We start from the raw sequence: 57,671 nt of genomic DNA on the forward strand, positions 1-57,671 counted from the left end.
GAATTTCTTGACGACCATAGAGCGTTGGAACCACCTGATCCCATCCCGAACTCAGAAGTGAAACGATGCATCGCCGATGGTAGTGTGGGGTTTCCCCATGTGAGAGTAGGTCATCGTCAAGATTAAATTCCGAAACCCCAATTGCGAAAGCAGTTGGGGTTTTGTTTTAGTAGAAGTCACCGATTTTTGCCGGAACGTTACTGCGGTAACGGGCTGGTCACAGAATTTCTTGACGACCATAGAGCGTTGGAACCACCTGATCCCATCCCGAACTCAGAAGTGAAACGATGCATCGCCGATGGTAGTGTGGGGTTTCCCCATGTGAGAGTAGGTCATCGTCAAGATTGAATTCCGAAACCCCTGTCTGCGAATGCAGACAGGGGTTTTGTCGTTTCAGAGCCCATAAAAGTCTGATCTTCATACCGCTCTGCGTTCCTTGCTGCTCCGACGAGCCTGCCTTTTGCGCCACCAGATGTAGACGCCAGTCCCCGACAACCCCGCAATCAGAACACCCAATACCGCGATCATCACTTGTCCGGTGAAGCCTATGATCCGTCCCCCATGTATCGGCAACTGCAACCGATAAAACCGCTCTCCCAACGTCCCTTCTCCTGCGATCTCCTGCCCCAGTAATCGTCCGTCCGTACCGTGGAAGAACAACCAGGATTTGCCGTGGGCCTCGGTGTCATGCTGGCCGAACCCCGCACCGTAGAAGTTGTACTCAAAGCTGTAATACAACTCGCCAATCGCCGCTGTCAGCCCCAACCTTTTGCCTTCCTGTTGTGCCCTTTCGTATGCCTGTTGATAACTCAATCGAGTGATCCCCAGCTCTTCGGCAGGCATCCGCCCTCGCGCCTCATACACGCTCGGTTCAATCGGAGAAAACAACGACACCGCAGGTTTGAAGACCTGACTCGGCAGATTCATCGCCACGCTGCTGACGGCTATCGGCAGCAACAACAACCACAGCCACAACCCCCCCGCCCGGTGCAGATCAAAGTTGAGTCGATAGGCATGCCCGCCCTTGATCTTCCAGGCGTTCGACCACTTCTTCCAGAACGGTTTACCCCGCGGCAACGTCAGCCAGAGGGCAATCAAGCAATCGATTACCCAAGCGATGGCCACCAACCCCATCAACAGCAAACCCCAGTTACCGGGGAGTGTCAGGTTGTAGTGAAACTCGAGAATGAACGGAACGAAGTTCTCACGCTGGAAACAGCACTCGCCCCAGTAACGCTGACCTTTTTGCTCTCCGCTGACAGGGTCGAGGTAGAACACTTCATTGCGTTCTTTAAACGGTTCACCCGTCGCCGGATCATTTCGCGGAACCGCCGCCAGCAATGCCGTGTGGTCTGCCTCGTTCGGGTACTCCATGTACCAGACCTGCAACTTCGGATGGGCCGATTGCACCGCATCAACCAGCTCACCTGGCGGCAGACGCTTCCCCTCGGCCGAAGCCTCGTAAAACTGCGGATTCAACCACTCATCCAGCTCATGGTTGAACGCCAGAATGCTCCCGGTGATCCCGGCCAGCAGCAGAAAAACCGCTGTGGCCAACCCGATATACCGGTGCAATAAAACCAGAAATGAGCGCATGAAAATTCCCCCACAGATACGACAAAGCCAGCCCCTGAAATCAAGGGCTGGCTTTTTTATGCATAAGACAAAGGCTTAGAACTGGTAACTGACCGTGGCGACGACGTTGCGCTCTTCGCCCATGTAGCAGAAGTCCAGACTGGCGCAGGAGGCTACGTAGGATTCATTGGTCAGGTTGTTAGCATTCAGGCGTACGTCGACACCCTTCAGACCGACCTTGCCGAGGTCATAGCCAATCGATGCGTCGAACAATGTGTAGGACGGCACCTTCATGGTGTTCTCTGCATCCGCCCAGCTATAGCCGACATAACGTACACCACCGCCCAGTCGCAGCCCGTCGAGTGCCGCGCTGTCGAACTTGTAGTCGGCCCACAGCGATGCCATGTGCCGTGGCGCCTGGGTTGGCGAATTGCCTTTGTTCTCGATCACATTGGTCGGTGTGCTCAGGGTGCTGGTCATCGACTTCGAGTATTCAATGTCGGTGAAGGTGTAGCTGCCGAGCACTTTCAGGTTGTCGGTCAATTGCATGTGCGCTTCAAGTTCCAGCCCCTGAGAGCGGACAGCGCCTACAGCGCGATAGAAGTTTTCCTGCGGCAGTTTGGTCGCCAGGTTTTCCTGATCGATGCGGAACAACGAGGCGGTGAACAGATTGTCGGTACCCGGCGGCTGATACTTCAGGCCCATTTCCCACTGGGTTCCATCGGTCGGTGCGAGCGGATTGCCGGCGCTGTCAGCGTAGGAATTCGGGTTGAACGACTCGGAATAGCTGACGTACGGAGCGAGCCCGTTATCGAACAGATACAGCGCGCCTGCACGGCCAGTGAGCTTGGTGCGTCGATCGTTGATCTCGGTGCCGACCGGACGGCCCGCTTCGGCGATGCGGTTTTCATCGGAGGTTTCCACCCAGTCCTGACGCAGTCCCAGCGAGAAGCGCCACTTGTCCATTTCGATCAGGTCTTGCAGATAAACGCCGGTCTGCTCCAGGCGCCGCAGGTAGCTGGTATCGCCGTACGGCGTAATAGCGGAATTGCCATACACCGGGTTGAACGCGTTGATCGGCGCCAGGCCGCCACTGGTCCAGTCGACCACGGTTTTGCGTCGCTGGTAATCCGCCCCCATCAGCACCGTGTGCTTGATCGCGCCGGTGAAAAATTCGGCCTGGAGCATGTTGTCGACGATGAATGCGTGCAGGCGCTCGTTGCCGCCGGTGTAGTAGCGATTCAGTTCGTTGCTGGTCGGCGACGTCCAGCCATAGGCGTATACCTGATCCATGTTCACTTTGGAGTCGAGGTAGCGGAAATTCTGCCGCGCGGTGAAGACGTCGTTGAAGCGGTGTTCGAACTGGTAACCGAACGACTGCTGATCACGGGAGTAACCGTCGATGCCCGGCTCGCCTTCAAAGAAGTGCGGCGAGATACGATTACCGTTGCGTAGATGAATCGTGCCGTCGGCCGGCACGCCACCGTGATAGCCGCCGTCCGGGTCATGCTGCAGATACGCTTGCAGAGTCAGTGAGGTGTCTTCGCTGAAATCGATGCTGACGGTCGGTGCGAGGGCGAAGCGCTTTTCCTTGTTGTGGTCGAATTGCGTGTCGGACTGATCCGTCAATCCGGTCAGACGATAGGCGATACGCTTGTCGTCATCGACCGGTCCGCTGAAGTCAAAACCGACACCGCGCTGGCCCTGAGTACCGACGGTGGCCTGAATCTGATGATAGGCCTCGTACAGCGGTTTCTTGCTGGTCAGCGCCACCAGACCGCCCGGCGAGCTGCGGCCGTAGAGCACCGACGAAGGCCCTTTCAGAATATCGACGCGCTCAAGGAAATACGGATCAACCTGCATGGTGCTGTAGGTGCCGCTGTCGCCCATCGACTTGAGGCCGTCGAGGTAAATGTTATCCACCGAACCATCGTTGAAGCCGCGCATTGCCACGTAGTCGTAACGGTGCGTAGCGCCGTAAGGATTGGTCAGCACACCGGGGGTGTAACGCATGGCCTGGGACACGGTTTGCGAGCCCTGATCGTCCATTTGCTCACGAGTGACGACGGACACGCTTTGCGAAGTTTCCAGCAGCGCAGTACTGGTTTTGGTGGCGATCTGGCTGTGCGTCGCGTTGTAGCCGTCCATGCTGCCCAACGCGTTGCCGAGGGCGAAGCCTTTGATGTCGGTGGTCGGCAGGGCCAGCGCTTCGGTTTCTGCAACCGAGCGCAACACATAGCTGCTGCCGTCCTGGCTGATCGCTTCCAGACCCGAACCACCGAGCAGATGACTCAGCGCCTGATCGGTCGAATACTCGCCCTGCACGCCCGGTGACTGGCGGCCCTGGGTCTGCTGCGGCGTCATCGACAACGTGATGCCCGCCTGACGCGCGAACTGGTTCAGCGCCTCGCCTAATGGTCCGGCGGCGATGTTGTAGCGGTGGCTGCCGACCTCGCTGGCATTGGCCGCGATGCTCAGGCTCGGCAGCACGCCAATACCCAGTGCGGTAGAAAACAGCGCCGCCCGGACGGCATGACGTAACAGGCCGGATTCGGAAGAGAAATTCAGAGGGTTCTTACAGGTAACGCGCGCAGTCATTGTAGGTTTCCGTAGGCAGTCGCGAAGGCTGAGTTGAAGTGCTTACTGACTAAGCCGGACTTGCCACGAAAACCCGCCAAAATAATTTCAGGCCACAGACTCCAGTATCACCCACCAGCGGGTGCGGTAGCGCAACTGCACCGGCAGGGTCTGCGGCAGGATCGCCAGCAGCTTGTCGGTGTCCTCAAGACGGAACACGCCGGACAGGCGCAAATCCGCAATGTCCGACGCACAGCTCAGAAAACCCTGACGATACCGGCCGACTTCGCTGAGGAAGTCGCCCAGCCGCATGTTGCGAGTTACGATCAGCCCGTCGACCCAGGCACCGGCGTCCATGTCCAACGGCGGCGCGGGACGAATTTGATGGTGATCGATCAGGTAGCTCTGACCGGCGATGGCCTCTGTCGAGTTGCCTGCGGAGTGAATCGCGACCCGGCCACTGGTGACGCTCAGGCGCGTGCAACCCTCTTCCTGGCGCAGAATGAATCGCGCCTTGAACGGCTCGTAACTGCCATGACGACTTTGCACTCGCAGCGGTCGGTCAAACGGCGCACCTTCATCGGCACCGCCGCAGGTGACGACGATTTCGCCTCGGGCCAGTTTGATCAGCCTTTGTTGCGCGGTGTAGTCGAGATCCACGCTGCTGGCGGTGTTGAGTTCTATACGCGTGCCGTCCGGCAACTGGAAGCCACGGCGTTCGCCGGTGGTGGTGGCGTAGTCGGCACTCCACTGTTGCCAGACGGAAGTTTCCTTGGCCAGCCATCCCGCCGAGCCCACCAAGAGCGCGCCGGACAACAGCTTCAACGCCTGACGTCGACCCAACCCCTGCGCACTGTTTTCCAGCGTGTTGAACGCCACCTGCGCACCGGGCACGGCGCGCAGATTGTGGGTCAGTTCGGCTTGCAGAGACTGCACCCGCTGCCAGGCCAGTTCGTGATCATGGTGTTCGGCGCGCCATTGTTCGCACTGGCGATTCAGGCGCGGATTGCCATGGTTGTTGCGCAGGCGCAGGAGCCAGTGAATGGCCTGTCGGACCACCTGCTGCGGTGGCTCGGCACGACGGCCAAGCGAGGGGTTATCCACCGGCATCAGCTTTCATACCGCAGCACATAGCAGTGAAACAGGGCATCGGCGACGTAGCGTTCTACCGAGCGCAGGGACAGGCCCATCCGCTCGGCAATCTGCCTGTGGGTCAAACCTTCGCACTGCGCCAGCAGAAATGCCTGACGCACTTTCGGCTTCAAGCCTTCAAGCATGCGTGCGATGCCTTCGAGCAATTCGATCACCAAGGCGCGGGCTTCGGCACTTGGTGTTTCGGCTTCAGGCAAGTGGGCGATGGTTTCCAGATAGGCGCGTTCAATTTCTTCACGGCGCCAATGATCAATCACCAAACCCCGAGCAACAGTGCGCAAGAATGCGCGAGGTGCCTTGAGTTCCAGACGCTCGGTACGCTGCAGCAAACGCACGAAGGTGTCCTGAGCCAGATCCGCCGCATCTGCGGCATTGCCCAGCCGCGCGCGCAACCAGCCGTTGAGCCAGCCGTGATGACTACTGTAAAGCGCCTGTACTGCAAACTCAGGTGAGGACATGAACGCGACAGCCCGAACGTCACAAATGATAATTAGTCGCATTGTCATCAAGGGTTACAGAATTTGCAACCGGCGCTGCAAAACCGTCATCAAAAAATGACAGGCGAACGCTCTGGCACGCCGTTCGGCGGGAACTGGCAGAAATGCCGTCCATTTCCTACAAAACGCTAAGTTTTCTCCGAATCGTGCCGACAGACTGGTGAGACATGCGTGCACCAAAGTAGAGCAGCCATCAGAACGCTGCCTGCGCTGTACATGGAATGTTGCATACGGAACGCATCCCCACTTTTGGCATAAGAAGTCCCATGAAATGAATCTCAAGTTCAGCCATAAAATCCTGCTGGCCGCCTCGGGCGTCGTGGTCCTGGCGTTCGCGCTGTTTACTTTGTACAACGACTATCTGCAGCGAAATACCATTCGCCAAAACCTCCAGTCCTCGGTCCAGCAGGCCGGTGACCTGACCGCCAGCAGTGTGCAGAACTGGATGAGCGGGCGGATTCTGGTACTGGAAAACCTCGCACAGAACGTCGCTCATCAAGGCAAGAATGCCGACTTCCCGGGGCTGGTCGATCAACCGGCCTTCACCTCGAACTTCCAGTTCACCTACGTCGGCCAGGCCAACGGCGTGTTCACCCAGCGCCCTGACGCGAAGATGCCAGACGGCTACGATCCGCGTCAGCGCCCTTGGTACAAGCAGGCCGTGGCCGCTGACCAGACCATGTTGACCCCGCCATACATGGCTGCCGTTGGCGGTCTGGTGGTGACCATCGCCATGCCGGTGAAAAAGAACGGCGAGCTGCTCGGCGTCGTGGGCGGTGACCTGAGCCTGGAAACCCTGGTGAAGATCATCAACTCGGTGGACTTCGGTGGCCTGGGCCACGCGTTTCTGGTCAGCGGTGACGGTCAGGTGATCGTCAGCCCGGACAAAGATCAGGTGATGAAGAACCTCAAGGACATCTACCCGAACGCCGGTGTGCGTATCGAGAAGGGCAACCAGAACGTGGTGCTCAACGGCCAGGAACGCATCCTGTCGTTCACCCCGGTCGCAGGTCTGCCGAATGCCGAGTGGTACATCGGCCTGTCGATCGACCGCGACAAGGCCTACGCCGCACTCAGCCAGTTCCGTACCTCGGCAGTGATTGCGATGTTCGTCGCCGTGGGCGCGATTGCGGTGTTCCTGAGCCTGCTGATCACCGTCCTGATGCGTCCGCTGATCACCATGGGCCGCGCGATGCAGGACATCGCCCAGGGTGAAGGTGACCTGACCCGTCGTCTGGTAGTGGAAAGCAAGGACGAGTTCGGCGAGCTGGGCAGTTCGTTCAACCAGTTCGTGGAGCGGATTCACGCCTCCATTTCCGAAGTGTCTTCCGCGACCCGTCACGTACACGACCTGTCGCAACGGGTGATGGCATCGTCCAACGCCTCGATCATCGGTTCCGACGAGCAAAGTGCACGCACCAACAGCGTGGCTGCCGCGATCAATCAGCTGGGTGCCGCCACCCAGGAAATCGCCCGCAACGCCGCCGATGCTTCGCAACACGCCAGCGGCGCGAGCGAACAGGCTGAGGATGGTCGTCAGGTGGTCGAGCAGACGATTCAGGCCATGACCGAGCTGTCGCAGAAGATCAGCCTGTCGTGCACCCAGATCGAAACCCTGAATGCGAGCACCGACAACATCGGCCACATTCTCGACGTGATCAAAGGCATCTCCCAGCAGACCAACCTGCTGGCGCTCAACGCGGCCATCGAAGCGGCCCGTGCCGGTGAGGCCGGACGCGGTTTTGCGGTGGTAGCGGACGAGGTGCGCAACCTCGCTCACCGCACCCAGGAGTCGGCGGAAGAGATCCACAAGATGATCACCTCGCTGCAGGTCGGTTCCCGCGAAGCGGTGAGCACCATGAACGCCAGTCAGGCGTCCAGCGAAGAGAGCGTTGAAGTGGCGAACCAGGCCGGTCTGCGTCTGGTCAGCGTGACCCAGCGCATCGGCGAAATCGACGGCATGAACCAGTCGGTGGCAGCGGCTACCGAAGAGCAGACCGCCGTGGTGGAAACCCTCAACGTCGACGTCAACCAGATCAACCTGCTGAATCAGCAGAGCGTGGCCAACCTCAATGAAACGTTGAAGGATTGCGATGCGTTGTCGCAGCAGGCCAATCGTTTGAAACAGCTGGTCGACAGCTTCAAGATCTGACATCAAGTCAGACCGCGTTATCGTTCATCGCGGGCAAGCCCGCTCCCACAGGATTTCTGGCGCACACAACATTTGTGACCAACCTGGAACCCGTGGGAGCTGGCTTGCCAGCGATAGCGGTGGCTCAATCACCGCAGAGCTGAAGCCTAAATAAACAGCTTCAGCACATTGCCCATCGCATCATCGGCGAACCCCTGCACGAAATCCTTGAACCCCGGCAGCGCTTCGGGCCCACCGCTGGCCGGCTCGGCAATGATCGTCCAGGTCGCCCGCGACTTGCCCGCGCCCAGCGACTCCACATTCATCGCCGCCCACAGATTGGCCACGCCCAGCGTGTTGTAGATCGTGGTCCAGGTCATGCTCAGCGCCTGGTCGTCCCGGGAGTTGAGTTGCTCGACCACGATGTTGCCATCCTTGAAGAACTTCTTGCGCAGCGACGACACGCCTTCGCCGGTCATTTCAATGTGCGACAGCGCCGGAATGAAACGGTCGAAGCCGTCGAATTTGCCGACCACTGCCCACACCTGTTTGGCGTCCACCGGCACTTCCACCGATGACACGACGTGGCAGCCGTGAGGGTTTTTGATCAGGGTGTCGGGTTGAAGATTGCTCATGGTGTTGCTCCTTGGTTGATGAGTCAGATGAAGTTGATTTCTTTCAGGTAGTCGCAGCCGCGACGCAGCAGCGCCGGGGATTTTTCCGGGTAGTGCGCGCCCATCTGCTGCACGCCGGCCTGGGCGTTGGCGTGGCCGATCAGGGAGATGTCGCCGATGTCCTCCTCGAAGCCGTTGAGGTAGAAACCGAGCACGCCGAACAGCGCGTTGTCGGCATCGACCCGGCCCAGTTGCTGTTGCCAGTCGGCGACGCTGACCAGCGAAAACTCGCTGCCGGTTTCGCGAAACGACGCGACATAGGCATCCCAGCTCAGGGGCTCCGGGTTATGCAGGTTGAACACCGCCCGTTCGGCCGAGTAACGGCTGGCGTGGAAGGCGATGAAGCGGGCGAGAAAGTCCACCGGCATCAGGTCGAAATTCAGCGCGAAGGCCGGCACCTGGCCGAGCTGGATCGAGCCCTTGAGCATCAGCATCAAACGGTTCTTGTGCGGCTGGCAGACACCGCTGAGGCTGTTGAAACTGATGTTGCCGGGCCGATACAGATTGACCCGCACCCCACGCTCCCGCGCCCGTTCGAGGATGCGTTCGCCGACCCATTTCGACAGGTTGTAGCCGTTGCGGATGTAGATCGGCGGCGTCGGTGCGGCGGGCAATTCCAGCACCCGGCCTGCGTCGTCGACAGTGCTGGAGGCCGACAGCGTCGAGACGAAATTGAACACCTTCTTGCTGCGCCCTTCGCACAGCCGTAGCAGTTCGAAAATCGGCTCGACGTTGTCCGCCGCCAACGACTCGTAATCAAGCACGTGATTGACGTTGGCGGCGTTGTGCACCAGCGCACCGAACTCGCGATCCAGTCGCACGAAGTCTTCATCGGACAGCCCCAGTTGCGGCCGGGTGATGTCTGCCGAATAGACCCGCACCCGACTGAGGTCCAGATGCTCCAGCCGGTTCTCTCGCAACGACTGGGCAAAGCGTTGCTCCGCCGTTTGCCCGCCGCCATCGCGCACCAGGCACGCCACTTCGCTGGCGCCCCATCCCAGCAACGCCTCGACGATGTGCACGCCGACAAAACTGTTGGCGCCGGTGACGATCACCTTGTGCACATCGCCCATGCGGCTGATCGGCAACGGCTTGATGTCCAGCGCTCGTTCGGCGTCGGCCATCGCCTGGGCGCTGAGTACCGCGCTATCGTCGGTGCCGCGCACCAACGTGGCGAGTTTGGTGATGGTCGGCAGTTCGATGAAGCGGTTGATCGAGATGCTGCGGCCGAACTCCTCCCGCAATCGCAGGAGCATGCGCGACAGCAGAATCGAGTGACCGCCGAGATTGAAGAAGCTTTCATCGGTGGAAATGTCGCTGGTCGGCAGTTCCAGCAACTCGCCCCAGATCTCCAGCAGCAGTGCTTCGTCGGCGTTGGCCGGCAGGCATTTCGGGCCGCTGTCCTGCACGCTCACCGGCAGCTCCAGCAGGGCCTTGCGATCGACTTTGCCATTGGCGGCGAACGGCATGTTCGGCAGTTCCGTCCATGCCACCGGTTGCATGTAGTCGGGTAAAAACTGCTGCGCATGCGCTTTCAACGAATCGCGCGCGGCATCCGATTGCGGTTGGGCAAGGAACGCCAGAATCCGTCGCTGACTGTCGATCACCACGGCGATTTGCCGATACAGCTGACTCTCGCGCAGGCACCGCTCGATCTCTTCCGGCTCGACCCGGAAGCCGCGGATCTTCACCTGATTGTCGCGGCGTCCGCACAGTTCGATGCCTTCTTCGCCCCACTTGGCCATGTCGCCGCTGCGGTAGGCGCGCAGACGCTGACCGTCCGGCAATTCCAGATCCAGATAGCGCTCCGATGTCTGCTGTGGATTGTTCAGGTAACCCAGGCATACGCCGGGGCCGACGATGAACAGCTCGCCCACGGTCTGCTCCGGCACCGGTTGCAGATCGTCATCGAGGATCAGCACCTGACTGTTGGCAATCGGCCCACCGAGGGTGCGATTGCTGTCGCCTGGTTGCAGTTGTCGCGCGGTGATCAGCACCGTGGCTTCGGTCGGGCCGTAGAGGTTGTGCAGCTTGCCCTGACGCGTCAGCTGCTCGATCACGAACGGCTCGCAGACATCGCCGCCGGTCATGATCTGCCCGACGCTTTGCAGTTGGTCCAGCGGCAGGATGCTCAACAGCGCCGGCGGCAGGAACGCGTGGGTCAGTTGCCGACGGCGGATCAGCGCCATCAGTTGCAGCGGATCACGGCGCTGGTTGTCGTCGGGCACCACCAGTTCCGCGCCTTCGAGCAAGGTCGGGAAAATGTCGATCAGCGACGAGTCAAAACTCAGCGACGAGAACTGCAACACCCGACTCTCGGCCCGCAACTGCACGTAATCGGCGTACCACGCCGTGAAATGCGCGAGGTTCGCCTGACTGAGCAGCACACCCTTCGGATGGCCGGTGGTGCCCGAGGTATAGAGCGCCATACACGGCGCATCGAGCTTGGGTCGACGACGCATAAGCGGCTGCGACAGATCGACGTCAGTGCGGTCGATGCGGCAGGCATCCAGCCCCGGCATCGAGTCACTCAGCGGATGTTCGCCGTCGTGCAGCAACAACACCGCGCCGGCGTTTTCCAGAATGTACTGCTGACGCTGAAGCGGATGGCTCGGTTCCAGCGGCAGATACACCGCGCCGCTGCCGAGAATCGCCAGAATCGAAGCAAACAGCGCATCGCATTTCGGCAGGCAAATCCCCACTACCCATGGTTGCGGTTGTGTCTTCAGCATTGCCAGCAAGCGTTGCTGGATTGCACGGCTGTGATCATGCAACTGGCGATAGCTGATCGACTGCTCGGCAAGGTGCAGCGCCGGACGTTCCGCATGCTCGATCAGGCTCCGTTGCAGCCGTTCGATCACCGGGATCTGCGCCTGTTGCAGCAACGCCGGATGGGCCGTGGTATTGAAGCGATGGACGTAAGCCAGGCTGTCGAGAAACAGCAGGTTTTCCACCTGCTCGAAGTCCGGTGCACGGGCCGTCGCCGCGTGCTGGAAATACTCGACATCGCGGGAAAAGCGGCTGACCAGCAGCGCCACTTCGTCCACCACCTGCGCCAGTGTTCGCTGGCGCAGGGCCTGACCGTTGCCGGACGGTTCGTCGGCGATGGGTACGCGGCTCAGCAGTGTCGTGTTGCAGAGGCACAGCAGATCGAGCACCGGCAGTCTGCCGACGCCCGTTGCACCGATACCCAGACGTAAAGTCAGGTGCGGTGTCACGCCGTGATCCTGCGGCGCAAGGCTGCCGTCATCGATCACCAGATCCACCGACGGAGCGACGTCCGTCAGCAATGAATGACCGTGTTGTTCGAGCTCCTGCGCCAGGTCGGTCAAGGCCTGGCTGCGGCCCCTCAGCAAAATGTCGAGACGTCTCATGTCAGCCTCCTTGTCAAACCAGGTAGTCGCGCAGGGCGTGCTGCACGCACGGTGTGTCGAGCAGCGAGCTGTTGTGGAAGAACCGCACGATGTTGCCCACCAGCGGGTGGTGACGATTGATCGGGAATGCCAGCCCGGCCATCTCGTCTTTCAGTGCGCGGCGGGTTGCCTCGTTGACTGGCAGGGCGTCGATCAGGCGCAGGTCGAAAGCCTTCTGGATGTCGTTGGTCAGGTAATGGCCGATGAACACCGGCAGGATCTGCGCGATGCATTCGCGATCCGCATCGCTCGCGGTGTGCCAGTAGATGCGCACCATCCGCGCCCAGAAACTCGAGTGCCGGCCCTCGTCGAGCAGGTGGTCGGCCATCAGGCCTTTGATCGACGGCTTGACCGTGTCGTCCCGTGCGAACGCCGCGACATCGCCGGTCACGGTGTTTTCGGCGATGGCGACGCAGATCAGCTCCACGGCGCTGCGCAAGTGTTGCGGCGCCAGTTCGACGGCAGCCGGAATCGCCCGGCTCAGTTCGATTTCATTCGGCAGCTCGATGGGCTCGATGCCGGTCAAGGCCACGGTCTGCTGCATGAAATCCATCGCCACCAGCGCGTGGTAGTCCTCGTCCACGACCACGGTCATCGCGTCGTAGCGACAGGCGAACGGGAACGCCACGGCGAAGCGGTTCTTGGCGATGCTGCGGGCGGTCTTGTCGACGATCTCGGTCTCGAAAATCACCACGTCGTTGATGAACTTGTACAGCGTCTGCACCAAGGCAAAATCACGCTGATGCGGGCATTCGCGCAGGAAGGTTTCGCTGAGCACCAACGGCTGGCGGCTGAGCGGATAGATCAGCCGCGCGTCGTCCTCCAGCACGCGGCGTGGCCGGGTGCGAATGGTCGCGCGGCTTTCCCAGGCGTCGGCGAAAGACTGGTAGTCGGCGGCGTTCATTGGGCCACCTCCGCCAGCGGCTCGCGCATGCTCAGGCGGAGGCCGTCCCAGAGGGCGATGCGGCTTTCCACGGCGGCGATGGCGCTGGCGTAGACCTCGGCTTCGCGCTGCGGATCGCCATCGACCAGTCGATCCAGCAGTTGCTCGGCGGCCGGGCCGTGGTCTTCGGAGTCGACCTCGATGTGCCGCTCCAGGTAGTAACGGAAGGTCGGCGCCTGTTCGACGCCAATGCCCCAGGCATCGAGCATGCGCTGGAACATCGTCGGGATCACGCTCTCGCGACCGTGCAGGAATGCGGCGGCCACGCTGTGCCCCGGCGCATGCAGCGCGGTGTGCAAGGTGTCACGGACGAATCGCGCCGCCGCCGGATCAACCTCGACGCTTTGCAGGGCGACGTCGTAACTCACGCCTTCCTGTTGCAGTGTCACGAAGCGCTCCACCGCTGTCGTGTCCGCACCGACTTCGCGCATCGCATCCAGATACAGTTCGAAGTGACTGTAATGCCCGTGTGACAGCCGGTCGTCAGATTCTTCCCCGAGCACGATTTCGTTGATCAGTCGTGCCGCGTGCGGATCCCGTGGCGGCAACCACGGCAGGCGAGTGCAAGTCAGTTCCTGCTGCAGGCGCTTGGTCAGTGACATGAAGTCCCAGACAGCAAATACATGGGACTCCATGAACCGGCGCAATGTCGCCAAAGAATCGATTTCGGAGAAGATCGGATGAACGCTGAGTTCGGCTTTCTTTAGTGTAAGTTGCTCTTTAGTTGGCATGGTTGCGAGACTCTGGATAAGAGGGAAGTAGGGATTGCTCAATCAATCGCTAATAACGTTGAACAAGTTTCTCCAGGCGAACGACAGCCTCATTCGGTTTCGATGAAAGCAGGCAATGTCTGAAGGGCCCAAAACTACAGCGGACGGTCAAGCCGTCGCAATCGAGGCCGTACTGCAAGGGTGTGCCGTGTTGATCATTACGGATCCAGACTCGGCGAAGAAAAACTAATACATCGCAAAACAACTTAACAAGTTTATTTTTAATTATTTTTAGTTGGCTGTTTTGGAAGTATGAGTGGGTCAGATAAAACTTATTGGTTAAGTTTTATTTGGGCGTAGTTACTCCTTTCGGCGTTTAATGGCCAAAATTGAACGACAAGAGTGAATGCCTCACTCGAAGCAACTTTCCAATTGAGTAATTGAATGAATATGAGGGGATGAAGTCGGGCTGTAACGGCGCCGTTTCTTCCTGTTCCCGTGACAAGGCTCCTTCCGTAGGTTCCTGGTGCGGGGACTGCTGCCGGGGCGGCGCGTCCCCGTTCTATATTGGGTTGGCGTTTCAAGGGTGCGCGTAAATCGGCGCCGCGGCTATCGTCGAAAATGACTTCCTTGCGGTGCAAATTCCGGGCTGTTCAAAGCAGTGGGGAGGTTAGAGCGCAGGCGCCGAAGTGCCACGGCAATTGAGCGTGACCGGCGTGAGGATTTGTAAGCGGGTTATACGCCGGGTGAGCGAGGGCTCACCCGGGGGATTTTCAGCGTGCCGCCTGGCGACCTTTGGAGGTGGTGCTTGCCAAGTATCGAGTGATCACCTCGACACCGCGATTGAGGTGCTGCTCCAGCAGTGTCACGGCGTGCGGGGTGTCACGCTCTTTCACGGCCTGCAACAGCGCACGGTGGTCGTCCTGGGAGAGTTTGCCCAGGCCCATGGCCTCGAGGTTGAAGCGCAGGAAGCGTTCTTCTTCATTCAAGCCGTCTTCCACCAGCCGCAACAGCCGGCCATTGGGCGCCTTGCTGTAGAGCGCCATGTGAAACAGACGGTTGAGCCGGCCGATCTCTGTGTAGTCGTGTTCGATTTCCAGCTCTTCGATGTAGCCGGCCGCGCGTTCGTGATCGGCCGGGGTCAGCAGCGGGATCGACTGGCGCAGCGCTTCGGACTCCAGCAGGATGCGCAGCTCGTAGGTTTGCGTTGCATCGCCCTGGATCAACGGCGCCACCACCGCGCCCTTGTGGGCAATCACGCTGAGCAGGCCCTGGGCCTCGAGTTGGCGCAAGGCTTCGCGCACCGGCATGCGGCTGACACCGAACAGGTCGGCCAGATCCTGCTGGCGCACGGCGGTGCCGCAGGGCAGGCGCCCGTCGAGAATCGCCGCGCGCAGGGTTTCTTCGATGACCGAGCGCGCCAGATGCGCGGGAATCGGGCCGTCGACTTTGATGCTGTGGAGTGGCTTGGGCTTCTGGGTCACAACTGCACACCCTATGACTGCGATATTTGGATCCAAAGGACACTAGTGATTGCTCTACAGGTTGTCAAACCATGTAGAAGAACCCTGTCACATCTGAAGTTTAGCGCGCCAACGATGATCTCAGGGTGCCATTGTTTTTTGCTGGGCTAACCTTCACCATCAAGCGCTTTCCTCTCTGCCCTGGATGCCTTGCATTGGCGGTACGTTTCGCAATCCCACGGATTGCGCGCTGGTTTGCCTGCGCGCTGCTGCTGGCCGGCATCATGCTGGGCGGTCTGCATGCCGATTGGGATTTTTCCGCAATCAGCCGCAAGGCCACGGCACTGTACGGGCCGTTGGGCGCCGGGCAACAGCGGATCGATGCCTGGCAGAACCTGCTGGCCACGCAGAAGCAGGTCAGCGAGATGGAAAAGCTCAAAGTAGTGAACCTGTTTTTCAACAAACAGATGCGCTACGTCGAAGACATCGATCTGTGGCACGAGGTCGATTATTGGGAAACCCCCATCGAGGCCTTGTGGAAAGGCGCCGGCGACTGCGAAGACTACGCGATCGCCAAGTATTTCAGCCTGCGCCACCTCGGTGTGGCCAGTGACAAGTTGCGCATCACCTACGTAAAGGCGCTGCGCCAGAACCGCGCGCACATGGTCCTGACTTACTATTCCAGCCCTGACGCCATGCCGCTGGTGCTCGACAGCCTGATCGACCCGATCAAGCCGGCCGCCGAGCGAACCGATTTGCTGCCGGTCTACTCTTTCAATGCCGAAGGGCTGTACCTGCCGGGCGCCAAGGGCAACAAGAAGGTCGGTGACACCAAACGCCTGTCACGCTGGCAGGATGTGTTGAAGAAAATGCAGGCCGAAGGATTTCCGGTCGAGACGACTAACTAGGAGCACGCGCTCAGATGTCTTTGTTCAAACAGCTGTTGATCGCTATCTGTCTGTTCCTGGTGGTCGCCTTCACCGGCAGCTTCATGGTCAGTCTGGAGAGCTCGCGCACCCAGTACGTCAACCAGTTGCGCTCCCATGCCCAGGATGCGGCCACGGCGCTGGCGCTGTCGTTGACGCCGAACATCGATGACCCGGCGATGGTCGAGCTGCTGGTCAGTTCGATCTTCGACAGCGGTTATTACTCGAGCATCCGCGTGGTCGACCTGAAGACCGACCAGACCATCGTCGAGCGCAACGGCATTCCAGCGGTCACCAACGTGCCGGACTGGTTCGTCAAACTGATCGGCCTGGAGCCGGCCGGTGGCGATGCGCTGGTCAGCCGTGGCTGGGAGCAGGCGGCGCGGGTCGAGGTGGTCAGCCACCCGATGTTCGCTTTGGCCAAACTCTGGCAGAGCGCGCTCGGCAGCCTTGGCTGGTTGCTGGTCTGCGGTGCGGTGAGTGCGGTGCTGGGCGCGCTGTTGTTGCGTCGGCAACTCAAGCCGCTGGATTACATGGTCAAGCAATCCCACGCCATCGCTCGTCGTGAGTTCCTGAGTCTGCCGGACCTACCGCGCACGCCTGAATTGCGCCGTGTGGTGCTGGCCATGAACCAGATGGTCGAGAAGCTCAAGGCGCTGTTCCAGGAGCAGGCCGAACGCAGTGAAAAACTGCGCACCGAGTCCTATCAGGACAACCTCACGGGGCTGGCCAACCGGCGTTATTTCGAGATGCAACTGAATGCGCGGGTGAGCAACCCGGAGCAGGCCAGTTCCGGTTATCTGCTGCTGTTGCGGGTCAAGGATCTGGCCGGTCTCAACCAGCGCCTCGGCGGTCAGCGCACCGATGAATTGTTGAAAGCGGTCGGCGAGCAACTGTCCCGCGAGTGCGCCAAATACCCGGAAACCCAGAACCTCGTCACCCGGATTCGTGGTGGTGAATTCGCCGTGCTGGCGCCGGGGCTGACCCGCGAAGAGGCGCTGCAACTGGCGCAGAGTCTTGACAGTGCCCTGAGCAGCCTGCACGCGACGGGCGCCACCGACGTGGCCGCCGTGGCTTCTATCGGCCTGGCACCGTTCGCTCACGGCGATTCGCCGCAAGCGGTTCTCAGCCTCGGCGATCAGGCGCTGGCCCAAGCCGAAGGGCAGGGCGAGCAGAACTGGGCATGTCTCGATCAGAGCCTGGTGGCGGACGTCGGTGACGATCACCACGCTTGGCACCGTTTGCTCGATCAGGCGCTGAACCAGCGGCGCTTCGAGCTGTTCTTCCAGCCGGTAGTGGCGGCGCAGGACACGCAACTGGTGCTGCATTACAAAGTGCTGTCGCGCTTGCTCGACGAGCAGGGCCAGACCATTCCCGCCGGGCGCTTCCTGCCGTGGCTGGAGCGCTTCGGCTGGACCGCGCGACTGGACCGGTTGATGCTCGAGCGGGTGCTGGAGCAGATGGCCGGCCATGAAGAATCCCTGGCGCTGAACTTGTCCTCCGCGACCCTGGCCGATCCGCAGGCGTTGAACAAAGTGTTCGAGATTCTGCGGACGCATTCCAACCTCGGTGCACGCCTGACCCTGGAAATCGGCGAGGAACAATTGCCGGAGCAAGCGGTGCTGGAACAGCTGACCCGCCGCCTGCGCGAGCTCGGATTCTCCCTGAGCCTGCAGCGCTTCGGTGGGCGCTTCAGCATGATCGGCAACCTGGCACGGCTCGGGCTGGCGTACCTGAAGATCGATGGCAGTTACATCCGGGCGATCGATCAGGAAAGCGACAAGCGTCTGTTCATCGAAGCGATCCAGCGCGCGGCACACAGCATCGATCTGCCGCTGATTGCCGAACGGGTGGAGACGGAAGGGGAGTTGTCGGTGATTCGCGAGATGGGGTTGTATGGGGTTCAGGGGCAGCTGTTCGGTGAGCCCAAACCCTGGCGTTAAGGCTGTAGAATTGCGTCGCCGCTAAGGCTGCCTTCGCGAGCAAGCTCGCTCCCACATTGGGTATACATACCTCCTGTGGGAGCGAGCTTGCTCGCGAAGGGGCCCGTCCAGTCACCGAAGATCCTGGATCAGATCAACCCGCCCTCATCCTCATCAATCAGCTGACTCAACCCGCCCAGCGCTTCCCGCGCCTGAGTCCGGTCCATCAACTTGGCCTGGGCCGCCGGCGGCAGGTCGGTGACGCGGATCACGCCTTTCTGGGTCAGTACCTGAATCAGGTCGTCGAGTACACGGATCATTTCCAGGTCGCTCTGCTTGAGCTGTTTGAGGCTGTTCTCCACGGCTTCGTTGGCGTACCAGGCCTGGATTTCGTGGTGGTCGGCCGGCAGCGTTTCCGTGGCCTCGGCGTAGGCCGCAGCTTCCACGCGAATCAACTGACCCTGCGCATCGCGTTGCACGTAAAACATTGAGCATCCCTCGGAAATGGACCAGCGTCATGCTGTCAGCAGCATAGCCAACTGCACGCGAGTATGCGGTGCGCCGACGAAATCGTCACCGGTTCAAGCGTCGCAAACGTGACGACCGCCCCGTGGGGCGGCCGTTTTGTTCACGCATCAGCTGTTGTTGTGGTCGACCTTGATGGTCGGATCACTACCGGCAATCAGGTTGTGAATGTTGGCCGTAGACCAATTGTTGCCTTCGAGTTTGATCGTCACGTCCGGTGTGGCGGCTGCGGCATCGCCCGAGTTGAACTTGCCGCCCGAGCTGACTTGCAGCGACGACACGCCGTCGACCGTGGTGATCTTCAGGAAGTTGTCGATGGTGCTGCCGGTCTCGCCCTGCAACAGGTCACGCAGGTCGATGCGGTCGCCCTCGCTGGCCTTGAAGTCCTTGATCACGTCGTTGCCGGTGTCGCCCGATTTCCAGACGAAGGTGTCGCCACCGGAACCACCGATCAGGATGTCGTTGCCCGGGCCGCCGATCAGCGTGTCGTTGCCGGTGCCGCCGAGCAGGATGTCATTGCCCTTGCCGCCGTCGAGCAGGTCGTTGCCGCCCGAGCCGAACAGGATGTCATTGCCCGCGCCACCCAGCAGCGTGTCGTTGCCATCGTGGGCACCGGACACATCGAACGCCTGATAGTGCTCGGTGATGTACTGGTGCACGTTGCTGGTGGTGACTTTGCTGACGTCGACTCCGGTTTCCTTGGCCACGAACGCCTGCATCGCCTGGTAACCCTCGCCGGCAATGCCGTTGAAGCTCACCAGGTCGCCGAACAGGATGTCGTTGCCGTCGCCACCGCTGACGGTGTCGTTGCCCGGCATCGTCGCTTCAGTGTGGCCGATGATCGAGTTGGCCAGGTCCTTCGGATCGATATTGGTCTGCGGCGTCTTGTCTGAATCGTACGGTTTCAAATCGTTGAGGCTGACGCCGTTGTTGAGGCCGATCGCCTCGACGTTCGATAGACCGCTCAGCAGCGCGAAACCGGCGGCGGAGTTGTCGGTGGTGTTCGACGAGGTGCTGTTGCCGCTACCCGCCAGGCTCGAGATCTCGTAGGTGCCGTCACCCTGTGCATGAATGGTGCCCAGGCTGTTCCAGTTCCAGTAGCCATTCTTGTACGTCTGCAACACGACCTCGCCGGAGGTGTTGATGCTCAGGTAGTGGGTGCTGTCGATGTAAGTCGCAAAGCTGTTGCCCAGCTTGTAGTTGCTGGTTTTCACCACATCATCGAGCTTCACGTTGCCGTACAGCGTCGGGTTGGTCTGCTCGCCGCTCTGGTAGTAGGTCGGCTGGCCGTCGGTGATGAAGTACGTGAGGTTCTTCGCCCCGGTGTTGGCCACCGCTTCAGCGCTCTGGAAGAAGTTCGCCGTGGCCTTGAACACGTCTTCGTAGTTGGTGCCGCCGCCGGACGACATCGAGTCCAGCACGGCCTTGAGCAAGGTCAGTGCGTTCGGGTCGTTGAGGTTCACCGACACCGACTTGTTGACCTGAGTATCGAAGTCCACCAGGAAGATGTTCACCGTCCCCGAGTTGCTGCCCAGGCTCTGTTTGAGGGTGTTGAACACCGACGTCAGCGAGTCCTTGGCCGCATTGATCGACGAGGCGCTCATACTGCCCGAGCTGTCGACCATGAACGCGATGTTGTAGTTGGTGCCCGGCACCACGGTCAGGCCGCCGATGTCGGCGACCATGATGTCGTTGCCGTCGGTGCCGACGAAGTTATCGTCACCCGAGGTCGCAACCGCCGCGTTATACACCGCCGGCACCACGGTGACCGGGATCGTCGCAGTGGTACTTGCCGAGCCGCCGACCTGTTCGGTTGAGGTCGAGGTCACGGTCAGGTTGAACTGGCCGTTGTAGTAGGTCGGCGGAGTCACGGTCAAGGTGCCGAGATTCCAGCCGGTGACGTTGGCGTCGCCGCTGGTGGCGGTCACGGTAAAGCTGTGGCCTGCGCCATCGCTGAGCACCGAACCGACCGGTGCGCCGCTGATCTTGATGCTCAGGGTTTCCGAGCCGTCGGTGTCGGTCAGCGCGGTGCTGATCGACGACAGTTTCACGGTGGTGCCTTCGGCGCCGGTGTTGAGTTTGTAGCCGTCGTAATAGCCTTCGCCGTTGTTGCCGTGCAGATCGGAGACGGTCACGCCGGCATTCACCAGATCCTGCACGCCGGTGTAGATCGGCACGCCGGCACTGCTCAGGTCGATCGGCGTGCTGCCGTTGACCGACAGGTTGACGTCGTAGCTGCCCGGTCCGCTCTGGTTGTGGTGGTAGATATCCAGGGTGTAGTAGCCGCTGGTGGTCGGGGTGAACGAACCGTTGAGGTTGCCGCCCGCGCCCCACGTCGTGGATGCCACGCTCTTGCCGCCGATGGTCACTAGCAGGCTGTCATCACCGGTGCCGCTGAAGGTGTAGGTCTTGCCGGCTTCCAGATAGATCAGGCCCGAGGTTTTCGACGCGGTGCCGGCGGTCACGCTGCCGTCGGACTGCACGTTGTTCACAGTGCCGCTGGTGTTCGGTTTACCTGCGCCGTCGATCACGTTTTTCAGGGTGTTCGGGTTCGCGCCGCTGCCGTCGGTGCCCAGGCCCGACAGACCGGTCCAGACTTCCTTGATCAGCCCGGTGGACTTCACGCTGTTGTCGGCGACCGACAGGGTCGGTGCATCCGCCACTGGCGTGATGTCGATCTTCACGGTGCCGGTGTTGCCCAGCAATTGACCGTCGGTTGGCTGGAACTTGATCTGCGCGTAGTCAGCCTGGTTGTTGCCCAGGCCGGTGCCGCCGTAACCGTTCACACCCGACTCGTTGGCATCCGGCAGGAAGCGCAGCTTGCCGGCGTCGATGTCGGCCTTGCTGAAGGTCTGGTTGGTAGCGACGTCTTTCCAGGTCGAGCCGTCCAGATACTGCAGTTTGCCTTCGCCCGGCAGCTGGGTGATTTTCACGCCCAGGCTGCTGGCCGGGCTGTCGACGTCGCTGACGCCGAAGGTCGACCAGCCGAGGATCAGCGGGGTGTCTTCGGTGCCGGTGACGTTGACCGGAGCGGCGACCGGCGCATCGTTGACCGCCACCACGTTGACCGTGGTGGTCGCGGTGTTGGAGTAGTTGCCGCCATCGGTCACGGTCACGGTGATGATCCGTGGCACGGTGCTCGGGTCTTCACTGCTGTTGGTGAAGCTGATGTTCTTGATCGCCTGCATGTAGTCGGCCAGCGTCGCATTGCCCGACAGGGTCAGCGTGATCGTGCCATTGGTGCTGTTGGCATTAATGGTGATGCCGTTGACGCTGTTGCCCAGGTTCAGCGCATCGCCGTCCTGACGGTTGGTCAGCACGACGGTGGCGCCGGTCAGCATGGTGCTGTCCGGGTCGGTGATCTTGATGTCGGTGTCGGCAATCGACACACCAGCGCCCGGGGTGTTCTCGGTGAAGGTCACCTTGTAGTCGGCACCCGTTGCACCGCTGGAGTTGTTGGCGTCGAGGTCGATGACCGGCGGCGCATCGTTGTCGATGATCGACGTGCTGACGCTGCCATTAGTGCTGCTGACCGCCAGGTTTTCGAAGTTGCCACCAGTGGCCGAGTCGATCTTGACCACAAAGTTTTCGGTGCCTTCGGTGATCTTGTCATCGATGGTCGCAACGTTGAACTGCGCGCTGCTGGCACCCGCCGGGATCTTCACGGTGTACACGCCGGTGAAGTCCGAACCGTCGGCGGCGGTGCCGCTGTAGACGATTTTCAGGGTCACTTCGGTTTGCGCCGGGTGGGTCAGGCTGACGGTGTAGCTGGCGGTCTGGCCTTCGGTCACCGAGGTGCTGCCGGTGATGCTGACGGTGGTGGTGTCGATGGTGTCGGTGACGCTGGTCACGGCTGGTGTGGTGCTGGTCACCAGGTTTTCGAAATTGCCGCCCGTGGCGTTGGTGATCGTGGCCTGCACGTTGCCGGCGTCTTTGTAGACGTCGTCGGTTGGCGCAGGAACGGTCACGGTGCCGGTGGTTTTGCCCGCTTCGATGGTGATCACCGAACCGTTGCTCAGGGTCACGGTCACTGGCGAGCCAGCGGCGTTGGTCAGGGTTGCGGTGTAGGTGATCGAACCACCTTCGGCGACCGAGTTGGTAGCGCTCAGGGACAGGTTGGTGGTGTCGACGGTGTCAGTGACGGTGGTGCTGACCGGAGTCTTGTCGGCAACCAGGTTCTCGTAGTTGCCGCCGCTGACGTTGGTGATCGAATTGGTCAGCGGTGTGTGGCCGGTCAATGCGTCGTTCGGTGCGGTGGTGGTGACGGTGCCGGTGGTTTTGCCGACTTCGATGGTGATGCTCTGGCCGTTGGACAGGTTTACGATCACAGGCGAGCCGGTCACCGGTGCACCAACCGTCGCGGTGTAAGTGACGGTGCCACCTTCAGCAGCTGTCTCGGTTGCGGTCAGCTTCACGGTGGTGGTGTCGATGGTGTCGGTGACGCTGGTCACGGCTGGTGTGGTGCTGGTCACCAGGTTTTCGAAGTTGCCACCGGTGGCCGATTTGATCGTGGCCTGTACGTTGCCGGCGTCCTTGTAGACGTCATCGGCTGGCGCAGGAACGGTCACGGTGCCGGTGGTCTTGCCGGCGTCGATGGTGATGACAGCACCGTTCGACAAGGTCACGGTGACTGGCGAGCCAGCGGCGTTGGTCAGGGTGGCGGTGTAGGTGATCTGGCCACCTTCGGCCACGGTGCCGGTCGCTGTCAGCGACAGGTTGGTGGTGTCGATGGTGTCGGTGACCGTGGTGCTGACCGGGGTTTTGTCGGCGACCAGATTTTCGTAGTTGCCACCGCTCACGTTGGTGATCGCGTTGGTCAGCGGCGCGTGGCCAGTCAGCGCATCGTTCGGCGCGGTGGTGGTCACGGTGCCGGTGGTTTTGCCCACTTCGATGGTGATGGTCTGGCCGTTCGACAGGGTCACGGTCACTGGCGAGCCGGTGACAGGTGCACCCACTGTCGCGGTGTACGTAACGATGCCGCCTTCAGCTGCCGACTCGGTCGCGGTGAGTTCCACCGTGGTGGTGTCGATGGTGTCGGTGACCTGGGTCACCGCAGGAACCGTGCTGGTGACCAGATTTTCGAAGTTGCCACCGGTGGCCGATTTGATCGTGGTCTGTACGTTGCCGGCGTCCTTGTAGACGTCGTCGGCAGGGGCTGGAACCGTCACGGTGCCAGTGGTTTTACCGGCCTCGATGGTGATCACGGCGCCGTTGCTCAAGGTCACGGTCACAGGGGTGCCCGCAGCGTTGGTCAGTGTGGCGGTGTAGATGATCGAACCGCCCTCGGCGACCGAATTGGTGGCGCTGAGGGTCAGGTTGGTGGTGTCGACGGTGTCGGTGACCGTGGTCGAAACCGGGGTCTTGTCGGCAACGAGGTTCTCGTAGTTGCCGCCGGATACGTTGGTGATGGCGTTGGTCAACGGCGCGTGGCCGGTCAACGCATCGTTCGGCGCGGTAGTGGTCACGGTGCCGGTTGTCTTGCCGACTTCGATGGTAATTTGCTGACCATTGGACAGGGTCACGGTAACCGGAGAACCCGTCACCGGTGCGCCAACAGTAGCGGTGTAGGTGACGGTGCCGCCTTCAGCCGCCGACTCGGTCGCGGTCAGTTTCACCGTGGTGGTGTCGATGGTGTCAGTGACATTGGTCACGGCTGGCGTGTTGCTGGTCACCAGGTTTTCGAAGTTGCCACCAGTGGCGGACTTGATCGTCGCTTCCACGGTGCCGGCGTCTTTGTAGACGTCATCGGCTGGCGCCGGGACGGTCACGGTGCCAGTGGTCTTGCCAGCGTCGATGGTGATCACCGCACCGTTCGACAAGGTCACGGTGACTGGCGAGCCAGCGGCGTTGGTCAGGGTGGCGGTGTAGGTGATCTGACCACCTTCAGCCACGGTGCCGGTCGCTGTCAGCGACAGGTTGGTGGTATCGATGGTGTCGGTCACGGTGGTGCTGACCGGCGTCTTGTCGGCCACGAGGTTTTCGTAGTTGCCGCCGGATACGTTGGTGATGGCGTTGGTCAACGGCGCATGGCCGTTCAGCACATCATTCGGCGCGGTGGTGGTCACGGTGCCAGTGGTTTTGCCCACTTCGATGGTGATTTGCTGACCATTGGTCAGGGTCACGACCACCGGCGAGCCGGTCACCGGTGCGCCAACCGTCGCGGTGTAAGTAACACTGCCACCTTCGGCCGCCGTTTCGGAAGCGGTCAGCTTCACGGTCGTCGTGTCGATGGTGTCGGTGACTTCGGTCACGGCCGGAACGGTGCTCGGAACGAGGTTCTCGAAGTTGCCACCGGTTGCATCCTTGATGGTGACTTCGACTTTGCCGGCATCTTTGTAGACGTCATCGGTCGGGGCCGGAACGGTTACGGTGCCGATGGTTTTACCCGCTTCGATGGTGATGACGGCGCCGTTGCTCAACGTCACGGTCAGCGGCGTGCCGGCCGGGTTGGTCAAGGTCGCGGTGTAGGTGATCGAACCACCCTCGGCCACGGTGCCGGTCGCAGTCAGCGACAGGTTGGTGGTGTCGATGGTGTCGGTGACGGTGGTGCTGACCGGCGTCTTGTCCGCTACGAGGTTCTCGTAGTTGCCGCCGCTGACGTCGGTAATCGCGTTGGTCAGCGGTGCATGGCCGTTGAGTGCGTCGTTTGGCGCGGTGGTGGTCACGGTGCCGGTGGTTTTACCCACTTCAATGGTGATGGTCTGGCCGTTGGACAGGGTCACGGTCACTGGCGAACCGGTCACAGGTGCGCCCACAGTCGCGGTGTAGGTGACGGTGCCGCCTTCAGCCGCCGACTCGGTCGCAGTCAGTTTGACTGTGGTGGTGTCGATGGTGTCGGTAACCTGAGTCACGGCCGGAACGGTGCTTGGCACCAGGTTCTCGAAGTTGCCGCCAGTAGCCGTCGAAATGGTCGCTTCGACTTTGCCCGCATCCTTGTAAACGTCATCGGCCGGGGCCGGAACGCTTACGGTGCCGGTGGTTTTACCGGCTTCGATGGTGATCACCGCGCCGTTCGACAAGGTCACGGTCACCGGAGTCCCTGCCGGGTTGGTCAGGGTCGCGGTGTAGACGATCGAACCCCCTTCGGCCACGGAACCAGTGGCGCTCAGTGTCAGGTCGGTGGTATCGACGGTGTCGGTCACGGTGGTGCTGACCGGAGTTTTATCAGCAACCAGGTTCTCGTAGTTGCCACCGGTCACGCCGGTGATCGAGTTGGTCAGTGGCTCGTGACCGTTCAGCGCGTCATTCGGCGCTGTGGTGGTGACGGTGCCAGTGGTTTTACCGACTTCGATGGTGATCTGCTGACCATTGGCCAACGTCACGGTCACAGGCGAACCGGTCACCGGTGCACCCACAGTCGCAGTGTAGGTAACGGTGCCACCTTCAGCAGCGGTTTCGGTCGCGGTGAGTTTCACCGTTGTGGTGTCGATGGTATCGGTGACGTTGGTCACGGCCGGAACGGTGCTCGGCACCAGGTTCTCGAAACCGCCGCCGGTGACGGTCGAAATAGTTGCTTCGACCTTGCCGGCATCCTTGTAGACGTCATCGGCCGGAGCCGGAACGGTCACGGTCCCCGTAGTCTTGCCGGCTTCGATGGTGATCACGGCGCCGTTCGACAGGGTCACGGTCACCGGGGTGCCTGCCGGGTTGGTCAGGGTCGCGGTGTAGACAATCGAACCACCCTCGGCCACCGAGTCGGTGGCGGTCAGGTTGAGGTTGGTGGTGTCGACCGTGTCCGAAACCGAAGTGTTGGCCGGTTTGCTGTCGACCGCCAGGTTCTCGTAGTTGCCACCGGTGGCCTTGTCGATGGTCACGCTCAGCGAGCTGCCGCCCGCCAGCGGGCTGTTCGGTGCGACGAAGTTCACGGTGCCGGTGGTCTCGCCCACGGCGATGGTGATGGTCTGGCCATTGGACAGGGTCACCACGACCGGCGAGCCGGTCACTGGCGCAGTCACAGTCGCGGTGTAGACCACGGTTTCGCCTTCGGCGACGTTGGCGGTAGCGGTCAGCGACACGGTGGACGTGTCGATGGTGTCGTGAACGGTGGTGACCGCCGGGGCAGTGCTGGTGACCAGATTTTCAAAGTTGCCGCCGGTGGCGCCCTTGATGGTCGTTTCCACGGTGCCGGCGTCCTTGTAGACGTCGTCCTTCGGTGCATCGACGGTCACGGTGCCGGTAGTTTTGCCGGCCTCGATGGTGATCACGGCGCCGTTGCTCAACGTCACGGTCACTGGGGTGCCGGCGGCGTTGGTCAGGGTCGCGGTGTAGGTGATCTGGCCACCTTCGTTGACTTCCGGCGTCGCGCTCAGTGTCAGGTTGGTGGTGTCGACGGTGTCGGTCACGGTGGTGCTGACGGGGGTTTTATCGGCCACGAGGTTTTCGTAGTTGCCGCCGCTCACGCCGGTGATCGAGTTGGTCAGCGGTTCGTGACCGTTGAGTGCGTCGTTTGGCGCGGTGGTGGTCACGGTGCCGGTGGTCTTGCCGACTTCGATGGTGATCGCCTGACCGTTGGCCAGGGTCACGGTCACCGGGGAACCGGTGACGGGCGCGCCAACGGTGGCGGTGTAGGTGATGGTGCCACCTTCAGCAGCGGTTTCGGTCGCAGTCAGTTTGACCGTGGTGGTGTCGTTGGTATCGGTGACTTCGGTAACGGCCGGCACGGTGCTTGGCACCAGGTTCTCGAAGTTGCCGCCGCTGGCGTCGGTGATCGTGACTTCAACCTTGCCGGCGTCTTTGTAGACGTCATCGGCCGGGGCTGGAACGCTGACGGTGCCGGTGGTTTTACCGGCTTCGATGGTGATCACAGCGCCGTTGCTCAAGGTCACGGTCACCGGAGTGCCCGCAGCGTTGGTCAGTGTCGCGGTGTAAGTGATCGAACCACCCTCGGCGACCGAGTTGGTAGCGCTTAGGGACAGGTTGGTGGTGTCGACGGTGTCAGTGACGGTGGTCGAAACCGGGGTCTTGTCGGCCACGAGATTCTCGTAGTTACCGCCAGTCACGTTGGTGATCGCGTTGGTCAGCGGTGCATGGCCGTTCAGCGCATCGTTCGGCGCCGTGGTGGTCACGGTGCCGGTGGTCTTGCCGACTTCGATGGTGATCGACTGACCGTTGGACAGGGTTACGGTGACTGGCGAGCCGGTCACAGGTGCGCCCACAGTCGCGGTGTAGGTGACGGTGCCGCCTTCAGCCGCCGACTCGGTCGCAGTCAGTTTGACTGTGGTGGTGTCGATGGTGTCGGTAACCTGAGTCACGGCCGGAACGGTGCTTGGCACCAGGTTCTCGAAGTTGCCACCGGTGGCCGTCGAAATGGTCGCTTCGACCTTGCCCGCATCCTTGTAAACGTCATCGGCCGGAGCCGGAACGCTTACGGTGCCAGTGGTTTTACCGGCTTCGATGGTGATCACCGCGCCGTTCGACAGGGTCACGGTCACCGGGGTACCAGCCGGGTTGGTCAGAGTTGCGGTGTAAACAATCGAACCGCCCTCGGCCACGGAGCCAGTGGCGCTCAGGGTCAGGTTGGTGGTGTCGACGGTGTCGGTCACGGTGGTGCTGACCGGAGTTTTGTCAGCAACCAGGTTCTCGTAGTTGCCACCGGTCACGCCGGTGATCGAGTTGGTCAGTGGCTCGTGACCATTCAGCGCGTCATTCGGCGCTGTGGTGGTGACGGTGCCAGTGGTTTTACCGACTTCGATGGTGATCTGCTGACCATTGGCCAACGTCACGGTCACAGGCGAACCGGTCACCGGTGCACCCACAGTCGCAGTGTAGGTAACGGTGCCACCTTCAGCAGCAGTTTCGGTCGCGGTCAGTTTCACCGTGGTGGTGTCGATGGTATCGGAGACTTCGGTAACCGCTGGAACAGTGCTTGGCACCAGGTTTTCGAAGTTGCCACCGGACGCATCCTTGATGGTCACTTCGACTTTGCCCGCGTCCTTGTAGACGTCATCGGCCGGAGCCGGAACGGTCACGGTGCCTGTGGTTTTGCCCGCTTCAATGGTGATGACGGAGCCGTTGCTCAACGTCACGGTCACCGGCGTGCCGGCCGGGTTGGTCAGCGTGGCGGTGTAAACAATCGAACCGCCCTCGGCCACGGTGCCGGTCGCGGTCAGCGACAGGTTGGTGGTGTCGACGGTGTCGGTCACGGTGGTGCTGACCGGCGTCTTGTCGGCCACGAGGTTTTCGTAGTTACCGCCGCTCACGTCAGTGATCGAGTTGCTCAACGGTTCGTGACCGTTCAGCGCGTCGTTCGGCGCGGTGGTGGTCACGGTGCCGGTGGTTTTACCGACTTCGATGGTGATCTGCTGACCATTGGCCAGGGTCACGGTCACTGGCGATCCGGTCACCGGGGCACCGACGGTGGCGGTGTAGGTGACGTTGCCACCTTCTGCTGCCGATTCGGTCGCGGTGAGTTTCACCGTGGTGGTGTCGATGGTGTCAGTCACTTCAGTGACGGCTGGAACGGTGCTTGGCACCAGGTTCTCGAAGTTGCCGCCAGCGGTATTGGTGATGGTGACTTCGACTTTGCCGGCATCCTTGTAGACGTCATCAGCCGGAGCCGGAACAGTCACGGTACCGGTGGTTTTGCCAGCCTCGATGGTGATGACCGAGCCATTGCTCAAGGTCACGGTCACCGGCGTACCGGCCGGGTTGGTCAGTGTCGCGGTGTAGACGATCGAGCCGCCTTCAGCCACGGAGCCGGTCGCGCTCAGTGTCAGACTGGTGGTGTCGACGGTGTCGGTGACCGTGGTCGAAACCGGTGTCTTGTCGGCCACGAGGTTCTCGTAATTGCCGCCGCTCACATCAGTGATCGAGTTGGTCAGCGGCGCGTGGCCGTTGAGTACATCGTTCGGTGCGGTGGTGGTCACGCTGCCGGTGGTCTTGCCGACTTCGATGGTGATGGTCTGACCGTTGGCCAGTGTCACGGTCACAGGCGAACCGGTCACCGGTGCGCCAACGGTGGCGGTGTAAGTAACGGTGCCGCCTTCAGCGACGGAAGTGTCAGCGGTCAGTTTCACGGTCGAAGTGTCGATGGTGTCGGTCACTTCGGTAACCGCCGGGACAGTGCTCGGAACGAGGTTTTCGAAGTTGCCACCGGACGCATCCTTGATGGTGACTTCGACTTTGCCCGCGTCCTTGTAGACGTCATCGGCCGGAGCCGGAACGGTCACGGTGCCTGTGGTTTTGCCCGCTTCAATGGTGATGACGGAGCCGTTGCTCAACGTCACGGTCACCGGCGTGCCGGCCGGGTTGGTCAGCGTGGCGGTGTAAACAATCGAACCGCCCTCGGCCACGGTACCGGTCGCGGTCAGCGACAGATTGGTGGTGTCGACGGTGTCGGTGACCGTGGTCGAAACCGGGGTTTTGTCGGCAACCAGATTCTCGTAATTACCGCCGCTCACGCCGGTGATCGAGTTGCTCAACGGCTCATGACCGTTCAGCGCGTCGTTCGGCGCGGTGGTGGTCACGGTGCCGGTGGTCTTGCCGACTTCGATGGTGATGGTCTGGCCGTTGGCCAAAGTGACAGTCACTGGCGAACTGGTCACAGGCGCACTGACCGTCGCGGTATAGGTGACAGTGCCGCCCTCGGCCACCGATGTATCGGCGCTCAGCTTGACGGTCGAGGTGTCGATGGTATCGGTAACTTCCGTCACGGCAGGGACGGTGCTTGGAACAAGGTTCTCGAAGTTGCCGCCGGATGCGTCCTTGATGGTCACTTCAACCTTGCCGGCGTCCTTGTAGACGTCATCGGCAGGGGCCGGAACGGTCACGGTGCCGGTGGTTTTTCCGGCTTCGATGGTGATGACCGAGCCATTGCTCAAGGTCACGGTCACCGGCGTGCCTGCCGGGTTGGTCAGCGTGGCGGTGTAGACAATCGAGCCGCCCTCGGCCACGGTGCCAGTCGCGGTCAGCGACAGGTTGGTGGTGTCGACGGTATCGGTCACGGTGGTGCTGACCGGCGTCTTGTCGGCGACCAGGTTCTCGTAGTTGCCGCCGCTTACGTCGGTAATCGAGTTGGTCAGCGGTGCATGGCCGTTCAACGCATCGTTCGGTGCTGTGGTGGTGACGGTACCGGTGGTTTTACCGACTTCGATGGTGATTTGCTGACCATTGGCCAGGGTCACGGTCACCGGCGATCCGGTCACTGGCGCGCCAACGGTAGCGGTGTAAGTGACAGTACCACCTTCTGCTGCCGACTCGGTCGCGGTGAGCTTCACCGTGGTGGTGTCGATGGTGTCGGTAACTTCGGTGACGGCTGGAACGGTGCTTGGCACCAGGTTTTCGAAGTTGCCACCGGACGCATCCTTGATGGTCACTTCGACTTTGCCGGCGTCCTTGTAGACGTCATCGGCCGGTGCCGGAACGGTCACGGTACCGGTGGTTTTGCCGGCCTCGATGGTAATCACCGCGCCGTTCGAAAGGGTCACGGTGACTGGCGAGCCGGCGGCATTGGTCAGGGTCGCGGTGTAAACAATCGAACCGCCCTCGGCCACGGAGCCAGTGGCGCTCAGGGTCAGGTTGGTGGTGTCGACGGTGTCGGTGATCGTGGTCGAAACCGGGGTTTTATCGGCCACGAGGTTTTCGTAGTTGCCGCCTGTCACGCCAGTGATCGAGTTGGTCAGCGGCGGATTGCCAGTCAGCGCGTCATTCGGCGCGGTGGTGGTCACGGTGCCGGTGGTTTTACCCACTTCGATGGTGATTTGCTGACCATTGGCCAGGGTCACAGTCACCGGCGAGCCAGTCACCGGTGCGCCCACGGTAGCGGTGTAAGTGACGGTGCCACCTTCAGCCGCCGATTCGGTCGCGGTGAGCTTCACCGTTGTGGTGTCGATGGTGTCGGTGACTTCAGTAACCGCCGGGACAGTGCTCGGCACCAGATTCTCGAAGTTGCCGCCCGTGGTGCCGGTAATGGTGACTTCGACTTTACCCGCGTCCTTGTAAACGTCATCGGCCGGTGCCGGAACGGTCACGGTGCCGGTGGTCTTGCCCGCTTCAATGGTGATGACGGAGCCGTTGCTCAACGTCACGGTCACCGGGGTGCCGGCAGGATTGGTCAGGGTTGCGGTGTAGACGATGGAACCGCCTTCGGCCACGGAACCGGTAGCGCTCAGCGACAGGTTGGTGGTGTCGATGGAGTCGGTAACGGTAGTGGTCGCTGGCGTCGTGTTCGGTACCAGATTCTCGAAATTGCCGCCGGTGGCGCCGGTAATCGTGGTGCTGACGGTGCCACCGTTGTTGTAAACGTCATTCGGTGCGGTCGGCACGTTGACGCTGCCGCTGGTCTGGCCGGCGCCGATGGTGATGGTCGAGCCGTTCGACAGGGTGACGGTCACCGGCGTCTGCGCCGGGTTGGTCAGGGTCGCGGTGTAAGTGATCTGGTCACCTTCGACCACAGTGCCGGTGGCGGTCAGGGTCAGGCCGGTGGTGTCGATCGAATCGGTGATGGTGGTCACCGCCGGTGTCGGGTTCGGCACCAGGTTTTCGAAGTTGCCACCGGTGGCACCGGTGATGGTGGTAGTGACGATGCTGCCGTTGTTATAGACGTCATTCGGCGCGGTCGGCACGTTGACGGTGCCGGTGGTCTGGCCGGCGCCGATGGTGATGGTCGAGCCGTTGGACAACGTGACGGTCACCGGCGTCTGGGCCGGGTTGGTCAGCGTGGCGGTGTAGGTGATCTGACCGCCTTCGGTAACGCTTGGGCCCGCCGTCAGGGTGACGGTGGTGGTGTCGATGGTGTCGGTGACCTGGGTCGTGGCCGGGGTGGTCGGCGGGGTCACGGTGATGCCGCTGCCGCCAGTGGTGCCGGTGACCGTCACGTCGATCTGGGTCGGGTCGTTATAGACAGTATCGTTCGGTGCCAGTGGCACGTTGACGGTGCCGGTGGTGGAACCGGCCGGAATCACGATCACCGCGCCGTTGGACAGGGTGATGGTCAGGTCGGTTAGCGGCGCCTGGGTCAGGGTCGCGGTGTACACCAGCACGCCGCCGGCTTCGGTGATGGTCGGCGTGGCGCTGAGGCTCAGGGTCGAGTCACGCAGGGCGTTGGTGGTGGTATCGGTGGTCTGGCCACCGGTGATGTTCTGGGCGGCCTGGCCGGCGGAATTGATGCCTGCAGTCGGGAAACCGATGGTTGGGTCGACACGGCCTGCGGTCGCATCAAGCATTACAAAGCTGTGGCCACCCCCGGCGGCACCGCCAGTCCCTGCGGCGCTCGGGCCGGCTGCGGTGGACTCAAGAGCGGTGGTCGGGTCGACGCCCGCGGCGATGGCTTGTTGCAGTTCTTCTACCGACGGCGCGGCTTGCGCGGTGGCTTCGGCCAGGTCAGTGCTGGAATCCGGGGTGTCGGCGCTCCACTGAGTGTCGCGGCCCAGATCGATCGTGCGGCCATCGGCCAGTTCCAGGGACACGGCGCCGGAAACGCCGGTGTCGACCTGATCGCCGGCAAACAACCGGTCGCCTTCAACGAGTACGCGACGGACGCCCTCTGGGGACACCACGAAAACCTGACCGACAATGCTTTTGACGATGGCAACAACACTGCTCATTGAAGACTCTCCGGGTGTCACGTTCAGTTGACTTCCATAGACCTGATGGCTGTCTGCGCCGATTCAGTCTGGACGTACTTTTAAAAAAGATGAAACAAAGTTGACGCTGCTGTTCGTCAATATTTTGGCTATATTCTTTCGCTATTAACTTTATGCCAAACTATTGACCTTCTGGGTGCCATCCTAAACAATCGTCCCAGTAATGTCACATTGATATTTATGCGGCGACCTGTCCTTCAGCGTGTGATCCAGTTCCGGTTTTAAACTTTCCGACATACGGTCATTCCGGTTGCCATCTTCCGACGCAGCTCACCAATTTGCTGTGATTCAAGACAAGAAGTTCTGGGAAATCTTTACCATGCGTTCGCACCTGTTCAAGGCTCTACCCTTCGCTCTCGCCGCCTCTTTCGTACAAGCACAATCCTTACCAGAAGCCATGCAGCAGGCGCTGGATGTCCATCCGGAAATCCAGGCAGGGGTCAACAGTCGGCTGGCCGCGGATTATCAATTAAAGGCTGCAAAAGGTGGATACCTGCCCAAGGTCGATCTGCTGGGTGGTTACGGCCGTGAAGGCACCGACAGTGTGACCACCCGCGCCAATGGCGGCGGCAATCACTGGGAAACGCTGAACCGCAGCGAGTCAAGTTTGCGTCTGTCGCAAATGGTTTTTGACGGTTTTGCGACGTCCAGCGAAGTCGGGCGTCAACAAGCCACCGTCAACTCCCGCGCCTATTCCTTGCTGGGCACTTCCGAGCGCACTGCGCTGACCGTGGCCCAGGTTTATCTGGATGTACTGACCCGTCGTGAGTTCGTGCGTCTGGCCGAAGAAAACCTCAAGAGCCACCAGCGCATCTACGACCAAATCCAGCTGCGCACCCAGCGCGGCGTCGGCAGCGGTGCCGACCTCGATCAGGCCGAAGCGCGGACGGCCCAGGCCCGCAACAACCTGATCACCGAGCAGACCAACCTCGCCGACTCGGAAACCAATTTCCTCAGCGCCGTCGGCCAGATGCCCGATCAACTGGAGCGTCCGGCGCCGTTCCTGGCGATGATGCCGGCCAACCTGAATGAAGCCCGCGCACAGATGCTGGAAAACAGCCCGATCCTGCGCTCGGCCGAGTCCGACATCGCCGCTGCCGAGAAGCAGTACGAGACCGCCAAGTCGACCTTCTACCCGCGCTTCGACGCCGAGCTGGGCCGCACCGCCGACAACGACCTCGACGGCCAGAACGGTCACAACAACGAATGGCAGGCCATGCTGCGCATGCGCTTCAACCTGTATTCGGGCGGCAGCAACAAGGCGGATCTGGAATCCAAGTCCTACCTGTCGAACCAGGCGCTGGACATCCGCAACAACGCCCTGCGTCAATTGAATGAAGAACTGGGCCTGGCCTGGAACGCCCTGAACAATGCCAACGCTCAGGTGCCGATCGCTCAACAATACGTTGATCACAGCACCTCGGTGCGCACCGCTTACCAGCGTCAGTTCAGCCTCGGCGAACGTACCCTGCTGGATTTGCTCGACAGCGAAAACGAGTTGTTCACCGCTTCGCGGCGTCTGGCTGAAATCAAAAACATTCAGTTATTTACTCAGTACCGAATCAAGGCGACCATGGGCGAATTGCTCAAGAGCCAGGGAGTGGTCGCACCATTGGCATCCGTTGTGCAGAACGACGTGAAGCCCAAGGTCCAGCTGCCTGGGATGAATTGAGTTGTCCCTTTTCAACAGTTAAAGAGTGCCGAGCGTGGAATCAGAAGTCAGTCGAGTTCATCTCAGTCATGATCCACGCGCGTTGCACGACGATCCGTTACTGGATGGTCTGCTCGCTCTTTGCATGCTCCACCAGAAACCGGCCAGTGCGGCGATGTTGACCACCGGCCTGCCGCTGCCCAAACAACGTCTGAGTGTCGAGCTGCTGCCCCGTGCAGCGGCGCGCGCCGGGCTGCAAGGGCGGGTGCTGCAACGCAAGCTGGAAGAAATTCCGGCGATTGCCATGCCGGCGCTGTTGCTGCTCAAGGATGGCCGCAGTGCCGTCCTGCTCGGCTGGCAGGGTGAGAACGAAGCGCGGGTGCTGCTCAGCGAAAGCGACGGCGGCGAGTCCCTGGTCAGCCGCGAGCTGCTGGCCGACGACTACACCGGCAAAGTGTTCTTCGCCCAGCCCCAGCACAAATTCGACGTCAACCACGGCACGCTGATCCCGCGTGCGCGCTCGTGGTTTCGCGACACCCTCAAGCGTTCGCGCTGGCTGTATGCCGACGCCATCGCCGCCAGTTTCCTCATCAACATCATCGCCATGGCCGCGCCGCTGTTCGTGATGAACGTCTACGACCGCGTGGTGCCGAACCAGGCCGAAGCGACCCTGTGGGTCCTCGCGCTGGGCATCACCGGCGCCTATATGTTCGATCTGATCCTCAAGAGCCTGCGCAGCCTGTGCCTGGATCTGGCCGGCAAGAAAACCGACCTGATCATCTCCGCCACGCTGTTCGAACGCATCGTCGGCATGGCCATGAAGTACCGCCCGGCGCGGGTCGGCAGCTTTGCCCAGAACATCCACGAGTTCCAGAGCCTGCGCGACTTCCTCGCCTCGCTGACCCTGACCAGCCTGATCGACCTGCCGTTCACCATCCTGATCTTCATTGTCATTGCGATTCTCGGCGGGCATCTGGTGTGGATTCCGGTGCTGGCCTTCCCGATTGCGCTGCTGATCGGCTATGCGTTGCAGAAGCCGCTGGTGGCAACTATGGAACGCACCATGGCCCTCGGCGCCGAGCGTCAGTCGAGCCTGATCGAAACCCTCGCCGGTCTCGACGCGGTGAAGGTCAACAACGCCGAAAGCGAACGCCAGTATCAGTGGGAACAGACCATCGGCACCCTCAGCCGCCTCGAGCTGCGGGTGAAAATGCTCTCCGGCCTGGCGATGAACATCACCCTGCTGATCCAGCAACTGGCCGGGGTGATCATGATCGTCTTCGGCGTGTACCAGATCATCGCCGGCAACCTGAGCATGGGCGGCCTGATCGCCTGCTACATGCTCAGTGGCCGCGCCCTCAGCCCGCTGGCCTCGCTGTCCGGTCTGCTGACCCGTTACCAGCAGGCGCGGGTGACCATGACCTCGGTCGACCAGATGATGGAGTTGCCGCAGGAGCGCAATTTCGAAGAACGCCCGCTGAGCCGCAAGGTTCTGCAAGGCGCGATCGAATGCCGCCAGCTCAGCTTCACCTACCCGGAACAACAGAACCCGGCGCTGAAGAACATCAACCTGGTGATCCGTCCCGGCGAGAAGATCGGCATCATCGGCCGCAGTGGCTCCGGCAAAAGCTCGCTGGCGAAACTGCTGGTCGGCCTCTATCAACCGGACGACGGCGCGTTGCTGGTGGACGGCGTCGACATCCGTCAGATCGACGTCAGCGAGCTGCGCTACAACATCGGTTACGTGCCGCAGGACATCCAGCTGCTGGCTGGCACCCTGCGCGACAACCTGATTTCCGGCGCCCGTTACGTCGAGGACGAGCTGGTCCTGCAGGCCGCTGAACTGGCCGGCGTCCACGAATTCGCCCGCCTGCACCCGCAGGGTTATGAGCTGCAAGTCGGCGAGCGCGGGCAGAACCTGTCCGGCGGTCAGCGCCAGAACGTCGCCCTGGCCCGGGCGCTGTTGCTCAATCCGCCGATCCTGTTGCTCGACGAACCGACCAGCGCCATGGACAACACCGGCGAAGAACGTCTCAAGCAACGCCTCGCGGCAGTGGTGGAAAACAAGACCGTGGTGCTGGTGACGCACCGGGCATCGCTGCTGTCGCTGGTCGACCGCCTGCTGGTGGTCGACCGTGGACAGATCCTCGCCGACGGCCCGAAAGCGGCCGTCATGGAAGCGTTGAAGAAGGGGCAGATCAGTGTTGCTTAAGTCGGGTTTCAAGGATTCGATCCGCCGCTACTTCAAAGGCTCGGCATCGCTGCAGGGCCAGCCGCTGCCGGAGGTCAACAAGGCCTTGATCGAGGACGCGCCGCGCGTGGTGCGCCTGACGATCTGGGCGATCATCGGTTTCTTCGTGTTCCTGATGCTGTGGGCCAACTTCGCCGTGATCGACGAAGTGACCAAGGGCGACGGCAAGGCGATTCCCTCGTCGAAGATTCAGAAAATCCAGAACCTCGAGGGCGGGATCGTCTCCGAGCTGTTCGTCAAGGAAGGCCAGATCGTCGAGGCCGGCGCGCCGCTGGTACGCCTGGATGACACGCGCTTCGCTTCCAACGTTGGTGAAACCGAGGCTGATCGGCTGTCGATGCTGCTGCGGGTCGAGCGCCTGAGCGCCGAGGTCGATGACCGTCCGCTGAATTTCCCTGAGGACGTGCTTAAAGCCGTGCCGGGTCAGGCGAAAAGTGAAGAATCGTTGTACATCAGCCGTCGTCAGCAACTGCACGACGAGGTCGGTGGCCTGCAGGAACAGTTGATTCAGCGTCAGCAGGAGTTGCGCGAATTCACCTCGAAGCAGGCGCAGTACCGCCAGCAACTGGGCCTGCAACGCCAGGAAATCAACATGTCCGAGCCGCTGGTGGCCCAGGGCGCGGTGTCGCCGGTGGAAGTGCTGCGACTCAAGCGTGCCGAAGTGGAAACCCGTGGTCAGCTCGACGCCACCACCCTGGCGATCCCGCGCGCCGAATCGGCGATCAAGGAAGTACAGCGCAAAATCGACGAGACGCGCGGCAAGTTCCGCAGCGAAGCCCTGACTCAGCTCAACGAGGCGCGCACCGACCTGAACAAGGCCCAGGCCACCGGCAAGGCGCTGGAAGACCGGGTCAGCCGTACGCTCGTCACCTCGCCGGTGCGGGGCATCGTCAACAAGATGCTGGTCAACACCATCGGCGGCGTGATCCAGCCGGGCAGCGACCTGCTGGAAATCGTGCCGCTGGACGACACCCTGCTGGTCGAAGCGAAGATCCGCCCACAGGACATCGCGTTCCTGCATCCGGGCCAGGAAGCCACGGTGAAATTCACCGCGTATGACTACACCATCTACGGCGGTTTGAAGGCGAAGCTTGAGCAGATCGGCGCCGACACCATCACCGACGAAGACAAGAAAACCACCTACTACGTCATCAAGCTGCGCACCGAGCGCAGCCATCTCGGCACTGACGAGAAGCCGTTGCTGATCATCCCGGGGATGGTGGCGTCGGTGGACATCATCACCGGCAAGAAGACCGTGCTGAGCTATCTGCTAAAACCGATCATCCGGGCGCGGGCCGAGGCGCTGCACGAACGCTAGATCTTTATTGGCCTTTCAGGCCTCTTCGCGGGCAAGCCCGCTCCCACAGGAATCTCGGTTAGAACACGATTGTTTGCTCACCAAAGAACTCTGTGGGAGCGGGCTTGCCCGCGAAGGCGTCTGTCGGAACAACACATTCCGTCCAGAAGTGACACAAATGGTCACTCACCGTCCAGTCCATTCCTAAGCAATCGCCATATCGTTATTCATTAACAGTATTTAAATTCCGCTTCTTATAGCTATAAAGTCAGCCTCCTGCGTACCTGCCGACCAATCGGCGCGCCGCACGACACGAACCAACACGCAATCCAGCGTGAGTTTCTGATCGACGCGCGCGCCCTTGAGCGCGCCGTGCGTGGGAGATTGATTGATGTCCGCAGCTACTGCTACCCCAAGCGCCGCGACTGCCGCGCCGCAAACCTTCGAGATCCGCCCGTTCAGCGGGGCCGTCGGCGCCGAAATCCTCGGCCTCGACCTGACCCGTCCGGTCAACGACGAAGACTTCGCCCGCATTCACCGCGCGCACCTCGATCACCACGTCGTGGTGTTCCGCGACCAGCGCATCACCCCGCAACAGCAGATCGACTTCAGCCGCCGCTTCGGCGTGTTGCAGATCCACGTGCTCAAGCAGTTCCTGCTGGCCAATCACCCGGAAATCCTCATCGTTTCCAACATCGTCGAGAACGGCCAGAACATCGGACTCGGTGATGCCGGCAAGTTCTGGCACTCGGACCTTTCCTATAAAGAGCTGCCGAGCCTCGGCTCGATGCTGCACGCCCAGGAGCTGCCGTCCGAGGGCGGCGACACCCTGTTCGCCGACATGCACAAAGCCTGGGACAGCCTGCCCGACGCGCTGCGCAAAGCCGTTGAAGGCCGCTCGGCTGCGCATTCCTACACCGCGCGCTACAGCGAAACCAAATTCGAAGGCAACTGGCGCCCGACCCTGACCCCGGAGCAACTGGCTCAGGTCGCCGAGGTCGTGCACCCGGTGGTCCGCACTCACCCGGAAAATGGCCGCAAGGCGTTGTTCGTCAGTGAAGGTTTCACCACCCGCATCGTCGGCCTGCCGGAAGACGAGAGCAAACAACTGCTCGACGAGCTCTACGCCCACAGCGTGCTGCCGCAGAACATCTATCGCCATCAATGGCAGCCCCACGACATGGTGTTCTGGGACAACCGCTCGCTGATCCATCTTGCCGCCGGTTGCCCTGCGCACCTGCGCCGCAAGCTGTATCGCACCACCATCCAGGGCGACGTGCCTTTCTGATTTGCCGGAGATCCGATCATGTCCAAACGTCTTTCATTCGCTCCGCTGGCGGCGGCCATCGGCCTCGGTTTCAGCCTGATCGCCGGCAGCCTGGTGGCGCCGACCATGGCCCACGCCGAAGGTGAAATCCGCATCGCCGAACAGTTCGGCATTGTCTATTTATTGCTCAATGTGGTGCGCGATCAGGGACTGATCGAGAAGTATGGCAAGCAGCAAGGGCTCGACATCAAGGTCGACTGGACCCAGTTGTCCGGCGGCGCGGCGGTCAACGATGCGTTGCTCTCCGGCTCCATCGACATTGCCGGCGCCGGTGTCGGGCCGTTGCTGACCATCTGGGATCGCACCCACGGCAAGCAGAACGTCAAAGCCGTGGCCTCGCTGGGCAACTTTCCGTACTACCTGGTCAGCAACAATCCCAAGGTCAAAACCATCGCCGACTTCACCGAGAAGGACCGCATCGCGGTGCCGGCGGTTGGCGTTTCCGTGCAGTCGCGCTTCCTGCAATACGCGGCGGCCAAACAGTGGGGTGACAAGGAATTCAATCGCCTCGACAAGTACACCATCGCCGTTCCGCACCCGGACGCCACCGCTGCGTTGATTGCCGGCGGCACCGAGCTGACCGGGCACTTCTCCAACCCGCCGTTCCAGGATCAGGCACTGGAAAATCCGAACGTGCACGTGGTGCTCAACTCCTATGACGTGCTCGGCCCGAACTCGCCGACCGTGCTGTTCGCCACCGAGAAATTCCGCAACGAGAACCCGAAAACCTACAAGGCGTTCGTCGAAGCCCTGACCGAAGCCGCGCAATTTGCGCAGAACGATAAAGGTGCGGCGGCGGACACCTACATCCGCGTGACCAAGGCCAAGATCGACCGCGCCGCGTTGCTGAAAATCATCGACAACCCGCAATTCGAATTCAGCGTCACGCCGAAAAACACCTACCCGCTCGCCGAATTCCTCTACCGCGTCGGCGCCATCAAAAATAAACCCGAATCGTGGAAGGACTACTTCTTCCAGGACGCCAAACCGCTGCAAGGGAGCTGATCGACATGAACGCCCCTTTGCAAGGCCACGCGGCCAGCAACCCGATCGCCACCGCGCAAGCGCTGCTGGCGGTCGACCAGGTCAGCCTCGAATACCGCACGCCGCAGCGCGTCGTGCGGGCCACCCACCAGGTCAGTTTCGAAGTCGATCAACAGGATCGCTTCGTGCTGCTCGGCCCGTCCGGCTGCGGTAAATCCACCTTGCTCAAAGCTGTCGCGGGGTTCATTGCGCCGTGTGAGGGTGAGATCCGTCTGCAGGGCCAGCGCGTCGACGCGCCGGGGCCGGACCGGATCGTGGTGTTTCAGGAGTTCGATCAACTGCCACCGTGGAAAACCGTCAAACAGAACGTGATGTTTCCGCTGCTGGCTTCGCGCACGCTGAAGAAAAAAGAAGCCGAAGAGCGTGCGCTGCACTATCTGGAAAAGGTCGGTCTGGCGGCGTTCGCCGATGCCTATCCGCACACCTTGTCCGGCGGCATGAAAGCGCGGGTGGCGATTGCCCGGGCGCTGGCGATGCAGCCGAAAATCCTGCTGATGGACGAACCGTTCGCCGCGCTGGACGCCCTGACCCGGCGCAAGATGCAGGAGGAGTTGCTGCTGCTCTGGGAGGAGGTGCGTTTCACCTTGCTGTTTGTCACCCACTCGATTGAAGAAGCGTTGGTGGTGGGCAATCGCATCCTGCTGCTGTCGCCGCACCCGGGCCGGGTGAGGGCGGAAGTGCACAGCCATCAATACGATCTGCACAGCCTTGGCGGCGTGGCGTTTCAGGAATCGGCTCGGCGCATTCACCGTTTGCTGTTCGATGAAGGGCAGTCGCCGGAAACCGAGCGCGAACTGGATTTCACCGATATCCGCATCGCTTATTGAGCCGCCTGGAGGGTTGCCCGATGAGCCATTCATCATCCGTACGTCAAGAATTCGAAAACGATCTGCAACCGCTGACCAGCGTCCCGGTGGAGCGCGAACTGCCGCTCGGCCAGCGCCTGTGGCAACAGGGCTGGCTGCGCAAAAGCGTGATCCTGATTTTGCTCGCCGTGCTCTGGGAAGTGGTTGCCCGGGTGCAGAACAACGATCTGCTGCTACCGAGCTTTTTGCAGACCAGTCATGCGCTGTATGACGGCCTGCTCAGCGGCGAACTGCTGGGCAAGGTTTGGATTTCGCTGGTGGTGCTGATCAAGGGTTACCTGATCGGCATCGTCCTCGCCTTCGCCCTGACCACGCTGGCGGTTTCGACCCAGGTGGGTCGGGACCTGCTCAGCACCCTGACTTCGATGTTCAACCCGCTACCGGCGATTGCGCTGTTGCCGCTGGCGTTGTTGTGGTTCGGGCTGGGCCAGAACAGTCTGATTTTCGTGCTGGTGCATTCGGTGCTGTGGGCGTTGGCGCTGAACACGTATGCCGGGTTTCTCGGGGTTTCGGAAACTCTGCGCATGGCCGGCCGGAACTACGGTTTGAAGGGCATGCGTTTCGTGCTGTTCATCCTGATCCCGGCGGCGCTGCCATCGATTCTCGCCGGGTTGAAAATCGGCTGGGCCTTCGCCTGGCGCACCCTGATCGCGGCCGAACTGGTATTCGGCGCCACCAGCGGCAAGGGTGGCCTGGGCTGGTACATCTTCCAGAACCGCAATGAGCTGTACACCGACAAAGTGTTTGCCGGTCTGGCCGTGGTGATCCTCATCGGCTTGCTGGTGGAAAACCTGGTGTTCGACACGCTGGAGCGGGTGACGGTGAAACGCTGGGGGATGCAGCGCTGAGATGTGTGCGGAAGCGGCTGGCCCTTTCGCGAGCAAGCCCGCTCCCACATTTGAAATGCATTTCCTCTGTGGGAGCGGGCTTGCTCGCGAAGACGTCGGTTCATGCGCCACCGATTTCAAGTATGTTTGCTAGCATTGCACCCGGATCAATCCTGATCGGTCACGAGTGCTCAGTATGCAACTCCCGGACATGAACCTGTTGGTCGCCCTCGACGCTTTGCTCGACGAGGGCAGCGTGGTCGGCGCCGCGCGGCGGATGAACCTCAGCCCGGCGGCCATGAGCCGTACGCTGACGCGAATCCGCGAAGCCATTGGCGATCCGATTCTGGTGCGTGCCGGTCGCGGTCTGGTGCCGACGCCCAAGGCGCTGGAGCTGCGCGAGCAGGTGCGCGAGGTGGTCGAGCAGGCGGCGCTGCTGTTTCGCTCGGCCGATGCCGTGGAACTGGGCACGTTGCGCCGGCGCTTCAGCATTCGCGCCAACGATTTTTTCGTCGGCGTGTACGGCGGCAAGCTGTTCGATACCCTCGATCAATTGGCGCCGCACTGTGAGTTGCGTTTCGTTCCCGAGGGCGACGGCGACGATGAAGCCTTGCGCGAAGGGCGGATCGACCTGAGTGTCAGCAACACTCGCCCGGTGACCCCGGAAGTCAAAATACAGAACCTGTTTTCCACCCACTTCGTCGGCCTGGTGCGTGAAGATCACCCGCTGCTGGATGGCGAGATCACCGCCGAGCGTTACGCCGGGTTTTCCCACATCAGCATGTCCCGTCGGGGCATTGCCCGGGGGCCTATCGACACCGCGTTGAATGCCCTGGGCCTGGAGCGGCGAGTCGCAGTGATCGCGCCGAGTTTCCATGCGGCAATGTTCGCGCTGCCGGACTCCGACCTGATCCTGCCGGTGCCCAAGGAAGCGCTGCTCAGCGTGCGACGGCTGGGTTTGAAGCTGCGCTCGTTCGATCTGCCGATCCCGTTGCCGACCCTGATGCTGACCCAGGCCTGGCACCCGCGATTCGACAAGGATCCGGCCCACCGCTGGCTGCGCGAAACCCTCAAGACCTGCTGCGACGAAACCTGGCTGGCGGCGCAGCCCTGACGATTGCGTCTGATGCACTTATAAACTGCCAAGAAGTCAATTTTCGTCAGCACTAAGCCCTACTACCATGCTCCGGTATTTTTCCCTCCGGAGTTTGCCTGCATGACATCCCTGACGGTCACGGCGCCGATTGCCGCTGCCGCTCCGATGGCCGCCGCGCAACCGGTGTTCGGGGCGCGCATCATCATCGGTCTGGTCGGCGTGCTGCTGGCGGTGCTGGTGTCGGGTCTCAACGAGATGGTGACCAAGGTTGCCCTGGCCGACATTCGCGGCGCCCTGAGCATCGGTTACGACGAAGGCACCTGGCTGGTTGCCAGCTACACCGCGACCTCGGTGGCGGCCATGGCATTCGCGCCGTGGTGCTCGGTGACCTTTTCCCTGCGTCGTTTCACCCTGTGCGCCATTGGCATCTTCACCCTGCTCGGGGTGCTTTGCCCGTTCGCCCCGAACTACGAAAGCCTGTTGCTGATGCGCATCTTGCAAGGCCTGGCCGGCGGCGCGTTGCCGCCGATGCTGATGACCGTTGCGCTGCGATTCCTGCCGGCCAACATCAAGCTTTACGGTCTGGCCGGTTACGCCCTGACTGCCACCTTCGGCCCCGGTCTCGGCACGCCGCTGGCCGGGTTGTGGACCGAATATGTCGGCTGGCAATGGACGTTCTGGCAAATCATCGTGCCGTGCCTGATCGCCATGGCTGCTGTTGCATACGGTTTGCCGCAGGATCCGCTGCGTCTTGAGCGCCTCAAGTCGTTCAACTGGAAAGGCCTGCTGCTGGGCTTTCCGGCGATCTGCATGCTGGTAATCGGCCTGTTGCAGGGCAATCGCCTGGACTGGTTCGAATCCAACCTGATCTGCGCTTTGCTCGGCGCCGGTTCGCTGTTGCTGGTGGCGTTTCTGATCAATGAATGGTCGCAGCCGATTCCATTCTTCAAGTTGCAGATGCTCGGCATTCGCAACCTGTCGTTCGCGTTGATGACGTTGGCCGGCGTGCTGGTGGTGCTGCTGGCGGTGGTGCTGATTCCATCGAGTTACCTGGCTCAGGTGCAGGGTTACCGGCCGGTACAGACCGCGCCGATCATGCTGCTGGCGGCATTGCCGCAACTGATCGCGCTGCCGCTGGTGGCGGCACTGTGCAATCTGCGCTGGGTCGATTGCCGCTGGGTGCTCGGGATCGGGCTGAGCATGCTGGTGTTGTCCTGCCTGGGTGGCTCGCAGCTGACCTCGGTGTGGATTCGCGACAATTTCTACGTTCTGCAATGGCTGCAGATTTTCGGCCAGCCGATGGCAGTGTTGCCGTTGCTGATGCTGTCGACCGGCAGCATCCAGCCACAGGACGGGCCGTTCGCCTCGGCGTGGTTCAACACCGTGAAAGGCCTGGCGGCGGTGGTCGCCACTGGCGTGATCGAAGCGCTGACCACTTCGCGTCTGCATTTTCACTCGACGATGCTGGTCGATCGCCTCGGCAACTCGCCGCTGGCCGCGAGCAACGACCCCGGCCTCGCTCATCGCCTTCACGAACAGGCGGTGGTGCTGACTTCTTCGGATCTTTATCTGTGCATGGCTGGCGTCGCGGTGGCGCTGATCCTGCTGATTTTCTGGCTGCCGACGCGGATCTTTCCGCCGCGCGCGCCGACCTGACTGAAATAGAAGGTTCTTATGACGACTCAAGCAAAGCAAAAAATCGCGGTGGCTGTGGCCGCTGCGCTGGCGGTCGGTGTGCTGGTGTATTTGGCGTTGCCCGGCCTGTTTGGCAAGCGCACCCAGCAGAACACCAACGACGCGTTCGTCTCCGCCGACTTCACCCTGGTGGTGCCGCGTGTGGCCGGGTTCATCAAAGAGGTGTTGGTAGAGGACAACCAACAAGTCAAGGCCGGGCAGTTGCTGGCCCTGATCGATGACCGCGACCTGCGCGCTGCTGCAGAAGCCGCCGATGCGCAAACCCTTGTCGCCCGTGCTCAACTGCAGAACGCCAAGGCCACGCTGGAGCGCCAGACCTCGGTGATCGCTCAGGCGCAGGCGTCGGTGGTGTCGGCCAAGGCTGAAATGGCTTTCGCCCAGCAGGAATTGAACCGCTACAACCACCTCGCCGGCGTCGGTGCCGGCACCGTGCAGAACGCGCAACAGGCGCGCACCCGGATCGATCAGGCTTCTGCGCGTCTGGACACGGCCACGGCGAAACTGGCGGCGGAACGTAAGCAGGTCGAGATTCTGACGGCGCAGCGCGATGCCGCCGAAGGCAGTTTGAAACACGCTCAGGCTGCGCTGGAAATCGCCAGTTTCGAGCTGTCCTACACGCGTATCACTGCGCCTCAGGACGGCATGATCGGCGAGCGCGCCGTGCGGGTCGGCGCCTATGTGACGCCGGGCAGCAAACTGCTGGCGGTGGTGCCGTTGAAGCAGGCTTATGTGGTCGCCAACTTTCAGGAAACCCAGCTCACTGACGTGCAGCCGGGGCAGGACGTGGTCGTGCGGGTCGACAGCCTCGGCGGTGAAGCCCTCACCGGTCGTGTCGAGAGCATCGCCCCGGCTACCGGCGTGACTTTCGCGGCGGTCAAACCGGACAACGCCACCGGCAACTTCACCAAAGTCGTGCAGCGGATTCCGGTAAAAATCCTGCTCGAGCCTGGCCAGCCGCTGACCGAACGCTTGCGAGTGGGGATGTCGGTGGAGGCGAGCATTGATACCAAAAGCTCGGCGACATCGATGCGTGAGGTGACGCAGCGATGAAGCGCGTTCAGTCCATAACCATTGCTCTGAGTCTCTCGGCGTTGGCGGCCTGCACCGTCGGCCCGGACTTTCAGAAGCCCGAAGCCACACAAATTGCCGACTGGGCCAAACCCGGCAAATCCGCCCCCAGCCAGGCCGTCAGCGAACCCCTGAACGAGCGCTGGTGGGAAGTCTTTCACGACGCGCAACTGTCGGCCCTGACCCAGCGCGCCTTGCGCAGCAACCTTGACCTGCAACTGGCCAGCAGCCGCCTGCAACAAAGCCGCGCCGCACGTCAGGTGATCACCGCCGACCGTTATCCAACGACCGCCGCCACCGGCAGCTACGCCCGCAAACGCAACAGCGGCGAAGGCCTGAACGACCCGTCCGGGCACAACGGCGATTCCGCGTTCAACCTGTGGGACGCTGGTTTCTCCGCCTCTTGGGAGCTGGACTTCTGGGGCCGTGTGCGCCGGGAAACCGAAGCCGCCGATGCCAATCTCGAAGTCGCGGAAAACGACCGTCGCGGTGTGCTGCTGGCGGTGCTCGCGGACACCGCGCAGAACTACATCCAGTTGCGCGGCGTGCAAAACACCCGCGCGGTCACCGAGCAGAATCTCGATGTGGCGCGGCACAGCCTGAAACTCTCGCAACTGCGCCTCAACGACGGCGTGGCCACCGATCTCGACGTCGCCGAAGCGGCCGCACAAGTGGCGGCCATCGAGTCGCGGCTGCCGGCGCTGGAGCAGCGTCAGGCGCAACTGATCAACGCCATCAGCCTGTTGATGGGCGAGCCGCCGCAGGCTCTGTCCAAAGTGTTATCCACAGATGCCCCAGTGCCGCAGTCGCCGCTGACCGTCGCCATCGGCCTGCCGTCGCAACTGGCCGAGCGCCGCCCGGACATTCGCCAGGCCGAAGCCCGGTTACATGCCGCCACCGCCAATATCGGCGTGGCCAAGGGCGATTTCTATCCGCGCATTACCCTGTCCGGCAATCTCGGCTCGCAAGCCATGCAGCTCAGTGATTTCGGCTCCTGGGGCTCTCGCGCCTTCGGCATCGGCCCGCAATTCAGCCTGCCGCTGTTCGATGGCGGCCGCCTGCGCGGCGTGCTGCAACTGCGCGAAGCCCAGCAACAGGAAGCGGCGATCGGTTATCAACAGACCGTCCTGCGCGCCTGGCATGAAATCGACGACCAGTTGACCGCCTATAACGCCAGCCAGCGCCGCCGTGACAGCCTCGCCGAAGCCGTGCGCCAGAACCAGATCGCCCTGCGTACCGCGCAACAGCAATACGTCGAAGGCGTGGTCGACTTCGTCAACGTCCTCACCGTGCAAGGCGCACTGCTCGCCACCCAGGAACAATGGGTGGAAAGCTCCACCGGCGTTTCACTGGCGATGGTCGGGCTATACCGGGCGTTGGGCGGGGGATGGGAGTCGGTGTATCCGGTGGGAGTTCTGGCTACCAGTAATCCGGTTTGATCGCTGGCTTCTTATGAGTGGGGACTCGGTGGGGAAATTGGTGCATCAGCAATTCTTCAGCGGTGATGACACGTCGTATCCAATGCGAGTGATCTTTCATCGAGCCAGGAGAGGGGCGATTGAGCCCGGCTCTATGGGGAAGTACGACACCCACTACTACTCCGGGAAAGTCTGAGCGTATAGCTCGTAACGCGGGGGTCATGTCGGTGTCGCTGGAGACCAGCACTATCTGGTCGAGACGCTCATCGGGGTCGAGCAGCGACTGACGACATGCTGTGCGATACATGCTGATTGCGATGTGAACGTCAGTTTCCTTTTCTTCGAGCTTCCAGATGTCGACTTTGTCCTGGCGTGAAGCGCCAGTGTTTCTATCGATAAACCTGGGAGCCTTGGCCGGCTCAAGGTGATGGCGGCCAAAGTGCACTGAGACATTGGTTGATCTCAAGGCCCTGATGTAGGTGTCCTGGGCTTCCTTGGAAACGCGGCCGCGAGTTGCCAGTTCAGGTTTGATGGGGGAGGTGAAATAGTCGATCGAGATGACGGAGCTTTTTGGATTTTCTATGTGGGCCACATGAATCAACAAGCCTCTGAGATTGAGCCACTTGTAGGGTGTACCTGCCAGAAGCCCATAGAACATGTTGTAGCCATCTACAAAGAAAGCAGTTCGCACAAATCGATCCTCAGAAACGAAAAAACCGGCCTAAGCCGGTTTCTTCACCCCAACTGCCAGCGAACTGAATCGCTACGTACGGGGTTGAGTAAGGCAATCCTAGATTGAGTGCGTCATGCGGGTCAACCGTCGTTTTATCATTCCCTCACCCAGCTGTTTTATCTTCAGCGCCGGCTCATCAGATTTGTTGTCTCGTCTCGTCAGGGGTCAAGGTTTTCCAAAGCTTCTGTATGAGCAATTGTTGCCCGCTCGGAGGCAAAGCCTGCTGTTTGTCATGATTTTTCTTTTGGAGTGGAGGTTATTTCCTAAGCATTTGTAGGAAGAAACAATCAGCCTACGCCTCTGCAACAACTCAACCGTAAAAACGAAAAATCGGCTATTTGTGAAACATTACATTTCCAAGGTGTGATGGCCTTTCGCTTGACGCTAATCGCCGCTGTCGTAGACTCCGAGCATCCGTCAGGGAGTAACGGTTATGCGGCGTTTTCGTGGTTGGGTTGTCGGATTGACCTTTGTAACGTGTGCAGTTCAGGCTCAAACGCCCGCGCCAGACGATCCGCTGCTGGATAACGGCGGGGCGGCGAATGCGTCGGCCAGCAGTGAAGCGCGCGGGGTTTTGCGGGCGCGGGATCAGGCGACGCTGGCCAGTGAGTTGTCGGGGCGAATCGTTGAGTTGCCGTTCAGCGAGGGCGAGTCGTTCAAGAAGGGCGATACCCTGGCGAAGTTCGACTGTTCGGCCTATCAGGCCCAATTGAATGCCGCGCAAGCCGCCAGCCGTGGCGCCGGTGAAGAGCTGGCGCACAACCGGCAACTGGCGGCGCTCAATTCCGTCGGGCGTTTCGAAGTGGCCCGGGCCGAGGCCAAGGTCAGCGAAACCCAGGCGCAATCTCAGGTTTACCAAGTTCAGGTCAAACGCTGCAGCGTGGTCGCGCCGTTCGATGGGCAAGTGGTGGAGCGCAAGGTACAGCGTTATGAAAGCGTGCCGGCCGGTGCGCCGCTGCTCGATGTGGTCGACAACCGCACCCTGGAAATCCATCTGCTGGTGCCGTCACGCTGGATGGCCAGGCTCAAGCCCGGTCAATCGTTCAGCTTCGTGCCCGATGAAACCGGTCAGGCCATCGACGCCACGGTCAAACGCCTCGGTGCGCGGATCGATGAAGGCAGCCAGACGCTGTTGTTGGTAGCAACACTCCCCGAAGCCAAAGGCTTGCTCGCCGGCATGAGCGGCACCGCGCATTTTCCGGAGCTTAAGTGAACGCCCCGGTGAGCGGCGGCGCCGAGCAGGTGTTCGCGCGGTTTCTCGATCTTGAACGGCAGACCCGCGCCGCTCATGACATTTCTCAACTGGCCTACAGCCTGGTCAATGACGGCCAGTCGCTGTTCGGTTTTCGCCATGCGGCTTTGCTGGTCGCCGGTAAAGTGCAGGCGGTGACCGGGGTCAGCGCGGTGGAGCCGAATGCGCCGTTCGTGGCGTTCGTCGAGCAGGCCGTGGCGCAACTGTTCAAGCAGGATGTGTTGAAACAGGCGCGGGTGATCACGCCGGAAATGGTTGGCGAATCGATCTTGGCCGACTGGCGCAGTCTGTCGGCCATGCAAGTGTTCTGGCTGCCGTTGATCGACCGTCAGGGTCAGGTGTTCGGCGGTTTGTGGCTGGCCCGTGATCTGCCGTGGAATCCTTCCGAACAAGTGCTGCTGTCGCAACTGGGCGACACCTACAGCCACGCCTGGCTGGCGTTGCAGCCGCGCAAGCCATGGCGGCTGCGCTGGACCCGCAAACGCCAGGTGGCGCTGGTCGCGGTGTTGCTGCTCGGTTTGTTGATCCCGGTGCGCCAGTCGGTGCTGGCACCCGCCGAAGTGGTGCCTCAGGGCGGGCGCGTTGTCGCCGCTCCGCTGGACGGGGTGATCGCCGAGTTTCTGGTCAAACCCAACCAGAGCGTGAAAACCGGCGACCTGCTGCTGCGTTTTGAAAACACGACGTTGAAGGCTCAGGCCGATGTTGCCGAGCGTGCGCTCGGGGTTGCCGAAGCGGAACTCAAAGCCAATTCCCAGCGCTCGTTCGTCGATGCCGAATCCAGCTCCCGAGTCGATCTGCTGGCCGCCCGTGCCGAACAGAAACGCGCCGAACGCGACTACGCCCGCGAACTGCTCAACCGCAGCGAAGTGCGCGCCGAGCGCGACGGCATTGCAGTGTTCGCCGATGCCGAGCGCTGGACCGGCAAACCGGTGCAGACCGGCGAACGGCTGATGGAAATCGCCGACCCGAGCCAGGCCGAACTGCGAATCGAACTGGCCGTGGGCGACGCGATCTCGCTGGAACCGGGCGCCGAAGTCGCGCTGTTTCTCGACAGCGATCCGCTGCAACGCCACCTCGCCACCCTCGAACGTTCGGCCTACGAGGCGCAGCCCACCGCCGGCGGCCAATTGGCCTACCGGCTGGACGCCAATTTCGCCGCCGCCCCGCCGCGTATCGGCCTGCGTGGCACCGCCAAAATATTCGGCGACCGCGCGCCGCTGGCCCTGTACCTGCTGCGGCGTCCGCTCGCCGGGCTGCGTCAGAGCGTAGGCCTGTAAATGACCCTGCCGAGCCTGCGTGCCGACCTGCAATTGTCGCCCGCGGCGCCGGCATTGGACGGTTCGCCGCGCTGGACGTTGGCCGACCCGGTGCGCGGGCGCTACTTCAAGCTTGGCGCGGCGGCCATGCGCCTGTTGCGCCACTGGTCGCTGGGCGATCCCGAACAAGTGCTGCGCGCCGCCAACCGTGAACCGGGTTTACCTCTGGACGGCAACGAGCTGGCGCAACTGCTGGAGTTCCTGCGCGGACATGACCTGATCAGCGCACTCGACGAGCAACAACGCGCCAGTTATCAGCTCAAGGCCCTCGCGCAGCGCCAGAGCCTGTGGAAAATCCTGCTGCATCAGTACCTGTTCTTCCGTATTCCATTGTGGCGCCCGGACGCTTTTCTCAATCGCGCCTGGCCGTGGCTGGAACGCTTCGGTCCCAAGATTTTGCGCTACGGTCTGCCGGCGACGCTGGCGCTCGGGGTGTTTCTGGTGTCGCGGGACTGGCAGCGGTTCGTCGGCACCTTTCCGCACCTGTTCAGCCTCGGCGGCGCGATCGCGTTCGGCATCGCGCTGTTCTTCGCCAAGCTCTGTCACGAGTTCGGTCATGCGTTCATGGCCAAGCGCGCCGGGTGTCGGGTGCAGAGCATGGGCGTGGCGTTCATGGTCTTGCTGCCGATGTTCTACACCGATGTCAGCGATGCCTGGCGGGTCAATGACCGACGTGCGCGACTGTTGATCGGTGCCGGTGGGGTGCTGGCGGAATTGTTGCTGGCGAGCATCGCGCTGCTGGTCTGGTCGTTCCTGCCGGACGGGCCCGGTCGCACGGCGGCGTTCATGCTTGCCAGCGCGACGTGGATCACCACGCTGGTGGTCAATCTCAACCCGTTCATGCGTTTTGATGGCTACTTTCTGCTCAGCGACTTCTGGGAAGTCGACAACCTGCAGGGCCGGGCCTTTGCCCTGTGTCGCTGGCGGCTACGGGAATTTCTGTTCGGCTATGGCGCGCCGGCGCCGGAGCCTTGGTCGCCGACGATGCAGCGGCGTTTGCTGATCTGGGGGTATGGCTCGTGGTTATGGCGTGCTGCGCTGTTTTTCGGGATCGCGCTGGCGGTCTATCACCTGTTCTTCAAGGTGTTGGGGACCTTCCTGATGCTGGTGGAACTGGTGTGGTTCATCTTTCTGCCGATCATGAGTGAGTGGCGCCAGTGGTGGAGCCGCCGCGATCAGACTCACGGCCCCCGAGTGTTACTCAGCAGCCTGGCGGTACTCGGCCTGTTGCTGGTGCTGATCGTGCCCTGGCGCAGCTCGGTCGAGTTGCCGACGATGCTTGAGGGCGGTCGCGCCAGTACCCTGCACGCACCGACGGCGGCGCGGGTCAAAGCCGTGAAGGTGGCGGATGGTCAGACCGTTGCTCAGGGCGATGTGCTGATCGAACTGGAATCGCCGGACCTCGATTCGCGGCAAGCCATCGTCCGCCGGGAAATCCGCATCCAGCAATTGCTGATGCGTCGTCAGGCCGGTCGCAGTGAAACCGCTGCCGACGCCGGTATCGTCGAGCAACGTCTCGCCGAAGCGGTGGCGGAATATCGCGGCCTGACCGCCCAGCGCGAACGTCTGCTGTTACGCGCGCCCCACGCCGGCACCGTGCGTGACCTGCTGCCGAACCTGACGCCGGGCCGCTGGCTGTCGAGCAAGGATGCGCTGGCGCGGGTGGTCGAGGACGGCACGCGACTGCGTGGTTACCTGGCCGAGGCTGAACTGTGGCGGGTCAAGCCCGGTGCCACCGGACGGTTTATCGCAGACGACCCGATGCATGCCGCCATCGCGGTGCAACTCAATGAAATCGACACCAACGGTGTGGCCTATGTCGATCAGGAGGCGCTGACCTCCGATCACCACGGGCCGATTGCCGTGCGCCGCGATCAGCAGCAACGGGCGGAGCCGGTGCAGGCGCAATACGGCGTGCGTTTGGCTACGCTGGATCAGGCGCCGACCCCGGTGCAGCCGCTGCGCGGCGTGGTGGTGTTGCAGGGCAGCGGCGAATCGGTGCTCGGCGTGGCCTGGCGCCGGATGGCGGCGCTGGGGGTCAGGGAAAGCGGTTTCTAGGGAGCATGAAAATGACGGATAACCTGGCGGCGGACGGATTGGTGGTGCGGCCTTCGCGGGCGACTGACGGACCCTTTCTGCAAAGCCTGTATCAATCGGCGCGGCCGGATCTGCAATGGATCGACGGCGAGCAGGAACAGGTGCAGCAAATCGTCGCCCAACAGTTTCAGGTTCAGGAGCAGGGCATGGGTGAAAACCATCCGAATGCCATGCACTACATCGTGGAAAAACTCGGCACGGCCATCGGCGCACTCAGCACCGATTTTGGGGTTAATGAAATTCGCGTGTTGTACCTCGCCTTCATTCCCCAGGCGCGGGGCAAAGGTTACGGACGAACTGTTCTGCAAGGCGTGCAAAAAGCCGCGCAGCAAGTGCGCTGCCCGGTGGCGACGGTGGTCTGGGCCAACAACCCCCATGCGCGCCAGCATTACCTGGCGCTGGGGTTTGCCGTGGAAGAGCGCAATCCGGCGGCAGAGCGGTTGGTGTGGTACCCGCAGTGAGGCGGGATTTCAGTTGAAGGAAATGCAGAAATACCCCAACTGCGGATCCCGCCCCATCGCCGGCACCCGCGATACGAAAATGTCTTCCACCCGGCCGAGTTCCGGCAGCTCCAGCGCGCATAAACCGTCGACGAACCCGGTCGGCACCAGGCTGTTGAATTCGAGGCAGAAAGGCATGCGTTCGCTGTAGCGGGTTTTCGCCGCGGGGACCTCATCAAGGTGCTCGATCCGGATCGGCAATGCCGTGCCATCGGGCAGGTGCAACGTGCGTTGTTGTCCGAGCAACGGCTGGATATGGTGAATCTGAACCGCTTGCAGCATGGTCTGACTCCAGTGAAAAAAGAACGGCCGGGGGCCGTGAAGCCCCCGGCGTTGGCTCAGTTGCGCGACGGGAACAGGCCGTTCAGGGCAACGCTGAAGTTGAGGACCAGGGCCGGGTTCAGGATCGGCAGTGGCTGGCTGCCTCCGGTGGAGGAAATGTCACCGGTGACGGTGGTGGTCACACCCTTGAGCGGCACCGGGGTGGCGCCTTGGGCGTCGGAGTAAATGTTCGCCGAACCAGGGCCACCGCCGGACGCGCCGAGGTACGAGTTGGTGGCGGTCGGCACGGTCGCCGGATTGCTGGCGGGTACGGCCAGCGACAAGGCCGTGTTGGCCGTGAGGCCGGTCATCGCGTGGGTGTGGTTGGGCATGTTGGCGATGGTGGCGGTGACGTTTTCGGTGCCGTACACCTGACCGATGACGCGCGGTGTCAGGCCCAGTCCGGTGCCTTGTGCGACGGGTACGCGACCTTGCAGGTTGGGCAGTTGAAAGTTGGTCGTGCCATTGCCGCCGTAGTAGGTGCCCAGCAAGGCGAACAGCGCCTGGTATTGCGAAATGCCCAGGATTTGCCCGTTGCACAAGGCCCAGCCACTCGGGGCGAAGTTGAAGGCGAACGGTTGAATCGTACCCATAAAGACTTCCATGGTTCCTCATCCTTCTGTTGTGTGGTCGGCGCGCCGCGCGTTCGCCCTTGTTTTCGGGCCGGTCGAAACGTTGTGCTGACTCCTTCCTTTTGCGCGGGCAGGTCACGCCAAGCCGTAGCGTAGACCCGGATCGACGGACTTGCCGGACGTCGTCACGGCCGCGCGTCGACTTCGGCGCTGGCCTACAGTGTTCGCAGTTGATGACGCAATTTTGTTCGCAAAAAAACTGAGGGGAGGTTGATGGAGGTCCTTCGCGAGACGCCGCTGGGGGATACCCAGGACCCGTTCGCCGCACCGGATGCCGGTGTCCGGCGCCTGTTGCGCTGGGCGCGCGAGCATTGGCTGATACCGATCCTTTTGCTGGCCACGGTGGTGCGTTTTTATGATCTGACGGCTGCCGCGATCTGGGGCGATGAAGGCTCGAGCCTGCTGCTGGCGCGCTATTCGCTGGGCGGGATCTGGACGCACGCTGCGTTCGACGTGCATCCGCCGTTGTACTTCATGCTGCTGCACGGCTGGATCGGCGTGTTCGGCGACGGCATTCTGGCCGTTCGCAGTTTCAGTGCGCTGGCCGGAATCGCCACGGTCGGGCTCGGCGTGAGCCTGGTCGACCGGCTGGCCACCCGCCGCGCCGCAATCATCGCCGGGGTGTTGCTGGCGCTGCTACCGACGGCGGTGCGCTACAGCCAGGAAGTGCGCATGTACGCGTTGCTTGGTTTGCTGCTGATCGGCGCGACGCTGGTGCTGGTCAAGTGGATCAGGCGCCCGCAGCGTCATCGCTATCTGCTGATCTACGCGCTGCTGATGACCGCTGCGTTGTACACCCACTATTTCGCCGTACTGGCGGCGCTGAGCCATTGGCTGTATCTGGGGCTGATCCGTCTGTTACCGGGTTATCGCCTGAAGCATCTCCAGCGCAAGGACTGGTGGCTGGCCAATCTGGCCATCGTCGTGCTCTACCTGCCGTGGCTGCCGAACCTGATTGACCTGTTGCAACACATGGATGCGCTCAAGGCCGGCGGCGATGTGGGTTGGGAAGATCCGGTGACCCTGTCTTCGCTGCCGTCGATGATCTGGCTGTGGCTGATCCAGGATGAGGGCGAGCAGCTTCCGCTGCTTTTATTCGGCGGTGTGCCACTGGCCTTGCTGGTGCTGGCGGGGGTCGCCGTCGCCCGGGATCGCAGCGTTAACCATGGCAGCGTCCTGCTGGCGGTCTACACCGGCGTACCGTTGTTGCTGGTGTTCGCCGTGTCCTTCGTCACACCGGTATTTATCGAGCGTTACCTGACCGCCTACGCGCTGGGGCTGCCGATGCTGGCGGCGCTGGCCATCGACCGGCTCTACACCCGCGTGCGCGTGCTGGCGGTGGCGGTGCTGCTGGCGCTGGTCGGGGTCGAGATGATCGGGTTGAACACCAACGCCACGGTCGACCGCAACGACCAGTTCAACGTCATGGTCGATTACGTCAACCGCCACTTCGCCAACGGCGACCGAATCGTCACCAGCGACATGCTGTGGTACCTCAGCTACGTCTATTACAACCGCACTGACGCTCAAGTCCGGCTCTTTACGCCGCCCACCGCCGAGGGCCGCTCGACACGGCCGAACCACTACGGCTTCGGCACGCTGGTGTCCGATGAGGTTTACCTGGATCGGCTGAGCGAATTGCCGCCAGGCAGTGTCCGGGTCTGGTTGATCGGTGATCTGGACGTGGATCTACCCGATCCATTTCTGCCCTTGCCTGCGACCTGGCACCTGCGTGATCAGGTGCAGGCGGGTGGGGCGAAAGCGCGACTTTTTTCGTTGCAGACGCCCAATGGATCAGGAGAAAAATGACTTAAACGGTTCACCTGTTTATTCGCGATAAAGGTGAAATTTTTAAGTCCGTTTTGCTCTGTTTTGATATCAAAACACTACTAGTCGAATGGGTATTGTTGGATTACGCTCGTCAGACAAAAGGACTTACAAATACGGTGAAGGGATTGCAGCAGTTCCACTTTATCTCCGGCCTGCCGCGCTCAGGTTCTACCCTCCTTTCTGCGATCCTTCTGCAGAACCCGCGCTTTCATGCCGGCATGACCAGTCCGGTCGGCGCGCTGTTCTCTGGTGTCCTTGAACAATGCAGTGCCGGCAGCGAATTCGGCGCGGTGATCGACACCGACATGCGCCGTCGCCTGCTGCGCGGACTGTTCGATTCCTACTACGCCGACAAGTCCGACAAACCGGTGGTGTTCGACACCAACCGCCAGTGGTCCTCGCGACTGCCGGCCATCAACGACCTGTTCCCTCAAGCCAAGGTCATCGCTTGTGTGCGCAACGTCGCCTGGGTGATGGACAGCCTCGAGCGGCTGTACCGCGCCAATCCTTTCGAAAACACCAAGCTGTTCGGCGATGCGGTCGAGCGCAACACCGTCTACAGCCGCTGCGAAACCCTGGCTCAGCGCAACCGTCTGGTGGGTTTTGCCTGGGCGGCGCTCAAGGAAGCCTATTACGGCGAGCACGCCGATTCTCTGCTGATCGTCGATTACGACCTGCTGACCCAGGCCCCGGAGCGCGTACTGCGGTTGGTCTACGATTTCATCGGCGAACCCTGGTTCGAGCACGATTTCGAGCACCTGGCCTATGACGCGCCAGAGTTCGACCAGGCCCTGGGCGTGGCCGGCCTGCATAAGGTCAAGCCCAAGGTCGCCCTGCAGTCGCGGCGCACGATTCTGCCGCCGGACCTGTTCAAGCAATACGCCGATTTGTCCTTCTGGCTCGATGGCTCAGCCAGCGCTGCCAATGTCATTCGTATGAAGTCCGACGCCGCGATCAGCTGATCGCGGCGTTTTTCATTGATGCGTCAACAACTGTGTTCGAGTCCGGGTGAGCAACATGTGGTGGAGCAAGCAAAAGTCGCGGGTTACCGAAGGCCAACGGACGCTGGCGGCGCCCCTGATCATGTCGCTGGAACCGCGCATGCTGTTCGACGGCGCCGTTGCGGCCACCGTGGCCGACACCGCCGCCCAGGCTGAAAGCCATGCCACCGCCGATGCCGCGAAAGCGCCGGCCGCCGACCACCCGAGCGCCAGCAAAGACACCCACGGTCAGGCCGATGCCACGCCTGCTGCCAGCCCGGTCGCGGTGCCGGGGCAGAGCGTGGTGTTCGTCGATTCCCGGGTCAAGGATGCCGACAGCCTGCTCAAGGGCGTGGCGCCCGGCACGCAAGTGGTCAAGC

The 57,671-nt window shown here is 61.7% G+C and carries 35 protein-coding genes, 2 rRNA genes and 1 pseudogene (1 of these 38 running past the window's edge); 24 read left to right on the top strand and 14 right to left on the bottom strand.

Annotation, left to right across the window (positions count from 1 at the left end):
- Positions 1–6: 6 nt before the first annotated feature.
- Positions 7–122: ribosomal RNA gene (rrf, locus tag CAF63_RS07030) — 5S ribosomal RNA — on the top strand.
- 106 nt (positions 123–228) lie between these two features.
- Positions 229–344, top strand: a 5S ribosomal RNA gene (gene rrf, locus CAF63_RS07035).
- 73 nt (positions 345–417) lie between these two features.
- Here rrf (CAF63_RS07035) and CAF63_RS07040 read toward each other — a convergent pair.
- From CAF63_RS07040 to CAF63_RS07055, 4 genes are all read right to left on the bottom strand, one after another.
- A complete protein-coding gene (locus tag CAF63_RS07040; protein ID WP_085684398.1) occupies positions 418–1,596 on the bottom strand; it encodes a PepSY domain-containing protein in 1,179 nt (392 codons plus the stop codon).
- A gap of 75 nt (positions 1,597–1,671) precedes the next feature.
- Positions 1,672–4,173 (bottom strand): TonB-dependent siderophore receptor, encoded by a 2,502-nt coding sequence (locus CAF63_RS07045; protein WP_085684396.1) that lies wholly within the window; start codon positions 4,171–4,173, stop codon positions 1,672–1,674.
- Positions 4,174–4,260: 87 nt separating this feature from the next.
- Positions 4,261–5,262 (bottom strand): FecR domain-containing protein, encoded by a 1,002-nt coding sequence (locus CAF63_RS07050; RefSeq protein ID WP_085684394.1) that lies wholly within the window; start codon positions 5,260–5,262, stop codon positions 4,261–4,263.
- A complete protein-coding gene (locus CAF63_RS07055; protein WP_085684392.1) occupies positions 5,262–5,762 on the bottom strand; it encodes a sigma-70 family RNA polymerase sigma factor in 501 nt (166 codons plus the stop codon). Before CAF63_RS07055 ends, CAF63_RS07050 begins: the two co-directional genes overlap by 1 nt.
- A gap of 310 nt (positions 5,763–6,072) precedes the next feature.
- On the opposite strand from CAF63_RS07055, the pseudogene CAF63_RS29180 reads away from it, so the two are divergent.
- Positions 6,073–7,098, top strand: a pseudogene (locus CAF63_RS29180) (cache domain-containing protein); the annotation flags it as partial.
- Positions 7,099–7,167: 69 nt separating this feature from the next.
- Positions 7,168–7,953, top strand: a complete 786-nt coding sequence (locus CAF63_RS29185) for a methyl-accepting chemotaxis protein (RefSeq protein WP_371807395.1) — start codon at positions 7,168–7,170, stop codon at positions 7,951–7,953.
- 146 nt (positions 7,954–8,099) lie between these two features.
- Here CAF63_RS29185 and CAF63_RS07065 read toward each other — a convergent pair whose 3' ends face one another.
- The 5 genes from CAF63_RS07065 to CAF63_RS07085 form a co-directional block, all read right to left on the bottom strand.
- Positions 8,100–8,567 (bottom strand): SRPBCC family protein, encoded by a 468-nt coding sequence (locus CAF63_RS07065; RefSeq protein WP_085684388.1) that lies wholly within the window; start codon positions 8,565–8,567, stop codon positions 8,100–8,102.
- A 23-nt stretch (positions 8,568–8,590) separates the two neighbouring features.
- The gene (locus CAF63_RS07070; protein WP_085684386.1) at positions 8,591–11,980 is read right to left on the bottom strand and encodes a non-ribosomal peptide synthetase; all 3,390 of its coding nucleotides are present in this window, start codon (positions 11,978–11,980) and stop codon (positions 8,591–8,593) included.
- A gap of 13 nt (positions 11,981–11,993) precedes the next feature.
- Positions 11,994–12,923, bottom strand: coding sequence for a diiron oxygenase (locus tag CAF63_RS07075; protein WP_085684384.1), 930 nt, complete (start codon positions 12,921–12,923; stop codon positions 11,994–11,996).
- Entirely contained in the window at positions 12,920–13,693 is a 774-nt protein-coding gene (locus CAF63_RS07080; RefSeq protein WP_085684382.1) for a DUF3050 domain-containing protein, read from the bottom strand. The genes CAF63_RS07075 and CAF63_RS07080 overlap by 4 nt, the downstream gene beginning before the upstream one ends.
- A gap of 752 nt (positions 13,694–14,445) precedes the next feature.
- Complete coding sequence (locus CAF63_RS07085; protein WP_085684380.1) at positions 14,446–15,156, bottom strand: GntR family transcriptional regulator; 711 nt, start codon at positions 15,154–15,156, stop codon at positions 14,446–14,448.
- A 194-nt stretch (positions 15,157–15,350) separates the two neighbouring features.
- Between CAF63_RS07085 and lapG the strand changes: the two genes are divergently transcribed.
- Positions 15,351–16,043, top strand: a complete 693-nt coding sequence (gene lapG / locus CAF63_RS07090) for a cysteine protease LapG (protein ID WP_085684378.1) — start codon at positions 15,351–15,353, stop codon at positions 16,041–16,043.
- Positions 16,044–16,057: 14 nt separating this feature from the next.
- The gene (gene lapD / locus CAF63_RS07095; protein ID WP_085684376.1) at positions 16,058–18,004 is read left to right on the top strand and encodes a cyclic di-GMP receptor LapD; all 1,947 of its coding nucleotides are present in this window, start codon (positions 16,058–16,060) and stop codon (positions 18,002–18,004) included.
- 128 nt (positions 18,005–18,132) lie between these two features.
- Here lapD and CAF63_RS07100 read toward each other — a convergent pair whose 3' ends face one another.
- Together CAF63_RS07100 and CAF63_RS07105 are read right to left on the bottom strand one after the other, a co-directional pair.
- On the bottom strand, positions 18,133–18,471 hold the full coding sequence (locus tag CAF63_RS07100) for a hypothetical protein (protein ID WP_039773037.1): 339 nt from the start codon (positions 18,469–18,471) through the stop codon (positions 18,133–18,135).
- 147 nt (positions 18,472–18,618) lie between these two features.
- Positions 18,619–33,051, bottom strand: a complete 14,433-nt coding sequence (locus tag CAF63_RS07105) for a retention module-containing protein (RefSeq protein WP_085684374.1) — start codon at positions 33,049–33,051, stop codon at positions 18,619–18,621.
- 358 nt (positions 33,052–33,409) lie between these two features.
- On the opposite strand from CAF63_RS07105, the gene CAF63_RS07110 reads away from it, so the two are divergent.
- The 11 genes from CAF63_RS07110 (at position 33,410) to CAF63_RS07160 (ending at position 47,651) form a co-directional block, all read left to right on the top strand.
- Positions 33,410–34,762 (top strand): TolC family outer membrane protein, encoded by a 1,353-nt coding sequence (locus CAF63_RS07110; RefSeq protein WP_085684372.1) that lies wholly within the window; start codon positions 33,410–33,412, stop codon positions 34,760–34,762.
- Between the two features lie 34 nt (positions 34,763–34,796).
- Positions 34,797–36,953, top strand: a complete 2,157-nt coding sequence (locus CAF63_RS07115; protein WP_085684370.1) for a type I secretion system permease/ATPase — start codon at positions 34,797–34,799, stop codon at positions 36,951–36,953.
- Entirely contained in the window at positions 36,943–38,310 is a 1,368-nt protein-coding gene (locus CAF63_RS07120) for an HlyD family type I secretion periplasmic adaptor subunit (protein ID WP_011331851.1), read from the top strand. The genes CAF63_RS07115 and CAF63_RS07120 overlap by 11 nt, the downstream gene beginning before the upstream one ends.
- 370 nt (positions 38,311–38,680) lie before the next feature.
- A complete protein-coding gene (locus CAF63_RS07125) occupies positions 38,681–39,577 on the top strand; it encodes a TauD/TfdA family dioxygenase (RefSeq protein WP_085684368.1) in 897 nt (298 codons plus the stop codon).
- Between the two features lie 18 nt (positions 39,578–39,595).
- Positions 39,596–40,621 carry an ABC transporter substrate-binding protein gene (locus CAF63_RS07130; RefSeq protein WP_085684366.1) on the top strand — a complete coding sequence of 342 codons (1,026 nt, stop codon included), beginning with the start codon at positions 39,596–39,598 and terminating at the stop codon, positions 40,619–40,621.
- Between the two features lie 5 nt (positions 40,622–40,626).
- Entirely contained in the window at positions 40,627–41,487 is an 861-nt protein-coding gene (locus CAF63_RS07135; RefSeq protein WP_007957720.1) for an ABC transporter ATP-binding protein, read from the top strand.
- Positions 41,488–41,507: 20 nt separating this feature from the next.
- On the top strand, positions 41,508–42,374 hold the full coding sequence (locus tag CAF63_RS07140) for an ABC transporter permease (protein WP_011331855.1): 867 nt from the start codon (positions 41,508–41,510) through the stop codon (positions 42,372–42,374).
- Positions 42,375–42,549: 175 nt separating this feature from the next.
- The gene (locus tag CAF63_RS07145; RefSeq protein ID WP_085684363.1) at positions 42,550–43,467 is read left to right on the top strand and encodes a LysR family transcriptional regulator; all 918 of its coding nucleotides are present in this window, start codon (positions 42,550–42,552) and stop codon (positions 43,465–43,467) included.
- Between the two features lie 102 nt (positions 43,468–43,569).
- Complete coding sequence (locus CAF63_RS07150) at positions 43,570–45,105, top strand: MFS transporter (protein ID WP_085684361.1); 1,536 nt, start codon at positions 43,570–43,572, stop codon at positions 45,103–45,105.
- 18 nt (positions 45,106–45,123) lie between these two features.
- The gene (locus CAF63_RS07155) at positions 45,124–46,194 is read left to right on the top strand and encodes an HlyD family secretion protein (protein WP_085684359.1); all 1,071 of its coding nucleotides are present in this window, start codon (positions 45,124–45,126) and stop codon (positions 46,192–46,194) included.
- Entirely contained in the window at positions 46,191–47,651 is a 1,461-nt protein-coding gene (locus tag CAF63_RS07160) for an efflux transporter outer membrane subunit (RefSeq protein WP_085684357.1), read from the top strand. Before CAF63_RS07155 ends, CAF63_RS07160 begins: the two co-directional genes overlap by 4 nt.
- On the opposite strand, the gene CAF63_RS07165 is transcribed toward CAF63_RS07160, so the two are convergent.
- Positions 47,632–48,321 (bottom strand): NYN domain-containing protein, encoded by a 690-nt coding sequence (locus tag CAF63_RS07165; protein WP_085684355.1) that lies wholly within the window; start codon positions 48,319–48,321, stop codon positions 47,632–47,634. The genes CAF63_RS07160 and CAF63_RS07165 overlap by 20 nt on opposite strands.
- 475 nt (positions 48,322–48,796) lie before the next feature.
- Between CAF63_RS07165 and CAF63_RS07170 the strand changes: the two genes are divergently transcribed.
- Genes CAF63_RS07170 through CAF63_RS07185 form a run of 4 tightly spaced genes read left to right on the top strand, consistent with a single transcriptional unit; the run spans position 48,797 to position 53,489 of the window.
- Positions 48,797–49,576, top strand: a complete 780-nt coding sequence (locus CAF63_RS07170) for an efflux RND transporter periplasmic adaptor subunit (RefSeq protein WP_085684352.1) — start codon at positions 48,797–48,799, stop codon at positions 49,574–49,576.
- On the top strand, positions 49,573–50,892 hold the full coding sequence (locus CAF63_RS07175) for an efflux RND transporter periplasmic adaptor subunit (RefSeq protein WP_085684350.1): 1,320 nt from the start codon (positions 49,573–49,575) through the stop codon (positions 50,890–50,892). The genes CAF63_RS07170 and CAF63_RS07175 overlap by 4 nt, the downstream gene beginning before the upstream one ends.
- Entirely contained in the window at positions 50,893–52,989 is a 2,097-nt protein-coding gene (locus CAF63_RS07180; RefSeq protein WP_085684348.1) for a biotin/lipoyl-binding protein, read from the top strand. It begins immediately after the preceding gene.
- Between the two features lie 11 nt (positions 52,990–53,000).
- Positions 53,001–53,489 (top strand): GNAT family N-acetyltransferase, encoded by a 489-nt coding sequence (locus tag CAF63_RS07185; RefSeq protein ID WP_371807393.1) that lies wholly within the window; start codon positions 53,001–53,003, stop codon positions 53,487–53,489.
- Between the two features lie 9 nt (positions 53,490–53,498).
- Here the strand turns inward: CAF63_RS07185 and CAF63_RS07190 are convergent, their stop codons facing one another.
- Positions 53,499–53,810 (bottom strand): hypothetical protein, encoded by a 312-nt coding sequence (locus tag CAF63_RS07190; protein WP_085684344.1) that lies wholly within the window; start codon positions 53,808–53,810, stop codon positions 53,499–53,501.
- A gap of 56 nt (positions 53,811–53,866) precedes the next feature.
- Positions 53,867–54,454, bottom strand: a complete 588-nt coding sequence (locus CAF63_RS07195; protein WP_085684342.1) for a phage tail protein — start codon at positions 54,452–54,454, stop codon at positions 53,867–53,869.
- Between the two features lie 240 nt (positions 54,455–54,694).
- Here CAF63_RS07195 and CAF63_RS07200 point away from each other — a divergent pair, with 240 nt between their 5' ends.
- The 3 genes from CAF63_RS07200 to CAF63_RS07210 all read left to right on the top strand — a co-directional run.
- Positions 54,695–56,290 carry a glycosyltransferase family 39 protein gene (locus CAF63_RS07200; RefSeq protein WP_085684340.1) on the top strand — a complete coding sequence of 532 codons (1,596 nt, stop codon included), beginning with the start codon at positions 54,695–54,697 and terminating at the stop codon, positions 56,288–56,290.
- A gap of 137 nt (positions 56,291–56,427) precedes the next feature.
- Positions 56,428–57,273, top strand: coding sequence for a sulfotransferase (locus CAF63_RS07205; protein WP_085684338.1), 846 nt, complete (start codon positions 56,428–56,430; stop codon positions 57,271–57,273).
- Between the two features lie 55 nt (positions 57,274–57,328).
- Positions 57,329–57,671, top strand: the 5' portion of a protein-coding gene (locus tag CAF63_RS07210; protein ID WP_085684336.1) for an Ig-like domain-containing protein. The gene runs 6,050 nt beyond the window's last position; 343 of the gene's 6,393 nt are visible here — the first part of the coding sequence; it begins with the start codon at positions 57,329–57,331; its stop codon lies beyond the right edge, outside the window.

This window comes from Pseudomonas sp. B20(2017), assembly GCF_002113125.1.
Lineage (GTDB): Bacteria > Pseudomonadota > Gammaproteobacteria > Pseudomonadales > Pseudomonadaceae > Aquipseudomonas.

Coding starts and splice junctions, on each gene's coding strand:
- CAF63_RS07040 (WP_085684398.1), bottom strand. CDS start 1,596: ATGCGCTCATTTCTGGTTTTATTGCACCGGTATATCGGGTTGGCCACA.
- CAF63_RS07045 (WP_085684396.1), bottom strand. CDS start 4,173: ATGACTGCGCGCGTTACCTGTAAGAACCCTCTGAATTTCTCTTCCGAA.
- CAF63_RS07050 (WP_085684394.1), bottom strand. CDS start 5,262: ATGCCGGTGGATAACCCCTCGCTTGGCCGTCGTGCCGAGCCACCGCAG.
- CAF63_RS07055 (WP_085684392.1), bottom strand. CDS start 5,762: ATGTCCTCACCTGAGTTTGCAGTACAGGCGCTTTACAGTAGTCATCAC.
- CAF63_RS29185 (WP_371807395.1), top strand. CDS start 7,168: ATGGCATCGTCCAACGCCTCGATCATCGGTTCCGACGAGCAAAGTGCA.
- CAF63_RS07065 (WP_085684388.1), bottom strand. CDS start 8,567: ATGAGCAATCTTCAACCCGACACCCTGATCAAAAACCCTCACGGCTGC.
- CAF63_RS07070 (WP_085684386.1), bottom strand. CDS start 11,980: ATGAGACGTCTCGACATTTTGCTGAGGGGCCGCAGCCAGGCCTTGACC.
- CAF63_RS07075 (WP_085684384.1), bottom strand. CDS start 12,923: ATGAACGCCGCCGACTACCAGTCTTTCGCCGACGCCTGGGAAAGCCGC.
- CAF63_RS07080 (WP_085684382.1), bottom strand. CDS start 13,693: ATGCCAACTAAAGAGCAACTTACACTAAAGAAAGCCGAACTCAGCGTT.
- lapD (WP_085684376.1), top strand. CDS start 16,058: ATGTCTTTGTTCAAACAGCTGTTGATCGCTATCTGTCTGTTCCTGGTG.
- CAF63_RS07100 (WP_039773037.1), bottom strand. CDS start 18,471: ATGTTTTACGTGCAACGCGATGCGCAGGGTCAGTTGATTCGCGTGGAA.
- CAF63_RS07105 (WP_085684374.1), bottom strand. CDS start 33,051: ATGAGCAGTGTTGTTGCCATCGTCAAAAGCATTGTCGGTCAGGTTTTC.
- CAF63_RS07110 (WP_085684372.1), top strand. CDS start 33,410: ATGCGTTCGCACCTGTTCAAGGCTCTACCCTTCGCTCTCGCCGCCTCT.
- CAF63_RS07125 (WP_085684368.1), top strand. CDS start 38,681: ATGTCCGCAGCTACTGCTACCCCAAGCGCCGCGACTGCCGCGCCGCAA.
- CAF63_RS07130 (WP_085684366.1), top strand. CDS start 39,596: ATGTCCAAACGTCTTTCATTCGCTCCGCTGGCGGCGGCCATCGGCCTC.
- CAF63_RS07135 (WP_007957720.1), top strand. CDS start 40,627: ATGAACGCCCCTTTGCAAGGCCACGCGGCCAGCAACCCGATCGCCACC.
- CAF63_RS07140 (WP_011331855.1), top strand. CDS start 41,508: ATGAGCCATTCATCATCCGTACGTCAAGAATTCGAAAACGATCTGCAA.
- CAF63_RS07145 (WP_085684363.1), top strand. CDS start 42,550: ATGCAACTCCCGGACATGAACCTGTTGGTCGCCCTCGACGCTTTGCTC.
- CAF63_RS07150 (WP_085684361.1), top strand. CDS start 43,570: ATGACATCCCTGACGGTCACGGCGCCGATTGCCGCTGCCGCTCCGATG.
- CAF63_RS07155 (WP_085684359.1), top strand. CDS start 45,124: ATGACGACTCAAGCAAAGCAAAAAATCGCGGTGGCTGTGGCCGCTGCG.
- CAF63_RS07160 (WP_085684357.1), top strand. CDS start 46,191: ATGAAGCGCGTTCAGTCCATAACCATTGCTCTGAGTCTCTCGGCGTTG.
- CAF63_RS07170 (WP_085684352.1), top strand. CDS start 48,797: ATGCGGCGTTTTCGTGGTTGGGTTGTCGGATTGACCTTTGTAACGTGT.
- CAF63_RS07180 (WP_085684348.1), top strand. CDS start 50,893: ATGACCCTGCCGAGCCTGCGTGCCGACCTGCAATTGTCGCCCGCGGCG.
- CAF63_RS07185 (WP_371807393.1), top strand. CDS start 53,001: ATGACGGATAACCTGGCGGCGGACGGATTGGTGGTGCGGCCTTCGCGG.
- CAF63_RS07190 (WP_085684344.1), bottom strand. CDS start 53,810: ATGCTGCAAGCGGTTCAGATTCACCATATCCAGCCGTTGCTCGGACAA.
- CAF63_RS07195 (WP_085684342.1), bottom strand. CDS start 54,454: ATGGAAGTCTTTATGGGTACGATTCAACCGTTCGCCTTCAACTTCGCC.
- CAF63_RS07200 (WP_085684340.1), top strand. CDS start 54,695: ATGGAGGTCCTTCGCGAGACGCCGCTGGGGGATACCCAGGACCCGTTC.